Source organism: Vibrio sp. RE88 (assembly GCF_013113835.1).
Taxonomy (GTDB): domain Bacteria; phylum Pseudomonadota; class Gammaproteobacteria; order Enterobacterales; family Vibrionaceae; genus Vibrio.
Map to the genome: position 1 here is coordinate 169,959 of NZ_VTYQ01000003.1, position 57,671 is coordinate 227,629.

Below are 57,671 nucleotides of genomic sequence, written 5' to 3' on the forward strand. Positions count from 1 at the left end.
AACCAACGCATAGTGAAAATGCCACGCGTTGCGAATCCCTCTTGAACAGTTTGTTATACTCTAACTCTCTGATCGACTTGCGTTTGCAGATCATCAAACTCGTTTTCAGTCATTTGCTTCTCTAAGATCACTTTATATGTATCGCTACCTTGAGCTTCTAATATAGTATTGAGCCACTTCTTACTTATGTATCTACTGTATTTTCCGCCCACTTTGTGTGATCTATGATGTTTGCCCTAGAAATTACTTTTCCCATATTAGAATTAAATAACACCAGTGCCTTTTTAGCTTGATTACTCAAAGTCATAAATAACTCCTTGATTTTTGACAACTATTGATCTTTGCGTTTTAGAGCATAACGCCTTGTTAAGGGGTGAGCAACGCAATACCAAAGCCGCCGCATACCGCCTTAAACACTAAAACCAACGCATAGTAAAAATGCCACGCGTTGCGAATCCCTCTTGAACAATTTGTTATGTGTTTACTCTAAGTAACCCTCGGAAGCAATTGCGACCGATTGAAAGTACAACCCTTCACCTTCTTCTAAGTCTGGAAGAGTTGGACGCCAGAAGGATAACTGAAGCTCTTTAAATACGTAGCTATAGCCTAACTCTGGATCAGAATGATCATAGTTACCTTCTAGCTGAATTCGTTCGAGCACATTAGTCGCTAATGTTCTATGTACGTCAAAGCCAAGCAATGTCGTTGAAAACAACTCAGAAGCAGCGGCTTCAATGAACTCAACTCTTCCTTCATTATCAAAATCTACCATGAGACCGTCTAAAAAATGATGGCGATGTCCATAGATGCAATCAGGAGCTCCGATAACATTGTTCACTTCAGTTTCTGTCATACCGAGTTTAACTGGACCAATTGAGTTTCCTAGTTTAATTTCGAAAATTTCCATTTTTATCCTAAAAACACATAACGCCCAATTAAGGGGTGAACAACGCTACCACCCAACCTAAAACATTGTGCCATAAACACTAAATTTGAAGTAGAAGCAAAAGTGCCAAGCGTTGTGAATCCCTCTTAAATTGCTTGTTATGTTTAGTCGTCTCGTTTGCCATGTTTAGGTCTTAACCCGCTAGGCCAAGTACCGTTAGCTACTGGGATAGAACCATACATTTCATAGAAATTATCTATTAGATCTGCTTCAAGCTTATTTGGATTTTGTCTACCTCTGGTTGAGTACCATGCAATAGATAAACCATAAGCAGCTCCATATTGATACCTAGGCCACCAGTATGCGTCGTGTTCTTCCATTGCTTGCTTAGTGTAAGTCAGATGATCCTTGATACGTTTGCGTAGGTTTTTTGATTGACCTACATAAAATACAGGCGACGCTCCCCAAGGATACACAAGTTTAGTACCATCCGATGTACCAAGCACATAGGCTCCTGAATGTTCGGGAACTATAGACAAATCAAAATCATCATCTAATACTCGTTCGTCAAACCCATCAGGCCATCGTCTATCAACGAAAAACCTGAGATGAAAATCTCTCATTACTCCCTCTCATGTCCGAGTTTTGCCATTAAACATAACGCCCTGTTAAGGAGTGAGCAACGCAATACCAATGCCGCCGTATACCACCTTAATCACTAAAATCAACGCATAGTAAAAATGCCACGCGTTGCGAATCCCTCTTGAACAGTTTGTTAGCTATTTTTTTCCAACGCCTCTCGGAGCTTAGCTATCGTATGTTGACTGTAGACTTTAATTCCATTGCTCTCTAACAATGCAGTAGCTACCCCTGAGCCATCGATTTTGCTCCCGTTGAATGTACCGTCATAAATTTTTGAACTGCCACAGGAAGGGCTGCCTTCAGCGAGTATCGCGTACTTTATTTGCTGTTTTTTGCAAAGCTCCAAGGCGTTCTCTGCCCCACTTACAAATTGTTCAGTAACATCAATACCATCATTTCCAACAACGTTTGCCAAACCATCAAGCACATCAACACCTTTACCAGTAATGATTTCGGCAGGTGCTCTAGGAATAGGTAAACCTGCTGAGACTTCGGGGCAAAAGGTCACTAGTTCTGCGTTTGACTTGAGCCATAGTAACTCAGGCTCTTTGACTGATAAACAGCTCGCATTGTATCTAACGTTGTTTCCAACCAGACATGAACTAACGAGAACTTTTACCACTGGAACTCCTTTATATACTAGAAATAGCTAACGCCCTGTTAAGGTGTGAGCAACGCAATTACCGAAGTCCCGCATACCACCTTAAACACTAAAATAAACGCATAGTAAAAATGCCACGCGTTGCGAATCACTCTTAAACAGTTTGTTAGGTGCGTTTGCACAGTTTTTCAAAAAGCTCTCTTTCTTTAGCTGCAAATTCATGTCGTATTGACTCCGCAACCATTTCAGCTTCACTGGAAAACTTATCAAGTTCCGACTTAGTAATTACAGTTACTGTCGTAGACACTCTCTCAGGATGGTAGGAGCTAAATTGAAAACAACTGCGCTGTACTTCCTGAAGTTCTAACTCGCCATCTTGATTAAGCGAACATTCAAACAATGGAGAATCCACCACGATTACAGGAAAACAATAACATAACCTGTCTGGCATATTACATGTGCGGTCTTTTATATAACCCAAACAAGCCTTGATTACCCCAATCGCTGCACCATAGGCTGGGTCATGATCACCTCCCATAGCCTGTCGAAAGTCATAACCTGCATATTTCGATTTCTCTGTATAATCTCGGATATACGATAACTCGCCGTTAACTAGTTTATCCGCAAAGGCTTCTCTTCCGGCATCTGAAGCTATACAGAAAGAATTTAATCGGTGGTAACTATCTGACAAAGTGTCGCCTTTTAGCACAACCCAAGGCTTTTTAGATGCTTTGCATTCCATGACATAAGCAATGTCTACTATACCTGTGCTGTTTTGATCTATATGTAACGCCAATACATCAATTTCTCGACTTTTATCAGATTCAAAGTCTTTGTAGTAATGCGATTGATAAACGTCGAAGCTTTGTTTTCGGAAGCTAAGAGCTGTTTTCATTTCTAGTGGAAAGCCAGTTTTATTCATCCACTCTAGAACTTTGTTCGACAACATTTAATTATTTCCTCTTAGCACCTAACGCCGCGTTAAGTAGTGAGCAACGCTAACCACCTAACTTAATCCTTTACACCGTAAACACTTAACCCAACATAGAATGCAAAACGCCAAGCGTTGGGAATCTGCCTTAAACGCCTTGTTAGCATTCGAGCTTAAACTTGGATACTTTTTATGGAGCAAAGTATCGAGCACACTCTGAAGCAGATAACCCAGGACAAGTTACTGCTTTCGCATCGAGCGCCTTGCGAGTTTTCTTTTTGTGGAGTTCCTGAATTACTAAGTATCCCCAATAACCTCTTTGTGCAGTAATTATAATTTCTTCTCCAACTGAAAAATAATGAGATGCTATGTCATTGGAATCATATTTAAGCTCTCTTTCACCGTCGTTGATACACAGATACTTTATTCTCCCTGAGCGCTCACCTTTACAAGTAACCGTGTAGTTGATTTTTACTACATCGCCATCCACATACCTTTCATTTGAAATTGACATCCCAATTCTTATTAAGATAAACAGCGGAATAACCAGAATTGGTAACAAACGAATTGCAGAGTTGGGACTCTTTCCATACTTTCCATGTTCCACTATTATGTTTTCAGCGCGTTTAACTCTTCTAATTTTATATATGTATAACATCGCAGTTAAAGATACTGCCAAGAAAGCTGAAACATAAGTCAAGACACCATTGTCGAGAGTATTGTGATATACCGAAACCCTTGCCTTAAACACAATAAACAATACAAAAATCAATGGAGCTATCAATGATACAATCTGAATACTTCCTCCTAGAATGCTAACGCCGCGTTAATGGGCAGACAACGCTACCAAATACTTGAACCACTGTGACATAAACACAGAATCAAACTGTGAACCAAAACTGCCAAGCGTTGACTGTCCAATTGAACGTTTGGTTATGTCACTTGATAGCAATGGTTTCTAACTCTTCTCCGGCAAGTATATTACTGTGCACATCTAAGCATTTCCCAGTCCCCCAAACCTGTACAGTTTTACCACTTGCGTGAGCTGACAAAACCATTGATAGCCACTGACCACCACCTGGATTGGACGTGTCAAATACATAATGACCTCTATCCCCCATGTTGGAACACGTAGGCTGAGAGCTAGGAGTGGACGCCACCTTAAAGGTAACCATTGTTCCATACCAAGGGCCCGACCTCACCTCTATGATTTTGGTATTTGGGACCTCGCTTGCTAAAACTGCACCAGATAACATTGCTCCCAGTATCAATATTAGTAATTTCTTCATTATTATTTTCCTAACGCTTTCTCTTGTGACATAACGCCGCATTAAGGTGTGAGCGGCGCTTGGCTATACTTGAGCGAAGCGAAACTGCCAATCGTTGCGAATCACTCTTAAATGCTTTGTTATGTTTGGTGTTAAAGGGATAGACGCAACTCTATTTCACGCCCTTCAACTAAGTGACCTGTTGATACAAAACCACAACTTTCGTAGAAACCTTGAGGGCTATCTGAACCCGTAACAACACTTGTGTATAGAGCCGATATTCCAAACTCATTAACCAATGTTGATTTCAACAAATCAATAGCAATACGCCCGTACCCCTTTGACTGTTGAGACTTATCAAGCATGAACCGCCAAAGTTCAAACTTACCTGAAACTGTGTCTGCGTTTACTAAAACAAAGCCAATTGGATTATTGTCAGAATAGATACCTTTGAACCAAGGAAAACTCATAAAGTTTGCTTCAGCCAATGAAATAGCATTGCTATCAACATGATTTACCTGGTTTTGAGCTACCTGTAACTGGCAAATCTCATAGAAGTTCGTTTTGTCTATACTTCTTAATTCGAGGCTCATACTACCAACTTCCTTCGAAAACATAACGCCCTGTTAAGGTGTGAGCAACGCGATACCAAAGCCACCGCAGACAACCTTAAACACTAAACGCAACGCATAGTAAAAATGCTACGCGTTGCGAATCACTCTTAAACAGTTTGTTATATGTATTATATCCACAAAACCTTGATGCTGAGCACTATCGCCAAAAACACCATTACCCAGAGAACTACTGGCCCTGATGCACCTTTAAACCTAAAGCCAAGTCCTTCAAATTCGATTGGCCCTGACACTTGCTCTAACACGTTCACAATAACAAATGAAGAAATCATCGCTCCAGGTATACCTACTACTGCAGGAAGATGAGAATAGAACTCCTCGATAAATCTATCGTCATGGTTCAAACTCCAAAACAGCCAAAATAAATAAACTCCACCAATCATGATGACAGCGAAAATAGAAATCCATCTGGCTGAGTTCTTAATAATACGTATGTTAGACTCTGATTTATCCCCTAAATGATGTCCTTCCATGAATACCTCATACATATAACGCCGCGTTAAGTAGTGAGCAACGCCACCACGAAACCTAACCATACCACCGTAAACACAAAACCCAACGATAGAATGAAAAATGCCATGCGTTGGGAATCTGTCTTAAACGCTTTGTTATGCCTCTTTTTCCAATATGCACTCCACAACATAATGTGCGTAAGATAACAGTATTTTAAATATGTCATTGATCCTGCTGTAATGAGCTGGGATGGGAAGACCTATATTGGCGGTACGCTTAAGTAAATGAATATGATTTGAATACATACCTTTCCCGAGGTAATAATCTATAAATGATAGGTAAAATACCTCCTGATCTTTAGGTACAGAACACCCCGATTCTTTGATGACCTTTTGAACAAAAGCTTCTTTATTATCAATTTCACCATGTTTGTGTACGATCAAGTGTCTAAAGTTTTCAATTACGCTTATTGCAAAGCGTATATTGATGTTTTTAAAGCAATTACGTGATTCGGCTTGTTTCAAGTTAGGTATCACTTGACTTAACTGATTCATTATTTTTCGTGGCGTAATACGTTTACTCTTAATTAGTTCAGTGTAAAAATCTAAACTTAGAGAACCCGAAGCCTTAGGCAGTTCGCTTTCTTTCCAAACACCTACGTTAGCATGACCAAGAACAGCATAAAGTTCAGTCAAAAATATTTCGAAGGATTCGTATACTTTCGCAAGTATCCATTGATTTTGGCGATTATGCTGTAACCAAAGCGAATTTATTTTAGATTCGATAGTATGTGTCGTTGCTCCAACGTAAAAATCCTCCCCACTCGTCATATGGGACACAATCAAGTTATTAACAGATATTAAACGGCTCAAATCGTCTTCATTTGTAGACTCTTTGGCTTTATATAAATCTTTAAGTTGAGTAGTAGTTGTGCCGTCCAATGAACACTGAAAGCTATTGGCAGAAACTACTTTTTCATTAAATTTTATAAGAATAGCTTGTATTTCTTCGTACATAATTTTACTTGATTCTTCGTAGGCATAACGCCAAATTAAGGTGTGAACAACGCTAACACCTTACCTAAAGCATTGTGCCATAAACACTAAACTGACTTGAAGTGACGGCGCCAAGCGTTGTGAATCACTCTTAAATTTATTGTTAGGCTTCTGTACGTTGAAGCAGGGTTAGGACCATACAATGCGAACCAATATGGGATTAATAGCCCAAATGCCATTGACCCACCGATAAACGTGGTTGGGAAGCTTTGTAGCACTAATTCAAAAACCTTATCGTATTGCTCTGGGCTCAACGTTGACTTACTTACGTATATCTCATAAGAAAAACAAACTGGCTGATATATCGACATTCGTAAAAACCAACTCAAAGCACTAACAGGAAGCAAAAACAAAAACGGTCTCGTCCATACTGAAGGCAATACAAAGTGAATTGCAGGAATCAGGAACAGAAAAGCCACGTACAAGGCATTCGCCGATATGTCCTGGGTGCTGAATGTATAAGACTGACCTTCATACATCATTAGCACAGAGACCCCGAGTACGCTAATTAGAAACAGTTTTCCAAACCCTTTTGTACGTGAAAAATGAAACAAGCAATAGCCTACAACCAATAGCAAGACTGTAAACCAAATGTAAGCATCCCAGTTCATTTCGAGGAATCGAGGACGAGATATTTGAATAATGATCAAAAACGCATACGCTACGGGCAGGTATAGAAATAAAACAACTACAAGACGTAGAAATGCCCAAACCGCCTGTCTTATCATCTAGTGCTCCTCCTAGAAGCCTAACGCCGCGTTAATAGGCAAGCAACGCTACCATAAACTTAAGCCATTGTGCCATAAACACAAAAGCCAAACCGTGAGCCAAAACTGCCAAGCGTTGGTTGTCCAATTAAACGCTTGGTTATGGAAACCTAAGACAACCAACACACTCACCGCAAAGCATGGGCTCATTGTGACCACTAAACACAACAAACCAGTATGCAGCAACCCAATGAAGTCCAAAGAAGAAACCCAACAACAACGACACGGCCAATTGAAACAAAGAAGGGCCGCCTCACTGAAGCCAAGTGTCAGCTAATTGCCGCTGCACCAATTTCACTTGGTAAATAGATGCAAACGGCAGATTAGCCTTAAACAAACACCCAAAGCGGCTTTTCACCAGAGATTAAAATATAAAACCTAGTGAGCATGTAAAAAGTGCGATGAAACTCGCAACAGATACAGAACCAACAAACCAAATAAGAACCAAATCTTGCTGCGCCATAACGCCCTGTTAAGGTGTGAGCAACTCAATACCGAAGCTCCCGCATACCACCTTATACACTAAACGCAACGCATAGCAAAAATGCCAAGCGTTGCGAATCACTCTTAAACAGATTGTTAGTTGTGAAACTTACCGCTTGCTAAGTACTACCAACCTTAATCCAGATAGTCTGGTGTATGTAAGTTTGTACCGCAGACTTTGCACTTGTAATCACCTGTAGGCTCACCTTCCATTAGCGCACTAGCTATTGCAGAGAATAAACCAGAAAAGAAACCTTTAACTTCTGTTTCCGTGGTTTCATCAGATTTAGAGAAGCTTTCATACTTATGAAGCGTCACCTTTTTGCAATTACAGCAGAACGCTTTGGTTTCTTCAGAACCGTATGTTTGAACCAACTTGATTATCTCCCAAAAGCTATTTTTTCGCCTAGCAACTAACGCCCAATTAAGGGGTGAACAACGCCTCCACCCAAACCTAACGCATTGTACCATAAGCACTAAATTTGAAGTAGAAGCAAAAGTGCCAAGCGTTGTGAATCCCTCTTAAATTGATTGTTATAGCTATTCTAACGACCGCAGATATTCAATTAGCCGCGATAATAAAAAGAGCACTAATAGTACTCCCATGATAGAGGAGATATTACTTTTCCAATCAGACGGCGGTGAGTAATGTCTGTCGTAAATCAAGTCTCCCTGATGCATTATTTTTGTAACAGTATACTTATCGTCGAACAACTCTGATTCAATGTAATAAACCTCAACATCCCGAAAAGCCAACTTAGCACCTTGGTAAGGGTTAAATAAGTGTTCAACATCTTTATAATATCGACCAGCTATGTACCTTTTACTGCCATCAGTGCCCACCATCAACTCATAATAAGGATCTACATGTCTTGAACCTGGGTGAAATTTCAGTTGCAATATGCTGCCTGTTATTGTCTGCTCATTCTCTACTGTATCCCCTTGATCCAATAAAAGAACAGAAGTCAGAACTAGTAATACAAGTAAGACTACAAGAACGGTAACAGCGATATATTCTTTAATCTTTTTTACCAATGAGCCTCTCCTTGAGATAGCTATAACGCCCTGTTAAGGTGTGAACAACGCAATACCAATGCCGCCGCATACCACCTTAAACACCAAAACCAACGCATAGTGAAAGTGCCACGCGTTGCGAATCACTCTTAAACAGTTTGTTAGTTTAATAGTTGTGCTCCTGTGTGCGGTGATAAAAGTCGGGAGCTAAGTTTACAAGTTTAAAAAGATCGCTAGACATAATCAGCTTGAGCAGAGCTTGCATTGCGACTCCATATTCACTCACCTTTTGATCATCATCCCCCAATTCATAATGCTCACAATATGCTGCTTCGTCGTACCCAGGCATACCATAAAGTGCTATTGAATATTTGTTGCTCCAATCTCCTATGTTCTTCCTTACTCGTTCACGGGTTTCTTCTGACCTGTAAGTGTCCTCTAGGCTATTTCTCTGGCGATCAGCATTAATTAACTTCAACAATTCAACTTTATGTGCGTCGGTTAACTCAGATTCATTATCCTTAACTTTTTTTTGAATACGCCTACCAACAATTCCACCCAAATCAGACCAAGTATCTAACTTACCCTCTTCGTATGCTTCAAGCTCTTCCCAACTGTTTAGGTGTTTATTCTCTACATCCCACCACTCAATGTATTCATTTAGAGTTTTGTTAAGACCAACTTCTGTATGGATGTAAACAACGCCCTCAGAAATAACTAATGCGTAAATTCTTTCACTTTCATACTTATCAATTAATACTTTTAACTTGGGTTCAAGTTCCTGAAAAACTAAATCTGCATTTAAACGATTTCTCATAAAGTTATCCTATTAAACTAACGCCGCATTAAGGTGTGAGCAACGCTACCACAAAAATTAACCTTACCACCGTAAACACAAAACCCAACGATGGAATAAAAATGCCATGCGTTGGGAATCACTCTTAAATGCTTTGTTAGTTTGCTACGACGCTAAGACGTTCGACTTTCTTCAATCTGTGTAATTATGTGACAAAGCTTATCTTTAGTATTTTTAATTGGTAACTGTTGCGATAAATCTAGCTCCCCATTAGTCACAGCACGATCAATAGATGAGTTCATCTTTTTACATGCCCTATGGAAAGTAACTTGATTACCTTTGCTTAATTTATCGTAGCAAGTGTTATAAAACTCATAATAAATATCAACCTGCCTGTATTTATAAATATCATCATCAAGCCTATCTAGCAAACCATGAGCTTTTGAGAAGTTGTCAAAAACAATCTTGTTATCTTTCTCATTCATTGAAGTCAATAAGAGTAACCTTGCTTGCTGAGTGTCTAAGTTACTCGTATGATAGCTTTCTCTCTTCCTTGCTAATGAGTATGCTGAATCTAAAAACTGCTGCGCTTTAGGATATTCTTTAAACGTTATATGCGCCATTCCATACTGTAGCCAAAAGTGTGGGTCGCTTTTTAGCCAACCAACTGAAACTTTAAGATTCTCATAATATCTTTTTAAACTACCTTTCTTATTTTTATCAGACAAAAGTCTTTCTACAAACGAAAACCGTAGCGTAGCTAGGAAAATAGTCCTTTGTTCGTAGTCCTTTGATCGGTAATCATTGAAACGTCTAGCTATTTTCTGTAGCATTTCCGTTACATAAGACGGAGAAAAGTGGTGTCTAATTAAAGAAAGACAAAACAAGCTAGACTTCGTATTAACAACTTCATTTTTAACATTAAATAGGTTATTAAAGTTTTTATTATTCTTTAGACTTGCTGAATAAATCCTGTCGCTGCCGGAAACATCAGAAATAATACTGTTATTACACGGCAAATCTAATACTTCTAAAAATGCCATAGCAAATATGGTATCTTTGATGTCTCTATCACTAATTAGTGGTGATAATTCAGCATTCACCCTTTCTTTAAACTGAGGGGAATTAAATATTTCCAAGAGTGTGAGAGATAATTGCGATTTATTTTTATCCCTAACAAACTTTAGCTTTTGGGTATTGGTATATCCTGCTTTATCTCCCCACATCCCTAAGTTATCAATGATGTCAATTAAAGATTGAATTTCATTTTCATTGAGTTCATCTAAGCAAATTTCATTATAGTCAAAATTAATTTCCTTTAATTTTGGTCTAAAGCGCTCATGCTCTGCTGTCCTAGACGTTGCGATAACAGTAATGTTATCTGGCATAGAAAGAGAAATATGTTTTATCAAATCGAAATATCTTTCGTAACCGTCTAAAGTTAGAACTATATTTCTACCACTCTTGGACAAGTAATCAACATCTGCAATATAATCTGCATCTAAGTCATTCACATAATAACAGTCATATGATGCTGCCGTTAAGTAACTATGGAGCTCAGAAGAAATAATGCTTTTCCCATTCCCCATATCACCATATATCACAATGTTCTTATTATTAGATACAAAGTCCTTAATTAGTTCTAAATTCTCTCTAACTACAAGAGATGGGATAACTTGTTCACTTAAAACGGCTTCATCAATAGCTGCTGAACTAACATGGCCAAACATGATCATTGTTTCAACGTCCGCATCTCTAATATGAACTTTCTCGTGAGAAAGTTCATAAGCCATTAATGATTGAAGATGGTATTCAGAATCATAACCAGACAGAATGTCTGAGTTTTCTTTAAGTAGACTAGCAAAACCTTCAACTCCAATAGGGACCACCTCACCAAATTTAGACAATGTGAATAGTGTTTTAGAATCTGGATTCTCTCTTGTGATGAAATATGTTTTCTCTCTTAAATCACTATTTTCAAAAAGTATTTTTTGAATTTCAATATCATACATTGAATATCCAGCAAAAACGATCGCACTACAACGCTCTAAATCTTTTTTGAAATAATAGTGCCAATCTGTTTTAGTGAATGAATCAGATGATATATATGATGACGTTGATAACTTAAAGGTAGTATCGATACTCTCTTCATTTAAACTATCAATAGAACCATTTAAGTGAATACATAAACTATCTTTCTTATAATATTTATCCGTGGGGTAACTTACATCGATACACTCTACTAATTTACCTACTTTTGCTGAGGCAATCTCAATGCTCTTGTCGTAGTTTGTGGTATAGAACCTTCTCCAGTTAGCACTACAAATTGTGTCATGAACACTATTTGTTTCAGTAATAGTGTATTTCTTTTTCAATAAGCTTATAAGTGGAGCTATATCATAGTTTTCAATATAGTAATCAGTTGCAAACCTTAAATCATCATCGACAGGGAATTTACCAAGTCTACATATCTCATGTGCTAGGTCTTTTGCAGCAGATGGTTCTTGCCCATTGACATTCTTAGTCAAGTAAGAAAATCCCGCTCCTGTAAAGAGGATAGCTTGACCAGTCGAGATTCTCGCTATTAGCTCGTTTGTATCAACTTCTTGCTTCTTAAAATTTTCTTTGTTAAAGCGCAAAACTTGCATCCTTTTATTCTTATTTTAGTAAAGCTGATTATCAGTAGCCTACTGAGGAACCTTACGTTTTTATCGATAAGGTAAATGTATTCTTCGAAACATCATACATACCAACCAATATCCATCATACTGCATAGATCAAATAAATGAAAAGTGTCTCTAAACTTGCTCTACACCTTTTAACCTCTCATTTTAGCTTAGATGTACATTGCAACACTGCAAACTAACGCCCTGCTAAAAGTGGCTGACAACATACCACAAAACGAAAACAAGCCACCGTAAACACAGTGCAAACTTTGAAGTAAATTCGCCGAGCGTTGGCAGTCCGTCTTAAGCAGTTTGTTATATGCCTTTACGATTGACCTAAGTATGGTTCCAAGAAAGCACTGACTTGCTCTGCACATAAACCAACTTGTACAGAGACACCCGCCTGCCTTAGGATTTCGATACCCTTTCCACTGTTCCGTGTATCTGGATCCAACATAGCTACAACGACATACCTTACTCCTGATTCAACTAAGGTGTTTGCACAAGCAGGAGTCCGACCAACAAAGGAACAAGGTTCCAATGTCACATATGCAGTCACACCTTCTTTTGAAGCAGAATAGGATTCAAGAGCCTGAACTTCAGCATGGTTGCCACCTATTGATTGTGTATACCCTTCGGCCACCACCTCGCCATTTTTAACAAGAACACAACCAACAGGAGGATTTGGAATACAACAGGGTAATGCATTCTTAGAAACTTCTAGGGCTCTAAGCATATATTTCTCTGACATTTTTTCGTATTCCTTTGATTGGCATATAACGCCCTGCTAAGTGGCTAGCAACGCAAACCACGATACTTAAACTAGCAGCCGTAAACACTTTACCAGACTAAAACCAAAATTGCCGAGCGTTGATAGTCCGTCTTAAGCAGTTTGTTAGCTGCTACGAAGATGGCTGAGTTTCTCACCAAAGTGCCGAATGTGAAATACATTATTGGTTTCGAGTGGCGACGTATATTGGACAGGTTAGTAACCAAAACACAATTGATGCTATTTACTTGGCAGTGAATGCTTTCGAAGAAGCCTACTAACAAGTGCGCTAATCAGATTTAGATGCGACAACGTTTCAACCCTCAAGAAACCACAACAAAGAACTAAACAAACACACCACTTCAGTAAACTGACTTCGGTTGATTTAACCACTTTTCAAAAAGTGCCACTGGCGAGATAGTTTGTGCCTAAAGACTATCAGGTGTGAAGCTAGAGCCCCGTATTCAAGAACACTTGAGCCCTTGGTTTCTTTAAATACCAGCTAACGCCGCGTTAAGTGGTGAGCAACGCTGCCACCGTACCTAAGCCATTGTGCCGTAAACACAAAAGCCGAATCAAACCGAAAATGACAAGCGTTGGGAATCCGTCTTAAACGCTTTGTTATATTTTCAGTCTGTTTACTACGCTACTTCCGATTCCGACATATTTATTGCTCAAATTTACGGGCAAACTTACAGTCGAAGTGTTAAGTACAGAGGCTTTGATGGAAACCATAATACTTATAGAGAGGTCAATGAGAAGCAAGACTCTATATGACGTTATATTGTGCTTAATCTTTGGGGTATGACCTAAAAATAGGGCTTTGTCATTGTGCGCAATTTTCAAACTTCTATAAGGTTTGAAAGCCAGCTTATTGATTATATTTCCTGTTAGTCTTCTGAGCCTTTTACCTCTCTCGTTGAGATGCGCTTCATACTTTGAAACTATGTTGTATTGCGACAAGTATTCCAATACTTCACCTCGATGTTCATAGCCCCTACTATCGAAGAGCCGACTCAGCGAGATAACAATTTCATCATGCATTGCACGCTGAATAATTGAGAAAGCTTCTCCAGCGGACTTGTTCAACACTCTTACAGATTCTGTTGTACCAAACATTTCCGAGTAAACCACTATAGCTCTTCTAACTCTTGTAGCTTCAATAATGTATCTATCTAAATCTTCCATGCTCGAAACTCTTAGAAAATATAACATTTGTATACTACGCATGCTCACTTCTAAATACCCGATTTTCAGCAAATCTCCCTGATTCCTCTACAGAAAAAATAGAAATATCACCTGAACAAAGTGCGCATGCACGCTTTGATTGCGTAGTATATCTTCACCAACTCACCTAACTCTTTGATTTTAAATTTACTTTGTACTTATCACAAACATAAGTGAGCATCGGCGTGGCTATGATCACCATCTGATGCCCTTAGGCATCTTAGATACAAATGGAAAAAACCGCTGGGTGTATGTGCCAGCGGTTTAAAATGCATGCTTTGATATAAATGGTGAGATTGTCGTTATGCGACTTCAGTGACTGGTCGGGAGAAATACGTTGGGTACTTCTGGCGAATATGGCGTTGCTCTTCGACCATATTCTTAAACGTTGGCCCTTTCTTTAGCTTCACAATCACTTCATTCTGATCAAAACGAAGTACAGCGCCTTCAAAGGTCACTTGTTTGTTGTTGTGTAAATTGAGGGTGCCTGACATCACCAACCCTTTGTACCAGTCGGTAAATGTATTCTTTACTACTCGAATACCGCCTTCAGAAACTTCGGTTACGTGAAACAGCTCGTTAGAAATACGCACAGAAGGTCTTGCCCTTCTTGGGTATTTCAAGCGATAGAATTTACGTTTTTGTTCAAAATCACTCATCAACAATCTCCTATTACTTCGAGTGATAGCGTCCCGAAGATCCTCACCTTGCACTGGTGGTTTTTAGTCACCAATATCAATTAAATTCCCAGATAGTATAACTGTCGACTATTAAAAGGAAATCTTTAGCGTTTAGTTTTGAGCCTGTGATCTTGACACACGGTATGACCATTCAAACAAAACATCATAAGTCATTGTTTTTAAAAAAATAAAACCAAAAAATAACGACACAACAAACTCCTTTACAATACGTAGTTTTGCGCATACATTGCACGCATATTAATCACTAGGTTTATTCGATGTCACAAGAACGTACCGGTAACTGGATGGCAGCGCTTTCATTCCTTCTATGGGGTTTACTGCCACTCTATTATCAATATTTGCCTAACGCGGCTTTAGACGAACTACTGACCGTTCGATTGGTCGCGTCTGTGCCCTTTGGCATACTGATTGTGTTATTTGTCACCAAACGAATGCCTGACTTTTCGGCTATTTTCGCGGATCGCCGCTCTCTTGCCATTACATTCCTTGGTAGTACCTTGATGTCTATCTCCTGGTGCGCTTTCACATGGGCAATCACCAATGATCGCGTTATCGATGCCAGCTTAGGCTTTTTTATCAGCCCATTGACGATGACGGCACTGGGCGTATTTGTGTTGGGAGAAAAGCTTTCACTTGGCAAGAAGGTCGCGCTGGTGCTGGCCAGCGCTGGTTTAAGCTATCAGGTGATGCAATATGGGCAGATACCCGTTATCGCACTCACGATGGCGATCTTCTTTACACTGTATGGTTGGTGTAAGAAGAAGATTCGATACGAGTGGAGCACCTGTCTGTTTGTTGAAGCTCTAGCACTGATGCCATTTGCACTGGGTTACCTTATTTTCAAAGAAATGACGGTTGGAACGGAATCTCTTAACTCTGGCTGGGAGACTTTTGCCCTCTACGTTGGCGCAGCTCCGGCGACTTTGATTCCGCTGCTTTTCTATTCTCTCGCGATTCGTTTAACCAGTATGTCGACCGTCGGCCTAATGCAATATATAGAGCCGTCTATCCAGTTTTTGTTGGCGATCTATTTATTTGGCGAAGTCTTCGATGAAGTCAAACTAGTGAGTTTCAGCCTAATATGGGCAGGCTTGCTGTTCACCATTGCAGAAAGCGCCAAAAAACGAGTTGTACTAAAACGCTCATAAAAAATCCCCCAGTTGGGGGATTTTTTAAAATGAAAGGCTAATCATGCCTTGCCACAGCAGGCCAACAGCCAGCACAGCGACCACACTCAATAGTCCAGCCCCTACCTTCTCTTTACCTTCGAATGGGTTAATACCCTGCTCTTTTTTAGCCTGAATGTAAAAGTACAAACCCGGCAGATAAAGAATGGCAGAAAGCAGTAGATAATTGAGCCCGGAAGCGTACAACAACCAAAGACCGTACAAGGTTGCTCCGATACCAATGGCTAGCAGGCTGCCTTTGTTTTTCTGCTCTAGCGCCAGTTTGAGTACAAATGCGCCCACCAAAAAGTAAGGCACTAGGATCATTTCGGAGGCAATAATCAGTAAGGTATCGTACGTGCTACCTGCGAACATCACAAAGATGAGAGAGATTTGAACCCAAATATTGGTCAGGGTTAACGGCCTTACCGGACTGCCCGCCTTGTTTAACTTAGCGTACTTGGCTGGGAACATTTTCTCTTTGGCACATAGATACGGAGCTTCTGACGCCAAAACCGTCCAGCTCAAAAATGCACCACAGACAGACACCAGTAAGCCAATACTTATAATGTATTGCCCCCATGGCCCAAGGATATGAGTCAGCACTTTTGCCATTGAAGGGTTCTGATAGTGGGCGAGTTCCGTTGGTTTAATAACGCCCATCGACAGTAACGTCACTAAAACATAGATAGATAACGCGGTAAGCAGGCCTAATATCGTTGCGCGGCCAATGTCTTTCCGGTTTCGAGCTCGGCTTGACACAACCACCGCGCCTTCAATACCGATGAAGACCCAAACGGTCACCAGCATGGTACTTTTTACTTGCTCCAATAACCCATGTCCTTCACCGAAATGAAGGCCACTAAAATCGAGCGTAAATGTGTCCCAGCTAAAAGCAAACAGAGCACATAGTATGAAAACAAATAGCGGCACCAACTTGGCGTAAGTCGTGACCATGTTAATCACAGCCGCTGTCTGAACACCGCGTAAAACCAGAGCATGTACCATCCACAACAAGGCAGAAGCGCCTAAGATCGACACCCAAGTATTACCCTGACCAAAAATAATATTGTCTGGTGTGTCAAACAGCATACCCAACGTGCTAAACACAATAACCAGATAAGAGACATTGGCTAACATCGCACTGAGCCAATACCCCCACGCAGAGCAAAAGCCGACGAAATCGCCAAACCCTTCTTTGGCATAGCCGAATACACCACTCTCGATATGAGGCTTGTGAAAAGCTAACTTTTGAAATGAGAGAGCGAGAAAAACCATGCCTATTCCCGTGATCGACCAACCGATCATCACGGCAGCAGGGCTCGCAACAGCAGCCATGTTTTGTGGCAAGCTAAATACACCTGCGCCTATCATTGAGCCAATGACGATCGCAGTAAGAGAACTGAGACCGAGTTTGTTGTTCATTGTTGTTTCCGGATTATAAATTCGAACGCTATGGAAGTGGTCATATTACGAAGAAATATCAATAAGCGGCAGAGCAATTGTGATTGCTGTTGCAAAGATAGGTTCATAATCAAACACTTCATTGTTACTGATCAAACCAAGTCGCCATAGTAATATTTAATTCCACAAATGCAATATATATTAGAATTTTAAACCACCACAAAACCAGTTGACAAATCAATAAATTATCAAGAAATCAAACCAAAGAATGTATGAAACCATCATGAGGGGTTGGCTGACTGTGGATACCCAAACGAGAGAACGAAAAAAAGCAGGGCACTGTCGCCCCGCTTTATTATAGATTAATGGTGAGAGCCAGAAGGGTCATACCCGAATTCTGACTGCTGGTAAATGTCCGATAGCGCTTTTGCTTTTTTCGACTTAGCGGAACGCTTTGAAGCCCCTATATAGTGAACTTCTTGAGATTCTAACGCCTTCTCATGCGCTTTTGCCGAGCGAATAAACTCTGGGTCGTTTAGCGCCTCCTGACGCAGGCGATTAACACGTTCAAGGGTTTCCCACAACATAACTCACCTCCAGAAACTGTATTTATATACAGTATAAATATCCTCACCAATAATTCAAGAAAAGACTGTTTATTTAAACAGTAAGCTTTATTGCATATATGCGTTAAGCATCCACATTAGCTTTTCTTGCTCTCGAATGTAGTCACCCATCAAGGCAGCTGTACCTTCATCTTCTGCATCCTCAGCTTGAGCCAAAATAGCGCGTTGCTGAGTCAGTAACGTGCTGAAACCATGAACAAGGCCTCTCACACATTCTTTACCTGTTGTCGCATTCTGGTGTTCTTCAATATCACTCTTGGTCAAGTACTGGCTAAAGCTGTGGTCTGGCGTTGATCCAATCGTTAAAATGCGTTCCGCCAACTCATCAATTTTGGTTTGAAGATCTGTGTAGATCTCTTCAAATTTCACATGCAATTCGAAAAACTGCTGACCTTTGATGTTCCAGTGATAACCGCGGGTGTTCATGTAAAGCACTTGGTAGTGCGCTAACAACGCATTCAACTCAGTCGCCAAGGCTTGTGATTTTTCGTTGTTTAGGCCGATTAAGTTAACTTGGTTTGTCATCATGCATTCCTCATCAATTTCAATACTCTTGGGCTGTTGCCCTTCAATGACTTCACTATACCCATCACGATAAGATAGATAAAAACGTTCATCTCTATACTTTCAATAGGATTTTCCTATCTATAGTTTTTGCCTATTTCAATGATGCCTAGATCCGATTATCCGATGTCGTTCGCTGACGTTATTCTGGATAAAACAATTGGTTGAGGACAAGATAGTGAAAGCTCTTGTTGTTGAAGGAGGCGCAATGCGCGGCATTTTTGCTGCGGGTGTGCTCGATACATTTATTGACGATGATTACTACCCTTATGACTTTGTCATTGGCGTTTCGGCGGGTGCGTCCAATCTACTCGGCTACCTAGGTAAGCAGATAGGGCGTAGCTATCACGTCATTACTGAGCTGGCGACTGACCGAGATTTTTACAACCCGAAGCGCTTTGTAAAAGGTGGCGATCTTATTGACGTGCATTGGTTAGTGTCAGAATCTGAAAAGCGCTACCCACTAGACACACAACAAGTGTTTCAGTCTGCCCCAATGTTGGCTGTTGCCACCAATATTAATACGGGGCAAGCCGACTACTACCAGCTCAATCACAGCAACCTCAGCCAGATCATTGAGGCCACCAGCGCACTGCCTATCGCCTATAAAACAACGCCCTGCTTCTCTGGTGGCTGCTACACCGACGGTGGTGTCGCAGACTCCATTCCTGTGATGGAGGCGTATCGCCGCGGTGCGACGGACATTACGGTTGTCCTCTCTCACCCACTCAGCTACGAGATGCCTAAGCCGAAAAGCTCTTGGGTAATCAAGAAACTGCTACATAAATACCCAAAAATCGCCGAGGCACTAACTAAGCGAGCGGAAGGCTACAATCAAGCATTAGCCTTTATTCGCAATCCACCAGAAGGGGTTAAAGTGCGTGTCATCGCGCCACCAGAGAATTTCACCGTGAAACGATTAACAATGAAAAAACTGGCTTTAGATGAAGGTTATTTCATGGGGATCGAAGAAGGGAGAAAGCACCTAGCCAGCCGCAAAGGCGCTTATGGGTTAGATGCAGAGAATTGTCATTTCTGCCTGTAAAAAAGACCGCCGATGGCGGTCTTTTTTCGATTAAACAACAAATGCTTCGAGGGATTTGTCCGATTCGTTTTGGTCTTTCAGTTGCTGAACAGCCGTTCGCGTGTTCGACACCAGATCCGCCACCTCGCTGGATAAGGTATAGATGTTTGTCGCATTGGTGCTGATCTCTTCGACAACTAAACTTTGTTCTTCAGCAGCTGTCGCGATCTGCACGTTCATATCGTTAATAGATTGAACCGACTCATTAATGGTATTGAGGCCCATCTCAACCTGTTTCATTCCACTAATCGCCTCATCCGCCTTAGTTAGGCTGACTGACATAGATTTCCCGACTTGCTCAGTACCCGACTCTAGCTCTTCAAGAATTTTACCAATGTCTGCCGTTGCGCTTTGTGTACGCTGCGCAAGCTGGCGAACTTCATCAGCAACGACAGCAAAACCTCGGCCTGAATCCCCTGCACGTGCTGCTTCAATTGCTGCATTCAGTGCCAGCAAATTGGTTTGATCTGAAATATCAGCAATGAGGCTCAGAATCCCCTTTATGTTATCCGCAGATACATTGAGCTGTTTCACGTCCTGCTCAGACTGAGCAACCTGCGCCGACAACTCTCCGATGATGCTGCTGGCGTTTACCGCCGTCTGAACACCTTCAACCGATGCGTCATGTGCCTGACTGGCGGCGTGAGCCGCGCTTTGAGTATTGCGTGCCATTTCTTGGGCGGTGCTGCTCATTTCATTCAATGCAGTCACAAGCTGCTCAACTTCTTGCTGCTGCTTGAGGATAGAAGCTTCGGAGCGCTCTGAGTTTTCCACAGCGGTTCTGGTTGTCGAAGTCAGATCATTGGCAAACAGCTTGGAGGTCTGAATATTGTTTTGCAGCATTTCCACAAAGCCATTAAACGCGCCTGCAATATGCGCAAACTCTTTATCGACTTTAGTTTCAAGACGATACGTTAGATCTTTCTTGTCACCTTCGCCCGAAATACTGTTAATGCCGGTCGTCATGTTCGATAGCGGCTTCATTAGTAGGTTAACCACGAAACCGAGCACGATAACAGAGATCATGATGACGGCCAGAAGGTACATCAACGTCTGGTCACGCATGTCATCCAGTGATTGGAAAACGATATCTTCTTTCAGTACAGATCCGATGATCCAGTCATGGCCTGTCAACGGTAGTTGCTGGACGATGTTCTTTTCACCATCAAGGGTCAAAACCTGGTCATCACCACTCAATTTTAGCTCAGGGTACACCTCAGACAGCGGCTTACCATTATAGTCTTTGTTCGGGTGAGAAATGATGTTGCCGTCTTTGGTCATCAAAAACAGATAACCCGCATCCAATGGTGAGATTCGGTTAATTTTCTCACTCAATACCGCAAGGCTAACATCAAAGAAAGTAACGCCTTTGAATTCCCCTTTTACAATGACAGGCGCTGAGATGGAGATCATCTGCTGCTGAGTATTAACATCGATATAGGGTTCAGTAATGATCAAAGAACGATGCTGCTTGGCATCTTGATACCAAGGGCGTTCACGGGAATCCCATGTGCTGTCTGGAACCCATCCCGGTACATTTTCAATAATACCACCGTCTTTCTCGATGCCGATACCCGTCGCGACAAACAGCTCTTTTAATTTTGGTTGTTCAATGATCTGTTCGATGCTTTTAGGTGCGTATTCATGCTGAATGGTCTGAGTGGTCGAGAGCGCAAGGTTTTTCCACCCATCAATATCAGATTGCACCGTATTCTCGACACCAGTCAGAACCGATTCGATGGTGTTGTGAATCTCTTTTTCTCTGTCACTATGCAAAAATGAATACTGAAAATAAGCGAGCGCAGCGAGTGAAACAACCAGTAGCGAAAGTTTGCTGATAAGTAGCTTGGCTTTAAAACTAAACACGTATACCTCTTGGCAAATAGCCTAGACTGCGCGCTTAATCAAACTGCACTTTTCAGCCTAGTAGTATGATGACTGGCCCTCCTGGCATTCCCCGAACATCCGTATGGGCCAAGACAGTACATAAACTAAGCTGAAAAAGTTAATGATTAGTGATTAATCATAATTAACAGTGATGGTGGTTATCGTTGAAATAGTAAATTATCCAAGCCTAATCAGTAAGGTAGACATAAAAACTTCTAAAAATAACATTTCAAAAAGAAATAAAACACAACAATGAATTCACCAAAAAAATGAAAGTTATCTAAAACGAAGACAGATTCAAATCAACAGGTTTGCCCAGCCAGTAGGCAAACTCTGTATGGTCTTTTAAGTCATTATCCGTTAGTGCATGGACCAAAACCGATAACTCGCCACGGGATGTATCCAACCAAGGGATAAGAGCATCGAAGTCATCCGCTGTAAACGTTACAGAAAAACTCCACATCGTATGAGGGCCGACTAATTTCTGATTGAAGCGCCCAACAGATAAGTCAAATTCACGACTGATTTGCTCCCTCAAGTCAGAAGCGAAATCGTTGCTGTTGGCGTCAAAATAGACGTGTGCGTGGTAATCTTGATGGATATTCTTAGGATAGGTCATAACAATAAAACAAGAACGTGTTCGAATACTTCATCCTAACACGTTCCCGATGTTAACTCTCAAACACTTACATTCATTACACTTGGGGTTAGCCAAGCAACCCCTGCTCCACTGCGTACTTTGCGAGTTCAGCCGTACTGTGCAAATCCAGTTTCTGTTTGATGTTCTGTCGATGGGTTTCAACGGTTCGATAGCTAATACTGAGCAGCGCTGCAATTTTTTTGCTGCTGTTTCCTTCCGCAACCAGTTTAAGAACGGCTTCCTCGCGTCGACTGAGAGGGTTAGGTTTTTGCGCAGCAGGAATCACTTCTTGAGAGAACAAGGTTTGTGTAACGGATTCGCAAAAATAGGTCGAGCCTTGGTAGACCGTTTTAATCGCCTGCACCATCCGACGGGCACAAATCTCTTTCAGCATGTAACCAACAGCGCCAGCCTGCATCACCTTCATGATGTACTCACGATTATCATGCATGGTCAGCATCAACACCTTAATCTCTGGCAGCTCTTCCTTGATAAGACGCGTGGCATCGATGCCGTTCATTAATGGCATACTCACATCCATCAGCACGACGTCTGGAGTTAACTCCTTAACCTTTTCAATCGCCTCTAGGCCATTGCTGGCCGAGCCAATCACCTCAATTTCTGGTTCCAGTTGGAGCCGAGCGATAAATCCATCTAAGACGACCTGGTGATCGTCGACTATCACCACTTTGATCGGTTTATCCATATATTAATCCATCTAATTTCAACAGAACGGTTATCTCTGTACCAAACCCTGGTTCGCTTTCAAGCTCAAAATCGCCGCCCAAAAACTCTACTCGCTCACGCATATTGCGCAAACCAATACCCGACTTCCTTAGCGTCGAGCCTACATCAAATCCGACACCATCATCACGTATGATCAGTTGAAGCATGTCACCCAATTGCTGCAGTATCACCGTCACCTGCTTGGCTTGGGAGTGCTTCTCTATATTGGTCAGCGACTCCTGTGCCACTCGGTAAAGTGTGGTCGCTACCTCTGATTTTAGCCTGCTTTGACTGGTTGACAATGACGCCTCAACATCGACGCCAGAATGCGCTTTAAAGTCCGTCAGCAAAGTCGTCATCGCAGCCTCAAGGCCAATATCATCCAGCGCACTAGGCCTTAACTGATGCGAAATATGCCTAACTTCATTAATCGCCGTCATAAGCGAATTCTGCGACTTAGCCAGATGCTGCTTTTGTGTTTCGTCATCGAGTTTGGTGCCGAGCAACTCCAAATGGCATTTGCTTGAGATCAGAAGCTGGTTGATACCATCGTGAAGCTCCCTCGCTAGGTGCTTTTTCTCGTCTTCCTGAAACATCACGGTTTTATGCGCCAGCTCTTTTAAGCTCTTATCCGCCAGTCGATGTTCATGTAAATTGACCGCTAATGTCAAAACCAGAATCACCGCGATGGTCACCACAACAATCACAATGAGTGAGAAAAAGGTCGTCTCAATATTGTCATTGACCGCTAATTGGAGGTTTGCCACTTCTTCAGTGACATCTTCAATGTACAAGCCCGTACCGATCATCCAGTTCCATTTGCTTAACCAAGCCGCGTAACTCAATTTAGGAACGCTTTCTCCTGTGGATGGCTTTTGCCACAAATACTGATGAAAACCGCCACCGGATTTTGCCTGTGCCAGTAAAGATTCAATTAAGTGGTTACCGTTTTCATCCTGAATGTGCAGCAGGTTTTGCCCCACCAGCTCGGGCATAATAGGGTGAACTAAATTGGTCCCGTTCTTGTCGTAAACAAAGAAGTAGCCATCAGTTCCATATTGCAGACGGCTGATGATCGCTTTGACCTGCTCCTTGGCCTGCTGCTCTTCGATATTAGGATCGTTATAGATGTGCTCAATGGCATCAAAGGCCAAATCAACCAGATCCTTGAGCGCCGATTCTTTTGACTTAATGAGGCTGGAGTGGAAGATTTTCACTTCTTTGTCACCCAGCGTTTTGGTTTGGTAGATAGCGATCCAACTTGTCAGCGCCATCACTAACAATAGCGGCAACAAGCTCAACAAAATCAACTTAGCTTTTAGAGGCATTCCTTCTCCCATACTAAAAAGCTGCCCATACGAGCAGCTTTACTTTAGCAAGAGTTGTTACATTTCTGTAATCGGGCGATCACATTCCATAGAATCCAGGGAAGACTAACAGTGATGCCAGAACGAGGATCTGAATACCGATGAATGGCATCACGCCTCGGTATATGTCTCGGGTCGTCACCCCTTTTGGTGCTACACCTTTGAGATAAAACAGGCTGAAACCAAATGGTGGGGTCAGGAAGGAAGTCTGCAGGTTCATCGCAATCAAGATCGCAAACCAAGTCATGTTGATGCCCATAATCTCGGCAACGGGTGCGATGATTGGAACGATGATAAAACAGATTTCCACAAAGTCGATGAAGAAGCCCAGAACCAGAATCACCAGCATAGTGATGATCAGGAAGCCCCATTTCTCACCCGGTATTTGTAGCATCCACTCTTCAACTAGATAGTCACCACCCGTGTAGGTAAATGCCATAGAGAACGCTGTAGCACCGAGCAGAATCGCAAACACCATAGCGGTCACTTTGACCGTCTCTTTCGACGCTTCGTACACCATGTTCCAGCTGAATTGCTTGTAAAGCAGAGACAGTACTATCGCACCTGCTCCACCAAGCGCGGCAGATTCTGTTGGTGTCGCGACACCAGCAAAGATGGAGCCGAGTACCACTACGATAAGCGCAAGTGGCGGGATAACGGCTTTAAGCGCAGTGATAACTTCCTGCTTGCGACTTACCGATTCATCACGAGGAATTGGCTGCGCAGCTTCTGGGTTAAGTTTGGCGTAAATCAGGATGTAGAGAACGTAAGCGCCAACTAAAACGAGACCCGGCCAAACCGCTGCCTGAAACAAATCCCCCACTGGCACACCTAACACGTCACCAAGAAGGATTAAGACGATAGATGGTGGAATGATTTGACCTAACGTACCTGAAGCACAAATCGTTCCGCACGCCAACCCTTTATCGTAGTTGTACTTAAGCATAACTGGCAGCGAGATAAGCCCCATCGCTACAACGGAGGCTCCAACAACGCCTGTAGAGGCTGCCAGCAAAGCGCCTACTAATACGGTAGAAATTGCGATACCACCACGCACACCACCAAACAACTTACCCATGGATTCAAGCAACTGTTCCGCTAAACGTGTTTTTTGCAGAACCAAACCCATGAAAACGAACAATGGTACTGCCATCAATACCGTGTTTTCCATGATGGATTGGATACGATATGGCATGAAGGCGAACATATCCATGCCCTCGGCCCAAACGCCGAAGATCAGTGCAATACCACCAAAGGTAAACGCAACTGGGAAGCCAAGCAGCAAAGCAAACAAGGCAACAAAAAACATTACAATACCGACCATTTTTGTCTCCTTACTTTTGCTCTGTTGAGTTGGCGTAAATTAAATGCGGGTTAAAAATCTTATTGAGAGAGTGAAGCAGTAGTCCCCCCCCACTGATCGCCATAAACAGGAACGACAATGGAATCATGGCTTTGATTACCCAGCGATAGGGTAAGCCACCTGGGTCACCGGAAGTCTCGCCCAAGGCAAAGCTCTCTTTGGCAAAATCAACGCCGTACCAAGCCACCAGCAGGCAAAACGGGAAAAGAAAAACGATGGTACCGATTAAATCGATGATCGCCTGTGCTCGATGAGACAAGCGCTCGTAAAACAGGTCTACCCTGACATGGCCACCGGCTTTAATGGCATAAGGTACACCCAGAAGGAATACGGCAGAGAACAAGTGCCACTCCATTTCCTGAAACGCAATGGAAACATCATTAAACACGTAGCGCATCACCACATCGTAAACGACGTTTGCGAGCAGCAAGATAAACAGGATACTCGACAGCCATCCTAGGAAATCGCCGAAGCGATTAAAGATACGCTCTATATAGATTAGATTTCTCATTCCCTACTCCATGGAACTTTGAAATAACTCCGCTTGGCCGAAACCTGCGGAGCTTTGTTATAGACTCTTTAAATTATAAGAGAGTTTTCTTGGGCTTCTCGTTGCCAGTTCGATAAAACTGGCAACGAATTTTTATGATTATTGTTTTGCCTGGCTGTTCAGGTATGCGCGGTGCGAGATGTCAGACCAAGGACGAACTTGCTCGATGTAAGCAGCCTGAGATGCTTGGATCTCTTTCGCCATTTCATCTTTTTCAGCATGTTCTTTAAGCAGACGCTCGTTAGCTTCGCGAAGTGCTGTCATGACTTCCGCTGGGAAGTTTTTCACCTGCACATTTGGATATTCAGACTTGATAGACGCCCAGTTCTTACCACTTTCGTGTTTAGATTGAGTGTACATATCGTAGGCAGCAGTCTTCATTGCAACCTGAAGAATCGCTTTTAGGTCATCAGGTAGGCGGTTCCAAGTACGTTTATTGATCAGGAACTGCAGCTCTGTACCTGGCTCATGCCAACCTGTGTAGTAGTAAGGTGCAATTTTGTGGAAACCCATACGTAGGTCAAGAGATGGACCTACCCACTCAAGTGCATCAATAGTGCGACGCTCAAGTGAGGTGTACAGCTCACCCGGTGCGATGTTGGTTGGTTTTGCGCCTAGCTCTGCCAGTATCTCACCAGCAAACCCAGGAATACGCATCTTCAGACCTTTGAGATCATCGACGGAGTTGATTTCTTTCTGGAACCAACCACCCATCTGAGTATCTGTGTTACCACCAGGGAAAGACATCAGGTTATGAGGTGAATAGACTTTCTCCATTAACTCCATACCGCCGCCGTAGTAGAACCAAGCGTATTGCTCTGTCGGCAGCATACCAAATGGCATTGAGGTGAAATAAAGCGTATTAGGCACTTTACCTTTCCAGTAGTAAGACGCAGAGTGACCCATGTCATACTGACCCGATTTCACCATGTCAAACACGCCCAATGGAGCTTTGTGCTTATTCGAAGAGTCGATTCGAATCTGAAGGCGGCCGTTCGACATTTCTTCCGCCATCTTCGCCATGTTTTTGGTGGCATCACCAAAGATTGGGAAGTTTGGCCCCCAAGTTTCCGCCAGTTTCAAGCGGTACACTTTTTCAGCAGCGTTCGCTGATGTCGCAGCAACAGCAAGTGCCGCTGCCATAGCCGTACCTTTCAGTACTCGTTTCAAAGATTGTCTGATTAGACTCATGTTCACGTCCTTTGTTAGATTCAGCAACTTTCCAGTTACCTTCTGTTCCGTTACAGATTGGTTTATCTACGGGGAATTGGAAATCAGCGCGAACACGGAGAAAAATTAACAAACTCAAATACACTTCAACTTAAGAATTACGTATTACTACGTAGGAAAATTGATTGATAATTTTTTATACTTATATATTCAATAAGTTATGAATCGTAAAACTACAAAATGTTTTGAATAATACGTAGAGATCGATGCGTGGAAGATATAGAGCAAAAGATTTTATAAATGTGACAAATGTTAAATATTGATAGATATAATGATAAATCAATAAAGAGGAAGGTCTGAATGGAGAAAAACCCCGATAGGCATCGAGGTTCTTCTATTCGTCTGAAGTGGCAGAAATGTCTGCCAATTCAAAAGAGGTCGCTAACAGTATGAATTAAACTGCTTTGTAGATAACTTTGTTACCTGCTAACTGCTCTTTTGCTACTAGGTTTTCTTCTAGTAGTTTTTTCAGTGCGCCTGTTGCCCAAGAAGCCGCTTTCGCTTCTTCCTGACCCGCCGCAAGGCCAATACCTTTAGGATTGATGCCTTCAGCGTTAGCAACAACAATGTCTAGCACTTGTTGCTGTTTTGGAGTTAGTGCAACGCTAACTTCTTTAGCCGCAACGACTTTCTCCGCTGCTGGTGCTACAGCTACTTTCTTCTCAACTACAGGCTTAGCTTTCTTAGTTGCTTCTACATTGGCAACAGTCGCCTTAACGCGTTTTTGCAATTTCATCTGCACTTTACGCTTATGAGCAAGTCTCATCGAGTTTCTCTCCATTTCACTGCATACGGAGCAGTGGTGAAAATTTGAAGCGCGATTTATACCAAAAAAATGCGGCCATTTACAGGGTATGAGGGGCTTTATCGAGCAAAAATGCGTGATATGCTGTCATCAGGCTACAATTTAATCAGTACCAATTATGATCCTTTTCATAACTACTGAATATATAAACAGAGGTTTAAGTTATCGCTAGGGAGTCGTAAATGCAGACATTGCATCTTACCAATCAACCGATTCGGCTTTCTTCACCGATTGCCAGATTCCTTGCGATTGTAGCTTCTATTGTATTGATTTCTCTTGTAATGTTTTCTCCAGATTTCCAGCAGGCGATTTTGACGCTGGTCGCTATCCTGTCTTTGCTCGGATTTGGCTACTTGTTGATTCTCAAAAGCACCGTCTCCTACACATTGACAGCCACCCACTTTCAGCAACACCTGTTCAAAGGCGGTTGGGTGGTAAAATGGAGTAATGTCAGCAAGATTGGCATCTGCCATTATGATCAAGAAGGCTGGCAGCAACCTCTGCCTTGGATCGGCATTAAGCTCAAACACTATTCGCCGTACCTCGATAGCATTTGCCCTCGAATAGCCACAGAGATTCTGCTTAGCCAAAGAGCTTTGCTGTATCTTGGAGCAAAGCAGAGTCAGCAAGGCACCCAATTTGAGGACATAGTGCTGGACTCTAAGCCATATAAAAACACGCAAGGCGGACAGTATTCAGGGCTGCAAGCCATGCTTGCCAATAGAATGCGCTATCAGAGAAGTTACTTTGATTACGACATCTTCATTTCCGCACATGACTTGGATCGTTCTGCCGAAGAATTTGTCGGGCTTGCAAGACGCTATCTTGCCGCTGCTGAGCCTGAAGAAGAATACGAATAATGGGATGACAGGCAATATAAGAAAAGGTCGCGCGAGGCGACCTTTTTCAGTAATTAGTAAAGTGGCATTTCATCCGCCACAAATGGGTTGGATGCGCGCTCTCTACCAAAGGTAGATTCAGGACCATGGCCCGGCACAAATCGAACGTCATTACCTAGAGGCCAAAGTTTGGTTTTGATCGAATTAATCAGAGTATCGAAATCGCCTTTAGGAAAGTCCGTACGGCCAACTGAGCCGTTAAATAACACGTCACCAACAAAGGCAAGCTTAGCTTCTTCACTGAATAGCACCACATGACCCGGTGTATGACCCGGAGTATGGTAAACATTGAGAACTTGATTACCAAACTCTACGGTATCGCCATCATTCAACCACTTTTGCGGTTCGAATGCTTCAGTTAATGGAAAACCAAACATCTGGCTCTGCCCAGCTAAGCCTTGAAGCCAGAAGTTGTCATCTTTGTGTGGGCCAACAATTTCAATACCGCCCAGCTCAGCGGACAAAGACTCTGTGCCACCAACATGATCTAAGTGGCCATGTGTCAGAACCAAATTGACGACCTTAACACCCAACTCTTTAATCAGTGCCGCCAGTTGCTTTACGTCGCCACCGGGATCAACCACTACGCCTTCCATGGTTTCATCACACCATACAATTGAGCAGTTTTGCGAAAAAGAAGTGACAGGAACAACTTGGTACTTCAGAGACATATTGAAACCTTAATGAATATCTAAACTGGCGAAACTATGACATTTGGTAAGGTTTTTGACAACCTTGTCTTATATGAAGACGCTTACCAGTGGCGGACTGGCCCAGTATCAATGTGGACAAAATTGCTTCTAGGATAATAGCCGACACCGCCCGCTTTCAGCTCAATCGCTGCGTCGCGGACTTTTTTCAGATTGACACCGTCAAGACGAAAATCGATCGCCTGCCCTAGCATGTGGTAACTCTTCTTCGCTACCCCACTTGATTTAGAGCGTAACGCTGCATTAGTCGCAGGAGAGCGGTAACCAGAAATGATCTGTACTTCTGCTTCAACACCAAGTTGAGATTGAATTAGAGAAATCTGATCGAACAGGTATTTGTCCATTTCATGGACTTCATTGCGGCGAAAATCGCGGCAAATGTTATCAATGCGACTCAGTTCGTTTGCTACATAGTCCCGACCATCGAAGTAGCAAGATTCGAGCTCTTCCCCTGTATGGAGGTTATTAAAGGCCAATGCGCGAGGTTGATCTGGGTGAGCGGCGAAAGCAAGAGAAGGAGCGCAGCTGGCTACAACTAAGCCACTACCAGCTAACTTAATAAAATCTCTACGAGAAAAATCCACGGTGAACAGCCTTCATAAAATCGTTGATGGAAACGTGTCGAACGGCGACACTACCTAACTCTAATATGAAGTGCAAATGCATAAACCGTGCTCATAGATAGATTCTGAGCATAGAAATTTGCTTACTGCTTGACCTTATTAATAAAAAACTTTGTTGTGAGAAAATGTTATTTTTTGGTCAGGCTCACCCTTTGCCGTAACTGAAACGATCCCAGCGGTAAATATCGTCCCTGTAATGAATCTTGCCGCCCTCTGACCAAGCTGTTTGGTAGATGATGTGCACCGGCACACGCTGTTTGAGTGGAATCGATTTGTTTGCCGCCAGCTCTTCTTCGTCCAGCGTCGACATATCCAAGCCTTGGCTCTCTAGCAAACGCGTGGCAAATTGATCCGCGTGCTCAACCCTAATACAACCTGAGCTGAATGCCCTGCTGGCCTCATCAAACAAATTTTTGCTTGGTGTGTCATGCAGATAAATGGCGCGGCGATTAGGAGTATTAAACTTGTACAGTCCAAGCGCATTGTTGTTTCCTGAAAGCTGCGTCATTCGATAAGGAAACGCGCTGGGGCGCATATTCTGCCAATCAATATCCTCTGGATTAATCAACTCTTTCGAGCCCCATTTCGGCACAATCTTTATATTCTGACGAACCAGATACTCAGGATCCTCTTTCACTTTGGGGATGATGTCCTCAACCATGATTTTCCACGGTACATTCCAAGTAGGATTAAGGATCAATGAATCCAGCTTGGTCGTCATCATCGGTGTTGGCCTGCCCTTACGCCCTACAACCACCTTAGACTCAAACACTTCCTGCCCTGAGTACCAGTACTTCATCTCAAACCCAGGCACATTCACCACTATGATGGTGTCACGCTCAATCGGCCACAACCTGCCGCGCTCTGCATTGAGCGCCAGTATAGATAACCGCTCACTCGGGCTGATGTTCAACCAACGAATCGTATCAGGGCCAATAATGCCATCGTCCGTTAAGCCATGGAGACGTTGGAACTGTTTTACGGCGGTTTCTAAGGTAGCGTCATACCAGCTTACATCTCGCCGAACATCTGACAAATCAACGTCGACCATTTCCATTCTGACTAGCAGAACTTCTCGATTTTTCAGTTTGTCCCCGACTTGCCTTAACCCTCTTTGGGTGTACTTAGGTAGGTTCAGCTCTTCGAACTTAACAACGTGCAAGTAGCTGTCGATCAGCTTTTGGTAGTCGTCACTGTCTGGGGTGTAGACTTCTATTAGTTCGCTGAGCTGCTGATGATCCACCGCCACAGCAACGGCAATTAAATTGGTTTGGCTCAGTTTCGGTAAAGGTTTGTACAATTTGGATTCGAAGAACCAGTCATAACCAAGCAGTTTCGCTTGCTCAGCGTAGCTGATGTAGAGAAGTAACGTATCAGTGGCAAGAAGGTCATATTCATGCCAGCGATTGCTCTTACGATAGTACTCAAGGTATCTCAATTGACGGGCAAAAAGAGGGCTGAACCCCGCACTGGTGATGATTTCAAGTTGAAACTCAAGCCGAGTGCTTTGTTGAAGATCAAACCAGATCAACTGGTTGTGATTGCTCTGATAAATGTGTTCGACATCTTTGGAATATTGCAGGACCCGAAGGACATGACTGTCTGGCTCCAACCAGCCAATACGCTCAAAATAGCTACTGGCCCAAGTCGGTATAGGAATAATTATCAGCAGTAATAGAAGGGGGTTAAGTCTAGCCATCTTACTCTCCAATCTAATCGCCCGAGATCAAAGTATGGCAGAGAAATAAGAGGCTAGGATGAAATGTTGATGAGAATATTAATTTTCCCAAGCTTTACAATGAAGTAAGCTAAGAAATCATCGACCAGTGGTTATCCCATTGAATTCCCGACTGAATTTTTTTCTTCTCTTCAGGTGAGTATTGCGTGATCACGCCGCCAGCCCCCGAGCTAACTCGGAAAAAGCCATTCTGTACGACGACACCTGAAGCGTCTGGCAATGAGGCTAGTTCAACCATTTTTCTGGTTTGCTTAGACCAGATTCCATAGCAGTTTCCGCGAGGTGATGTTGCCAGAATCCACTCATCGGTTGCCGCAATACTCGCGATGTAATGATTGAATCTTGCCCACTGTTCAGGTTCCCCTTCCAGCGGGATCATTTGACCACCTTGAGTATGCATTGCCAAAAGAGACGGGTACTCATCAGGCTCACCACGGTACTGCTGACCGCACAGGACAGTTTTGTCACCATCATGCGCAAGGTGTCGAATACTCAAATGGTTATCTGGTAAAGCCACTTGCTCTGTCAGCTCACCATTGGAATCCAAGTAGCTCAAGCTAGGCTTCATGGTCGCAATGTTAAGCGGCTGTCGGCCATTGGTATGAACGCCGCCAACACCAATTGCCAGAGAGCCATCTGGCATAGCAATCACTTCATGAGGCCCAAGGCCAAAATTGGTAAACTCTGCTACCTTGTCATAACCAGACAGCACATCGTAAACACCAATAATGCCTCGGCTGGTACCACGCTCACCTTCTGTTGCATACAGCCACTTACCGTCGTTGGAATACACGCCATGACCATAATAGTGACGATTGGAATGAGCGGCTGAGGATTTGATCACTTCACCCGTCATGTAATCAAACACAACGAAAAATGTACCTGGACGACGAGCAAACGCCACCGCATGATTAAGTTTCGCGTTTGTTGCGACTCCATGCCCTCTTGCAGGAAGAGGAACTTGTCTTATCGGATGACCAAACTCATCCGCGACTACCGCAGAGTACTTGTCTCGACCAGATAAGGAGCAACCGATCAGTGACGGCTGACCCAATGTCTCTGACGTGCTCGCACAACCGAAAGGCAGTAAAGGCGCAGCAGCGCCAAACAGCGCTGCTTTGAGAAGGTTTCGTCTTGTGTTATCAGTCACCATCTGTTGCGTTAAACCCTATTACGACACCAAGTTCAATCGCCACTTCTTCGTGGATAAGATATTTCAGCTGCTCCAACTTATTGTATTGAGCGTAGGCTTTGCGATAACCCTCTTTTGTCTGCAGCATGTCAAACAAGCTTTCATCGGTCGGCCATGTTTCCAATGCGGTATCGAACTGCTGAGCGATGCTGTCAGCAAGCTGTCCTTTGCCACGCTCACGCAGCAATTTATCCAGCCCGTTGCCACCGGCTAAGTACAACGCCTGCATCGCTTCAATGTTAGCTTTGAGATTCTGCATGGAAGTTTCTGAGCGCCAGGATTCAGCGAAATACGGTCTTGGTTTACCGAAGTTCGCCAAAGGACGACTCATCTTTTTCATGCTGTATTCAAGCTGATTAGAAAGAAGAGAAATGTACTCAGACGTCCATGCTTTTTCATCCAGCTCAACCCAAGGGTTAGTCTGCCATGCCTTAGCAATGGTCTCAGCATTCGCGGCAATGTTCTCTGCGATTGCAACACCGGTTTGGCAGGTAGCTTGTGATGAGTTTAAAGAAGAGGCTTGGTCATACAGTAGCCATTCCACCGAGCCTAGGCCCTGAACCGTCACGCTCTGCTGTGAAATTTGCTCTTGCGTCCAAGTCTTGCTTTGGCCCGTCAGTGCAGTCATCTTGCGACCCGTCGTATTTTTCTTGTCTGGCCAAAACTGAATATTCCAGCTCTGCTCAAGTGCCTTTTCAGGCCCCCTTTCCTGCCCTTGTAGAGCCATCCAAGCAACCATGGTTTGATGCCATTGTGACTTCAGTGACTCCAATTCCGTCGCGTCCGCACAATAAGCTGTCATTTGAGCGGCCAGCTTATCAGCTTGATTTGAGAAAGTGTGCGCTGCGGCAAACTCTACTTGATAAACACCCTGACTAGGATGAGAAGTTTGCTGGGCGACTGGTTCTGTGCTGCTGGTTGACTGGCAACCTACCAGTACCACCATTGAGGCAGCCAGTGCTGATAAAGAAAAGATCTTCATCGTGATTCCTTACAATGAATTCAAGAAAGCGATCAATGCATCGCGCTCTTTTTGATTGAACTTGAGAACGGTTTGTTTCGCTGGCTCAGCTTCACCGCCATGCCACAATACCGCTTCCATCAGGTTACGTGCTCGGCCATCATGAAGGAAATAAGTATGGCCGTTGACTTCTTCGGTGTAACCGATGCCCCATAATGGCGCAGTTCGCCACTCGCGTCCATTCGCCAGATACTCAGGCCTGTTATCTGCAAGTCCTTCACCCATATCATGAAGCAGTAAATCGGTGTAAGGATGAATTTTCTGATTCGATAAAGCCGGCAGGCCTTCTCGCTTCATAGTTCTCGCTTCGCTCTTATGACAGCTATCACACCCTGCTTTGGCAAATAAGTTTTGACCGAGCTTAACTTCCGGATCATTCATATTGCGACGAATCGGTACGGCTAAGTGCTGAGAGTAGAATTCAACGAAATCGAGAATGTTGTCGCTCACTTCAGGAGCTCCGCCATTCGGCAATTCAGCACAAATAGATTGCTTTGATGTACAGTTCTCATTCGGGAAAAGGTTGCTGGTCAGGCCAACATCACCGTTAAATGCTGCAGCATTTTGTTGCATCAGCGTAGGTTGCCCAGACTTCCAGCCAAAGCGACCAATGGCGAAATCATTCTTCTGTACATCCCAAACTTTGTTCACCTTACCTGAGATACCATCGCCATTGGCATCATTTTCATCTGCCCAAGTTTGCAGCGTTTCATCAGAAATACTTTCTAATAGCCCCAGTCCAATCATTGGCGGAGCAACGCGGGCGGAAAATTGGGTATCAGGGTGCATCTCGCCGTAACCTAAATCGGTAATTTTCAGGTTGGGCTTACGTAGTACTACTTTTGTACCGTCGGTAAAGGTCACTGGTACATCTGTGTACGTAATGTTGATCTGTCCTTCAGGAGTTTGATCTTGAAGTGAAAAGTCTTGTAGCTGACCACCATACGTTGGTTCAGGGATCACACCATCTTTGATGAAAGCTTTTTTCTGCTCTGGTGTCATCGCAGGAATACTCAAACGCACTAGCATGGAAACGGCATGAATGTCCCCTTCTTCTGGTGGGTGGCCACGACCATCTTTAATATGGCAGTTTTGACAACCATTGGTATTGAAAAGAGGCCCTAAGCCGTCACGGGCATCGGTAGAAGCCGGCGCTTGTACCCATGGGTTACGGAAAAAACTGTTACCAACACTGAAATCCAGTCGCTTAGACATTGGCAGGTTTCCGGCAGGCAAAGAATAAGCATTTGAGCCCTCTTTCTTAACCGCCGTACCGCCGCCAGATTTCATTTCATAACCAGAAACAGATGCACTCACCAGTATTAGAGAGGCTAATATGGACTTTTTATACAACTTCATACCAATAGTTCTCGGGTAAAGACCAACACCTTGTTAAGAAATATTCTCATTAAAAGTGTGGTTATAGAAACAGCAAAAGGGCTCACTAAGAGCCCTTAAAATTATTTAATTGTTTTTAGAATTCGTGGTCAGCTGTATCTGGGTTCAGGCTGTTGATACCAACGATTTTCGCCGCACGTTCGATAGATGAAGTCTGAGCAACTAGAGACATGATTGTCTCGTTTACTAATGCGTTACCTTGCGCGTTACCTGCTGCAATTAGCTGGTCAAAGTACTGACCGTTCTTTTCAGCGGAAGTTACAAGTTGACCTACTTGAGAGCGTGTTACGTCGAACTGCTTCTGGATCTCTTTCGCCGCTGCTCTGTCTTTCTGAGCTACAAGATCTGCGATGCTAGGACCAGATAGAAGCGTACCGTCTTCACGTTTGTACAGACCAGTGTATACGTTGTAGATACCCTGCTCGTTGTAGTAGTGAGAGTTGTGCGTGTTGTCAGAGAAACAATCGTGCTCATCTTCAGTAGAGTTAGCTTCTAGAGCCACTTTCATACGCTCACCAGCAAGCTCACCTAGAGATAGAGAGCCCATGCCGAATAGCATTTTACGTAGACCGTTGTCCGCAGAGTCGTTCAGAAGTTCTTCACGGTAGTTACCTTTTACATCTGAAGACCACTGTTTCTCCATCCACTGTAGATCTTGAACCAATAGGTCAGCCGCTGATTTTAGGTACTCACCACGACGGTCACAGTTGCCGTTAGTACAACCTTTACCAACAACGAAATCAGTGTAAGCACGTTCACCAGCACCAGCGTCAGTACCGTTTAGGTCTTGACCCCATAGTAGGAATTCGATCGCGTGGTAACCTGATGCAACGTTAGCTTCAGAGCCGCCCACTTCGTTCAGATCAGCAATCGCTTCTGGAGTCAGCTGAGCAACGTCAAGTTTAGTTGCACCAATCGTTAGTTGCTTATTTGCAACGATATTTGCGCTCGCGCCTTCGTTACCTAGCTCATATTGGTAATCCGTAGATACGTAGTCGATAAGGCCTTCATCAAGAGGCCATGCGTTCAACTGGCCTTCCCAATCATCAACAACCGCGTTACCGAAACGGAATACTTCAGACTGTTGGTATGGTACGCGAGAGTCAAGCCAGGCTTGTTTTACTTCAGCAAGCTTGGCTTCAGATGGAGCTGCAAGGAAAGATTCGATAGATTGGTCTAGTGTCTTAGCAGTTGTTAGTGCATCGGCAAATACTGCGTGAGCAACATCTGCGTAGTGTTCTACTACTTGCTCTTTTGTCACGTTCGCTGCAAAAACAGAACTGCTAGCAAGAACGAGAGAAGTTGCAACAGAGCGCGCTAAAAGTGATTTTACATTCATTGAAAAGCATCCTTGTTGAGCTTAATAATTATTCTGCATAATAAGTGCTAATTATTCTCATTTGCACTTATAGGCGCAAATAATACAAACTTACATTTTTTTTGCAAGGGTTATACAAAAAAGCCTCACAAAAGTGAGGCTTTTATCAACATAGACTGCTATTGGGCTAGAGCTTAAGATCGTGTTTTCCGTGTGACACCTTAGCTTTAAGATATCCTTCGTTACCATCTTTAATATGCGCAGAGGTGTTGACAGTATCTTCGATTTCAACACCATGTTCTTTCAGTTCACGGATCTTCTTTGGATTGTTCGTGATTAAACGGATCTTATTAACATCCAACGCTTTAAGCATTTGCGCCGCTTCCGTAAAATCACGCAGGTCATCACCAAAGCCTAAATGGTTGTTCGCTTCATAGGTATTCAGACCTTCACTTTGCAACTTGTACGCGTCAATCTTATTGTAAAGGCCGATACCACGACCTTCCTGGCGCAAGTAAAGAATAATCCCACCTGACTCACCCATCTTATTAATGGTCTCGTCCAACTGTTCACCACAGTCACAGCGCGAAGAATGAAAAACGTCACCTGTGAGACACTCAGAGTGTAAACGAACTAATGGGGTAGCTTGGGTTTTGTCAGCTTGCTTAAAAATAACCGCAACGTGCTCTTTGTCGGTTTTTAGCCCGTTAAAAGAAAGAAGCTCTGCTTCAATATCACTCTTGGTACCGACTTTAAATTCTACTCTGGCTCTAACTTCCGCCATATCCCTACTCACTTGAATCTTGTTCTCTTCTATTTCTATCATTTTAGAAATCTCTTATGTGATTAACTATGGGGACTCATACTAGATAAATCAATGGTCAGATCACTTTTTGTTATAATATAACAATTTATATTTAAGACAATAAAAAACCTCAACGAATTTACTTCGTGAGGTCCTTTATGAAACTGGTCAGATAATGAAATTTAGTGGTTTTGTTTTTTCTTCCACATCGAGAGCTCAATCCAAAGTGCTTCGAGCACCTGAAGCTCTTCTTCAGTTAACAGAGAAAGTGTTGGTTTAGTTTGTGGCAAAGAATAAGCTTGCAGCGAGCTTATTTGAGCATAAAAATCTTTGCGTAATTGAGATATATTTGTATCCACTACTATTCCCTAAGTCTCTATCTATAAACCGATATAAAATGGTGACTCAAACCATTTGTCTCAAAAATGATAGCAAATTACATAGATTGCGCAAAGAAATGAAGCATTTTTGAGCATTAAATCACATTTTATTCATGATTATAATCTTTACAATTCAACAAATTACTTGATCAAAATTGATCTTTTAAAACAGTTCTACATCATCCAAATGATCATTATCGTCTGGTCCAGTTGCTCCCTGCATAAGATCTTCATAACACTCGATCCGGTTCCTACCACGTTCTTTCGCTCTATAGAGAGCGGTATCAGCATGACCTAAAATCGTCGGCAGGTACTCGTGTCTGGAGATCGCACACACTCCGCAGCTAAAGGTCATATTGTTTACCTGCGGAAAGCGAAATGACTCTATATGCCTACGAAATGATTCCAGTTCTTTCAGCACTTGCTGCTTTTCCTGAGGTGGCAGTAGCACGACAAACTCTTCCCCACCAAATCGAAATAATTGCTCTGAACCAGAAAAGAAATTCTGCAGTTGCTGAGAAAACATTAATAGCACTTCATCGCCGATCATGTGCCCATAGGTATCGTTAATGTTCTTGAAAAAATCGAGATCTATGATCGCAACCCACGCATAAACGCCAGAATCTTGATTCACGGACAGATTAAAACAATGTGACAGGCGCTCTTCGAGCGTTTTCCGATTAAGTAACCCGGTCAGTTTGTCGCGTTCACTCTCATGCAATACCACCAAGTAGTTGCGATATATCTTGGCGAAGCCATCGATCAATAATTCAAACTTTGTCGGATCTGCATCGGTTTCAATTTGCAACAATGCCGAGCTTTCTTCGGAAATCGGAATCGGGTAACGGCATACATAACTCGGTGCTTGCTGTTGAGTTACATTAAACTCGCTTTCTTTGTGATCGTGCATGTAGCACTGCTCTGGTGCCTGATCGTACGTCCATTGATATTCTTCTTGTTTTCTATTTCTAAATACTTTGGCGACAACGATGGAGGTATTGGATAGGTAATGGGTCAGGCTGATGGATTCAATGGGCATCATTTCAAGTAAGGTCGCAACCAGACAATGACCCAGAGATATCGAGTTTCTTTGCTCAGTAATTTCCACGACAGAGTTCAGAATCTTGTCTTGCATCCACCAACCCTATATAGACGTAGTTCGTTAAGTCACATTATAGACGTTAATATTACGGCGTGCGTTTTATTGCATATAATTAGAGCTGAGGAGCAATAACCTAACACGAAAAGGAGAAAACTATGTTCCTAGTCAGATTGGTTTATACGAGCACAATAACAAAAGGGATTACGGAATCAGATATTCAGAATATTCTTGATGTAGCGAGAAAAAATAACTCTTTGGTCGATGTAACAGGTTTGCTTCTATTTAACCGCAACTACTTTTTGCAATGCCTTGAAGGTTCAAGAGCCCAAGTCAACAAGATCTACCACCAGATTCTAAACGACCCAAGGCATGAAAATATCCTGCTGCTAGATTACTCAGAGATTACCGAACGCGAGTTTAGCGACTGGAGCATGGGCTATATTCCTGAGGTCAACTCTACAATGCCAATTAATCTAAAATACTCTGCCTGTTCGAAATTCGAGCCTTACAATATGTCTGGCCCTAGTGCACATAAGCTACTGCTCAGCTTGCGTGATGTGGTCACCATTGTCTAACCATAAATATTAAAAAAGCAGCCTTCACGGCTGCTCTTTTTAGTCTCGATGTCCGAGTTTTACGTTACCTTCGGAGTCAAACCACAAGGCTTCTTTTCGTCTTCGGCCAATTAGAATCGGGCCATCGTCGTAAAACAAAAAGTTCTTCCAGTGCTTCTTAAATACGCTCCATTTGGTTTCAATGACGTTGTATTTTTCATAGCAAAAATACACAGTTACGTCATCTTGCCAATCGATAAACTCAGCAACTCCCTCAGGCAACATGTCTTCATCGGCTTCCCAAGCAGCCATCCAGTCCAAACTCTCTTTCCAGTTAGAGTCTTTCATTGGCCAGTCACCTGAACTCAAACGTTCTGCATCCGGGCTTTGAGCGCTGATGTTCTCTTTCCATAGCTGCGCAGCTCTGGCCTGAGCCATTGGCTTTATCTGGGCTAAATCCTGCTCAGGGACAGGCATAGACTGGTGAGTGAAAATCCATTTTCTTTGGTATTCATCCAAAGTGAGATACGACATTCATTTTCCTCGTTATGGCTTCTTCAGGCTTTTAGCCATCCTTTCTGGGTTGCTTCTTCAATCACTTGCTGAGCCTTATCCCACAAAGCTTGTGAGCCATATTCTATTTTTCGATTCACCGTCAGAGCTTGCTCACGAGTCACTCCGTGCTCCTGCCAACTCTGACCGTTGTTGTGATAATTAAGCAACATAGGAATGATCCTATCAAGTGCTTTACCAAATTTGGCGTCTGCCGATTCTGCTCGCTCAAACTCTAACCATAGCTCAAGCAGCTCTTGTCCCTGCTCTTCAGGCAACATCGCGAATAATCGCTGAGCAGCAGCAAGCTCTTTTTCTTCTTGCACTGCTGACGCAGCAACATCGTAAACAAAGGTGTCGCCTGCATCGATTTCGACAATATCATGCAGTAACAACATCTTTACGACACGAGCAATATCCACCGGCTCATTGGCGTGTTCTTCCATGAGAATCGCCATTAGAGCAACATGCCAACTGTGCTCTGCACTGTTTTCAAGACGGCCATCAGCACTTTTGACCCGAGTGCGTCTCAAAACAGATTTCAGTTGATCCAGCTCCATCAATAAAGCCAGTTGTTGCTCTAATCTACTCATGCTTAACTCTCTTTCCAGTTGGGGTTAATCAGTGATGTCAGGTTATGGTCTTCCCAGCGGCCATCAATCAGCAAATAGTCCTCTGCAAAGCCTTCTTGCTTGAAGCCTAAACGATTCAATACCGCCTCACTGCGTTGATTGCGTGGCATGTAGCCCGCCATAATCCGATGGATATTCTGGATGCTAAACATGTAGTTCACGGCCATTTTTAATGCCCGCGTCATCACGCCTCTTCCCTGCGCATTCTCGCCGAGCGAATAGCCAAGATTACATGCATGAAACGGAAATCTCGAAATGTTGCTAAAGGAGACGGTACCTAACATCTCTCCCGACTCACTATCAATAATGATCAGGTAGTAACCCAAACCCATACGATGCAACTCATTGAGTTTGATCAAACGCTGCGTCCAACCTGATTCAGAGAAGAAGGCGTCTTCGCGTCGTGGTTCCCATTGTTTCAGATGCGCACGATTGGCAATAAAGTAGTCAGAGATGAGCTGGCCGTCCGTTGGTTCTGCGGTGCGCAGGATGATATCCCCATCCTGCTCAAACACCTGCTGAGGAGTACTGAGTCGTTCCATTTAGTTTTTTCTTATTCCGTATTCACGTAACTTATTAGCCACGGAGGTATGAGAAACATTAAGGCGTTTTGCTAGCTTACGGCTGGATGGGAAAGACTGATAAAGTCGCTCCAAAACCTGCGACTCATAATCTTTCATGATTTCATCCAACGAACCGTCGAGGTTAATTGTCGGGCCTGTCGAAGCGGGGCTTTCTAGTTGAGGCAGGTGGAACAAGTCGATCATTAAGGTATCTGAATCCAGCTCAGTCAATGCGCGGAGCACCATATTTTCTAGCTGACGCATGTTACCCGGCCATTGGTAATTCACCAGTTGATCAACCAGTGTTTCTTCCAGCTCAGGTTTCATGATGCCTAACTGCTTAACGTATTTAACAACAAATAGATCCAGCAGCGGGCCTATATCGTTAGAACGTTCGCGCAGTGCCGGAATATTGAGTGTCAGTACGTTGAGGCGGTAGAAAAGATCTTCTCGGAAGGATTTCGACCCTGCCAAATCGGCTAGATTATGGCGCGTTGAAGCAATCACGCGTACATCAACATGGATCTCCTGCTCTGCACCCACACGGCGGAAAGTACCATCTTGTAACAGGCGCAGTAATTTGATTTGCAGATGTGGGCTCATTTCGCCAATTTCATCTAAAAAGACGGTACCACCATCTGCTTGTTCAAAAATACCCTTATGACCTTGCTCATGATTGAATGAACCTGGCGCATGACCAAACAGTTCTGTCTCCGCAACATCATCAGGCATGGATGCACAGCTCAAGACTAAGAACGGAGCGGCTGCTCGGTGAGAACGGTTATGACACGCTCTGGCGAGCATTTCTTTGCCCGTACCCGTTTCACCCTGAATCAGCAGCGGTTGCTCAAGCATCGACAGCTTCTTAGCTTGGCTCATCAGCGCCTTGTGTCGATTAGACACACCGACAAAGTGTTCAAAGCCAAGGTTATTATGTAGAGGTAATGAATCCTCTAACGCCGATTTTTCTTGAGACGAGCGAATGATCATTACGGTACTGGCGAGAATCGATTCGTTGGATTCATCGGTGATGTAGACCGGCATGATCTCCATGATGTAATCGAGACCACTGATCACAATGTTTTCCCGCTGACGGGTAATTTTACCTTCCACCCATTTGGAGAAGTTGAAGCTTGGTAGCAATGTGCTGATCTGGTGACCAATCATCTCTTCTTCTTCGCAACTGAACAGGCTTAGCGCGGCATGATTCGCCATGTCAACATTGCCTTTCAGATCGATGGCCAATACTGGCTCAGGAAGATTGTTCAACAGGGAGATGAGTTCGGTGTTATGCCTTTCCATCGGCATAAATTGAATTTTTCTTACGTCTCTTACACCTGATATACGACGTATCTCTGCCATGAGTTCACTGAAAGTATCGAAGTCAATATCCGGGCAATTCAGGTAGATAATGCCCGTAATGTCGATTTCGATCCCTCGCAAATCAATATTTTTAGAAGCCAGAATATCGAGCAGCTCACGAGTAAGCCCCAATCTGTCTTCACATGTCACTTCTAAACGCACTGATTAAATCCCTAGTCTGAGGTGTCAGGAAAAGTTGACAGTAGTTTCCCTTAAGCCTAGATCCTCGTCAAGCAAACCGACATTACTTGCTTCACATTCGCACTATTTGATTGTTATAGAGGCGATTTTTTCTACAATCTGCTTTCGAATCGCGCCCAATTTTACCTTTCTGTCTGGGTGCCAAGGTATCGGTCGTAACAATGTCATCGCTTTCACCCCAAGCCTTGCGGTCAGTATGCCAACACCCAGCCCCTGTCCTGCTCTGGCGGAGACTTTCCCAGCTAGATCCATAGACATCAGATCCATGCTGGCATCTATCGCTATTTCACTGGCACCCGCAGCCGCCATATTGATCAACGTCGCTTTGAACAACTTCAACCTAGACCAGTATCCAAGCTCTACACCGTAAACATCTGCAAGACTGTCGATCATTTTGAAATTGCGCCATGCCACCAGCAGCATGTCTGCAATAGCCAGTGGGCTTATTGCAACTAAAGCGGCCGATTCTGTTGCATGCTGCGTAACGATTTTAGTGGCTTTTTTGTCCTGTTCACTCACCACCATCGCGTCATACATGTCGAGTACTTCGGCGTCGCTGTGAGAAGCATTCACACTGTGTGTCCAACGATCATAACTTGGTGATTCTGTCTTAATGCCACTTTGCTTCGCGATAGATTCACAAAACGCTTTACCTTGCCCAACGCTGTTGGCTTCTATCAAGGCTTCACTCTGCTCTTGAATAGAAAAGTGATGACGTAACGTTTTGAGCTTCCATAGCTCCTTACCAATTGCCCCTATTCCTAACGCCGCCAGCGTCGACATGAAGCCAGCCCAGCCTAGCGCTAACCAATCAGCACTTTGAACAGACGTAATAATACTGTCGATGGCTTGCCAACCAACCAAGCCAGAAAAGGCCGCAAGTAGCCCGCTCGCTAACCATCGGCGCCCTGTTTTAGGTCGAATTACCTGTTCCAGCTTTTCTTCAGCCTCGCTTTGCGTTTCTTCTGAGCTGATTGCTGCTGGTATAAAGGTTTCTTGTTCTTCAAACTGCATTTGGGAGGTCAAGTCTGGGTCGCTGCCCATAGGCTCTTGATCCAATGTTTGAGTGAAGACTTGTTTTTGCTTTAGCTTTGCATCTTGAGAATCGGTCATTTCAGCTTGTCTCCAATCAGGTATTCCAACGCTTTATCAATACGAATATGGGGCAGAGGATCGTCTACCGAGCTAGGGAGTGGCCGGAAAGCGGTAAATTCAAATCCTTCATTTTGCCAGAAACTCTGCTGAGGCAGTTTTTTCGGAACTTCACCAGGAAAGATTGTCAGTGGTTGTTCATCAAGGGTTATGCCCTGAATTGCGGGAACCGATTCGGTACCACGATTAATAAAGCCTGTTTTAGTCGCCTGAATAGACGCCATAGAGATACAGCTCATTTCGATGTTTTCATAGGACGCCGTTTGCCAAGCGGGATGCACCATCTGCTGCAACAAAGAAACTAGGTTTGGATGCTGCTCTGGCGTCACATGATCGGCTTTAGTCGCTGCAAACAATATCTTATCGATTCTCGGCGCAAACAATCTCTTTAACATATTGCTTCTGCCATAGCGGAAGCTGTGCATGATCTGTTCAATCGCGTGGCGCATATCATGAAAAGACTCGTAACCGGCATTCAAGGGTTGTAGGCAATCAACCAATACAATTTGACGGTCAAACGTCGAAAAGTGATGCTTGTAAAAGGCTTTCACGACTTTTTGCTGATACTCCTGATACCGCGTTTTTAGCATAGCTAAATTGGAGTCCTTGCTGGCTTTGCTCTCTTCATCAAAGCGGCAAGGGAAAAACTGCAAGACTGGCGCGCCTTCCAGTTCACCAGGTAAGACAAACCTGCCCGGCTGAACCCAATGCAGCCCAGCATTTTTGCAGTCGTGTAAATACTGAGTGTAGCTCTGCGCGATCGCTTCAAGCTCTCTTTCGTTGACACCATCTGCAAGGTTTAATTGTTCAAGTTTGGCTAACCACTCTTGCGCCAGTTCTCCGCGCTGACCTTTAAGAGCTGCGAATTGTGTCTGCGACCACTCGTGGAAGCTCATATCCAATAAAGGGAGATCCAGTAACCATTCACCGGGATAGTCAATGATATCGATGTGCAGCGTTGATGTGCTGCCAAACAACTTTTTGGACTTTCTAGTCGGCTTGTATTTTACTGCAAGACGAATTTCACTCACATCGCGAGTCGGCTCGGGCCATTTTGGCGGCTGTGTGAAGACATGCTCCATCGCTTCATCGTAGGCAAAACGCGGCACCATCATATTGGCTTGAGGTTCACGCTTCGCACCCACTAGGCGCTTATCGCGTGCTGAAACCAGTAAAGGAAGATTGTCGTGAGTGGAAGTGTGCAACAACTGGTTCACCAACGAGCTGATAAACGCCGTTTTCCCCGCACGAGATAAACCAGTCACCGCGACACGCACATGAGAATCGACGCTGCGGTTAATAAAATCATTCACTTCCTGAGTAATACTCTTCATTTACTGTCTCTTTGTTTTGAACACGAGATTATCCTAACCATTGTAATCTTAATGAAAGATGAATAAAAAAGCCTCCGATATAAATCAGAGGCTTAGTATGTCACTTGGGTATCACATATTGCATTGTGTCTAGTCGTCTTCAATCAGCTTGTAGATGACAAACAACGCAATCTCCAGCAATACAAACAAAGTACAGGTGATCATTACGTACTTTTGATTAAAGATGCTGATGCCGTGAAGGACAATATCGTAGCCGATGAAAACACCTACAACCACGGCAATGATGAGCTGTAAGATTTGAATAAATCGAGGCATGAACGCTCCTGAAGTTCTTCAATGCAGAGAACAGTATATAAAAAAAGGCACGGCTTCTGCCGCACCTTCATCAAATATTTGCTATGTAATTCAGCCGTTTCTCACAAAGATCAGGCTTGAGATTCCATTTCCTGAATTTTCACTTTCCAAGTATCAGGACCAATCTGGTGAGCATTAGCACCAGTAGAATCCACAGCAACGGTCACTGGCATGTCTTCGACTTCAAACTCATAAATCGCTTCCATACCTAGGTCTTCAAACGCCACAACGCGTGCTTTCTTGATCGCTTTTGCCACAAGGTAAGCCGCACCACCCACTGCCATCAGATAAACCGCTTTATGCTTTTTGATTGACTCTACCGTCGCAGGACCGCGCTCTGCTTTACCAATCATGCCCATAATGCCTGTTTCTTCAAGCATCATATCGGTGAACTTGTCCATACGAGTTGAGGTAGTCGGGCCTGCAGGACCAACAGCTTCATCACCCACTGCATCAACAGGGCCTACGTAATAGATGAACTTACCTTTAAGATCCACACCTTCAGGTAAGCCTTCGCCGCTTTCTAGCATACCCTGAATACGTTTATGAGCAGCATCACGACCTGTCAGGATCTTACCAGACAGCAGAACAGTTTCGCCGGTCTTCCACTGTTCTACATCTGCCTGAGTTACCTCTTCAAGGTTCACGCGACGAGTGTTTGCTCCCGCTTCCCAAGTGATATCTGGCCACTCTTCAAGCTTAGGTGGTGTTAGATCCGCAGGACCTGAGCCATCCAATGTGAAGTGAACGTGTCTTGTCGCTGCACAGTTTGGAATCAAGCACACTGGCTTAGAAGCGGCGTGCGTTGGCGCTGTTTTGATCTTCACATCCACCACGGTAGTTAAACCACCAAGGCCTTGCGCACCGATACCAAGCTTGTTGACGCGATTGAAAATATCGAGACGTAGCTCTTCTTCGGCGTTTTCTGGACCACGCTCAATCAACTCTTGGATATCGATGTGTTCCATTAGAGATTCTTTTGCCAGTACCGCTGCTTTTTCTGCAGTACCACCAATACCTATACCCAGCATGCCCGGTGGACACCAGCCTGCACCCATCGTAGGTAAAGTTTTCTCAACCCACTCTGCGATGTCATCCGATGGGTTAAGCATTACCATCTTAGTTTTGTTTTCCGAACCACCGCCTTTGGCTGCAATTTGGATTTCAACCGTATTACCCGGCACCATGTTGATGTGTACAACCGCTGGCGTATTGTCTTTCGTGTTAATACGCTTGCCCGCAGGATCAAGCAGTACTGACGCTCGAAGTGGGTTGTCTGGGTTGGTGTATGCCTGACGTACACCTTCATCGACCATCTCTTGTACCGTCATATCGGTCGAGTCCCATTGAACTTGCATACCGATGTTAACAAAACAGGTCACGATACCAGTGTCCTGACAGATCGGTCGGTGACCTTCTGCAGACATACGCGAGTTAATCAGAATCTGAGCCATAGCGTCTTTCGCCGCCTGACTTTCTTCTTTGTGATAGGCTTTTTCCAGGGCTTGAACAAAGTCCAGAGGGTGATAGTACGAAATGTACTGAAGTGCATCAGCGACACTGCTGATCACATCTTGCTTGCGAATTACCGTCATTGCATGCCTCGTTATAGTTATGCTTCCTTTATACCGCTATCAAAACGTTTGCTTATATAAGCAAGTTTAGAAGACTGACATCACCTTTTTATTATAAAACGTCAATGTAGCGGCGATAGTTCGCAATATGATACTCTTGGTTTCCCTCTCTTGCTATGCAGTGAACGAACTCTTTGTCACAAATTAAACAAATGAATAACAACGCGCCAAATTGCTTAGAAATCAAGCCGATTAACTATCACCCAGAGCTATCCAAGCAGCTTTTTAGTCCCATAGAATCCAGACCTTGGGCGATGTTGTTACGTTCCGCATCAGAGAACCATGTCGACAGTCGATTTGACATTTTGGTTGCCAATCCATTGGTAACATTGACTACATCGGGAAGCACCACCCGAGTCGTCACTCCGAAGGAGGCTTTTGACTCTAACGATGATCCGTTTACCTTGCTCGAACAGCAGCAAACTCAGTGGCTACCAGAGCAGCACTACTCTGGCGAACTTCCATTTGTGGGAGGAGCACTAGGTTACTTTGCTTACGATCTTGGTCGACGTGTTGAGCGATTACCTCAAATTGCACAACAAGATCTGACAACACCTGATATGGCTGTTGGTTTGTATCAATGGGCAGTGATTGTTGATCACAAGCGACAGAAGGCGTTTATCGTAGGCGAGGAGGTAGATCGTCACTACGATTGGTTGGTTTCTCACTCTCTCCCAACTCAGGCCGAGTTTGCTCTAAAGAGTGCGTGGCTATCAAACATGACCAAAGAGAGTTACAGCGAAAAATTTGCCAGTGTGCAAGAGTACTTGCGCTCTGGAGATTGCTACCAAATCAACCTCGCCCAGCGCTTTAAGGCAGAGTATTCAGGGAGCGAGTGGCAAGCATACCAAAAGCTGGAATCCTACAATAAAGGGCCATTTTCCGCGTTTGTCCGCACCGAGCACAGTGCAATCCTCAGCGTCTCACCAGAGCGTTTCCTCCAAGTTCATGATCGACAAATTGAAACTAAGCCGATCAAAGGAACACGCCCACGCCATCTAGATGCTGTTCAAGATGCAGCCTCAGCAAACGAGCTCGCTCACGCAGAGAAAGATCAGGCAGAGAACTTGATGATCGTCGATCTGCTGCGCAATGATGTCGGCAGAGTAGCGAAACCGGGAAGTGTGCACGTACCTAAGCTGTTTGATATTGAAAGCTTCCCTGCCGTTCACCATTTAGTGAGCACCATTCGGGCAGAGCTGGATTCACCCTACTCTCCTGCTGATCTGTTACGAGCCAGTTTTCCGGGAGGATCCATCACTGGTGCACCCAAAATCCGTGCTATGGAAATCATTGAAGAGTTAGAGCCTCATAGACGCAGTGCCTATTGCGGTAGTATTGGTTATATCAGCCGCCATGGCGCAATGGATACCAGCATTACGATACGCACTCTCATCGCAGAAAATAATCAGATTTATGTCTGGGCTGGAGGCGGTTTAGTCGCAGACAGTGAAAATGACGCTGAATATCAGGAAACGTTAGACAAGCTGTGCAGAATTCTACCTGTGCTTGAAAGCTAAGCCCATTTTTCGAGCATCAATTTGAGATCTTTTGCGGTATAAGGCTTGGTTAAAATATCATCCATACCGCACTGGATACACTTTTCACGTTCTTCAAGCGTGGTTCCTGCGGTCAGCGCAATGATCGGTTGGTTGAACTCTTGCTCTCTCAGATAAGTCGTTGCCTCAAAACCATCCATTTCCGGCATTCGACAATCCATAAAAATTAAGTCATAGCGGCTTCCCGATACCGCTTTTATCGCTTCTAAACCGTTACTAGCAATATCAGGCCTGATCGATAACTTCTTCAGCATTTGGTTGATAATGACTTGGTTCATTCGAATGTCATCCACCACCAAAATCGACAAGCTTTCCAGCGGTTTGGCGAGACTGCTGTTGGTTTTCTCGATCTTCGACTCTTGAGTGGCAACTTTAAGTGGGATGGATAGATTAAACTGGGTACCAACACCTGTCTGGCTGGTAAAGCTGATTACGCCTTTCATCAAATCTATAAGATTTTTACAAATAGCCAGCCCTAGTCCTGTTCCCTCAAAATTACGTTTAGCGGTTCTGTCTGCTTGTACAAAAGGATCGAAAAGAATCGCTTTTGCCTCTTCTGGTATCCCTATCCCCGTATCTTTCACCGAAATCTGAAGGTTGTTTTCTTGCCAGAAGACTTCAACCTGTACAGAGCCCGCAGAGGTAAACTTGATTGCATTTCCGACTAGGTTAATCAGAATTTGGCAAATACGATCGAAATCTCCTATCAGAAAATCGGGAACTTCCGGAGCCGAGTGAATTGAAAACTGAATCCCTTTTTCCTGAGCTTTATTCGCAAACACGCCCTGAAGCATGTTCGTTAATTCTTTCCAAGCAAAAGTCGATGGAATAAGCTCCATCATTCCCGCACTCATCTTACTGAAATCAAGAATATCGTTGATGATATGTCTTAAAAAATCCCCCGTATGAGACAGATTTGTTAGCAAAGTACGTTGTTCTTCGTCTAGCGAGGTATCGGCGAGCAATTCAGCGCTACCAAGTAAGCCATTTAGTGGTGTTCTCAACTCATGATTAATCATGGCGACAAACTCTTTTGTCGCCCTTTCCGATTCTTCTGCTCTGGCCCTAGCTTCTTGGGTATTCGTTAACATAATTTGACGGCTGATGGCGCTGCAAAGCAAATCCGCGACCAAGCGCATCTGACTAACAACAAACTCCGCCTCGATGTCTTGATCTTCTGTGAATACCGACAATTCCCCCACCACCTGATGATCAACCTCTAATGGAAGAGACAGTCTATCTCCTTCCCAAAAAGCATAAGGTTTAATACCATCTACCTTCTGTCGCTGAATGTGCCCAAAATGGCTATCTTGGATGGTGGAAACAATGTCGGTCGCGAGAAACAACCCTGACTCGGTTAATGCGGATGATGAATCGAGTCGTTCAAGAAGATTAGAAAGCAAACCGTCATCAAGGGTACGACTCAGGAAAGCACGCCCGAAATGAATCAGAGTCTCATTAATTTGCTCTTCAAACGCTAACTTATGCAAATCTTTGTGCGTTTGCCTTTTTAGCTGCGTAAGAACCAGTTTTAAGTGTTCATTCGCTTCGTAAAGTTCGAGGCTTTTTTGCTCCAGCAACAACTCCGCTTGCTTGCGCGCAGCAATCTCTCTCGCAAGTTTCCGTTCTAGCGCAGACTGACTACTCATTGATTTTACCCAACGACCATAACCTTAAACCTAACATCATTACCACTTTTGTTGTTGTTTTCCATCTCAATATTAAGTGATTCATCAAAATGCTGAGCACATCCCTCAATCAAACCTAAACAGACATGGGACATACAGCGAGCACTTTTGTAATCAAAGGTCATCTCTGTTTCCGTTTCAGAAATGAACTCAAAGCGTGGGGGATTAGCTTCTTGATAGAGTTTTTTCACTTCAATATGGATATAGTCTTCAACTAAGCGAATGAACTGAAGGGAATTTTTACACCCTTGGAGGCTACTACGCTCAGGCAATGATTCATAAAGACTTTCGAAGACAGATTGCCCAAAAACACGCTGTAGCTCTTCAGCAGGGATACCCGTTTGTTTACTTAATTGGACGATAAGTTTAACCAAGGCTTTGTGATCATAGCTGCCTACTGACGTGTAAATACCTTCATCACCTGCATCAGAAAGCAGTTGATCAAGTACATCGAGACCAAACTTCTCTTCAACTAAGTCCATAAATTCTGTGAAGATAATTCCTTTCATATATTGAGCTATCCTTGGTATATGATGGTCTTTCAAGCATGAATCATAAAGTATAGTTTTTCAAATACGCATATGGAGCTAACGTGTTGTCAGAACTCAATAAAAACCTATTAATTCAGAAGTTCCAGTTACAGCAAACCGTCGACTACCACCATGAAGCATTAAAACGAGTTGCACATATTAATCATGCATCCTTACGTAAAGCCTCAGTACTCATAGGGTTTGTTGAGAGAGAGGATGGACTGAACATCATTTTCACCAAGCGCGCAAAGCACTTAAAACATCACCCCGGACAGGTCAGTTTTCCGGGAGGAAAATATGAAGACTGGGACGATTCACTGGCCGATACAGCGCTAAGGGAAACTTACGAGGAGATCGGCATTGAACAAGGTAAGATTTCCATTTTTGGTCAGATGCCAGAGCTGGTAACCATTAGTAAATTTACCGTGACGCCTTTCCTTGCTTTTGTTTCACCAGACTACCAGACAACCATAGATACCAATGAAGTGGATGAGGTTTTTGAAGTACCCGCAGAAATTGTTCTTGATAAACATCACCTGCACAGTGAACGTTTTCGGTTCCGTAATCATTCACACCGTGTGTTTGGTTTATCCTATGAGAAGCATTTCATTTGGGGAATGACTGCGCAAATTATCCACGCCATGCAGAAACATATTATGCATCAATATTAATAAATCTTAATATTGTTCGAAATTTCATCACATTAGTTAAACTATTCATCAATAAGGCAAACGTTTTCTCGCGACATGCATTAAACAAATTTGCAACAAGATTAGTTTTTCTAATGCATTGGATTAGCATAAATCACTAGTAGCACATCATTTTCGTGAGCAAAAACCTGTTTTTGACATATCATGTTATAACTCCTATCAATTCATGATTTAGATCTATTTTTTGTGCAAGATTTTTATGCAAAATTGCACTCGACTTATTTCCTGTTCCCAAAAATGAGTATCACAAAATGAATGCTACAAATTCAGCGGCTTCTACCGCACAATCGTCTAGTAAGTTTTCTTACAAAGACTTCACCTGGTGTCTGTCACTTTTCGGTACTGCAGTAGGCGCCGGTGTTCTATTTCTTCCAATCAAAGCAGGTGCTGGCGGCTTTTGGCCATTAGTTATCCTTGCTCTAATCGCAGCACCAATGACTTGGTTCGCTCACAAATCTCTAGCTCGTTTCGTTCTTTCTGCGAAAAACCCTGAAGCAGATATCACTGATACGGTAGAAGAACACTTTGGTAAAACTGGCGCAAACCTTATTACTTTTGCTTATTTCTTCGCTATTTACCCTATCGTTCTTATCTATGGTGTTGGTATCACAAACACAGTAGATTCTTTCCTAGTCAACCAAATGGGCATGGAATCTATCCCTCGTTGGCTACTGTCTGGTGCACTGATTGCAGCAATGACTGCGGGCGTGGTATTCGGTAAAGAGCTGATGTTGAAAGCGACATCCGCGATGGTATACCCATTGGTATTCATCCTTCTTGCTCTGTCTTTCTACCTAATTCCTGACTGGAACAGCTCAATGGTTGAAGTCGCACCTGACTGGTCTGCAATGCCTTCTATCGTTTGGCTAGCCATCCCAATCATTGTTTTCTCTTTCAACCACAGCCCAATCATCTCTCAGTTCTCTAAAGAGCAACGTCGTGTGTACGGTGAAAATGCTGTTCAGAAAACAGATGCTATCACTGGCGGCGCAGCCATGATGCTGATGGGCTTTGTTATGTTCTTCGTATTCTCTGTTGTACTGTCTCTATCTCCAGAGCAGCTAGCAATGGCGCAAGAACAAAACATCTCTGTACTGTCTTACCTGGCAAACGTTCATGAGTCACCACTGATCTCTTACATGGGCCCACTAGTAGCATTCGCGGCAATTACGTCTAGCTACTTTGGTCACTTCCTAGGAGCACATGAAGGTCTTGTTGGTCTAATCAAATCTCGCTCTGAAGCACCAAAGAGCAAGATTGAAAAAGCTTCTCTTCTTTTCATCGTTATCACCACTTGGATTGTGGCTATTGTTAACCCAAGCATCCTTGGCATGATTGAAACCATGGGCGCGCCAATGATTGCAGCGATCCTATTCCTAATGCCTGTTTTTGCGATGCAAAAAGTACCAGCAATGGCGAAGTACAAAACTTCTGCGCCTGTTCAGATTTTCACAACAATCTGTGGTCTTGCGGCAATTAGTTCTGTAATCTACGGAGCACTTTAATCACACTAGTGAATTAAGTGGTTAAACAAAAAATATAACGATAATAATAAGCCTCCCGCTCCCCGTTGGGAGGCTTTGTTTTGAGGAAATCGATATGATTAGTGTTTTTGACATCTATAAAATCGGTGTTGGTCCTTCAAGTTCGCACACTGTAGGCCCAATGAAGGCGGGCAAAGAGTTTATTGATGATTTACGCTCAATGGGAAAATTGCGCGACATCACTAAAATCACCGTTGACGTTTATGGATCGCTATCACTGACAGGGAAAGGTCACCACACGGATATCGCTATTATCATGGGTCTTGCAGGCAACACCCCTGAGAAAGTCGATATCGATTCTATTCCGGGCTTTATCGCTCGCGTAGAAGAAACTGAGCGCCTACCTGTTGGCATGCACTGTCACACAGTATCGTTCCCGAAAGACGGTGGTATGAACTTCCATACTACTAACCTTGAGCTACACGAAAATGGTATGCAGATCCACGCGTGGGTCGACAACGAAAAAGTGTACTCAAAAACCTATTACTCAATCGGTGGTGGCTTCATCGTTGACGAAGAAAACTTCGGCAAGGAAGAAGAAAATCCGATTAAAGCGCCTTACGAATTCACGACAGCTGAAGAGCTGGTAAATCAGTGTAAAGAAAGCGGCCTTTCCATCAGTACGCTAGTGATGAAGAACCAGGCAGCAATGCACTCTGAAGAAGAGTCTCGCACTTATTTTGCCAACATCTGGAAAACCATGCGTGAGTGTATGGATCGCGGAATGAATACGGAAGGTATTCTGCCTGGTCCACTTCGTGTACCTCGTCGTGCTGCGGCGCTTCGCCAGCAACTGATGACGTCTGAGAAAACGACTAACGACCCAATGGCTGTTGTAGACTGGGTCAATATGTTCGCGTTCGCCGTCAATGAAGAGAACGCAGCGGGTGGCCGTGTGGTTACAGCGCCAACAAACGGTGCGTGTGGCATTATACCTGCGGTTTTGGCTTACTATGACAAGTTTATCCAAACCGTCACTGAGAAAGATTACATCCGCTACTTCGCGGCTTCTGGCGCGATCGGTGGTCTTTACAAGCGTAACGCGTCAATCTCAGGTGCGGAAGTTGGTTGTCAGGGTGAAGTCGGCGTAGCGTGTTCAATGGCAGCGGCTGGTCTTGCTGAGCTTATGGGTGGTAGCCCTGAGCAAGTCTGTATGGCTGCAGAAATCGCGATGGAGCACAACCTAGGTCTAACGTGTGACCCTGTCGCAGGTCAGGTGCAGGTTCCATGTATCGAACGTAACGGTATTGCTGCTGTGAAGTCGATCAACTCCTCTCGTATGGCTCTGCGTCGTTCATCGGCTCCGACTGTGTCTCTGGATAAGGTTATCGAGACCATGCTAGAAACCGGTAAAGACATGAACGCCAAATACCGCGAAACGTCTCAAGGTGGCCTTGCAGTAAAAGTTATCTGCTAACACCTGAATACATCTAATTGGAAAGCCTGAGCATTCGCTCGGGCTTTTTTATTTCCTGTCTCCCCTTCCTATCTGTTACGCTTGCATCCTTTTTAAAATCACGTAGTTAAACATATAAAAAAAGCTAAATAAGACACTATATCCTCTTACTTTGGATATGCTCGCAATACATCACATCCAACTTGTCTCATTATTGATAACTTCCCGCTACATTTAATCCCAGGAGCGCCTTCACAAATGATTAGGTTTGAATTAGGAAACCAAATCTGCGTTTGTTTGTCAGACAGCGACATCTCATTAGAATTAAACAACACACGACATTCTTCTCTTTCAATCAGTCAAAATGAATACCTGATTTTAAGTATCATCTCTTGTTACGGAACGTTAAATGCCCCGATAAGTCAGCGTTGTATCGAACGCAAAATATCTCAACATCACAATGTCACGCTGCCTGAGAATGGATTTAAAAACATCGTCGCCTCATTGCGAAAAAAGTTTAAACAACTGACCAAATCGCATCTGGATTCGCGCCAAAATGTCATCGAAAATATCCACCGAATTGGATATTTCGTGCCTTTTAAAAGCCATGATAATCAGCAAAATGGCGTACAGCAGCAACTAAAAATCAGCAAAACATCTAAGCGTACTATTCGTTACGCTATCGCCTTATGTCTGACAGACAAAAAGCTCTACACGGACTTAGGACTGACTTTAGCCGTTGCCAGCTTTATTTTTTTTGCTGTTTGTTATTACGCGATAAGCAGCATTTTGAGTCAGGGGTATTTTGGCGATGTGGAAGACTTTACTGATGCGCTGTCCGAGCAATCTTGTTTCTCTGATCCAAACACACTGAAGTCACTTTTCGATGATGCCGAGCTCATTGAATCAAGCATGATGATCGACAAGTTCAATACCTATTGTCTGATCACTGCCGATTCTGTTATGCCCGTCAGCCGAGCCCAGTACGATGAGTGGTTCAAAAATAGCAGTTACATGACTCACTCGCTGGAGAAGAACAACACCAAAATGACGGTGCGGGTGAAGAACATTAACCTGTATCGCTCGGTTGATAACTACATTTCCAGCATGTTTCTTACCGGCATGAAAGTGTGCACCAATACTGGAAACTCAATTAACATTGGTAGTACCGACGGAGAAGTGTTGGTTTCTAAAGAGCAAGGAGATGGATTCAAAGAGTTTTTCTACGTTTCGAATCCAATCAAAAATATTTTGCTCTTTGCAGCGCTGTTGATCGTTGTCATGCGATACAGCCGCTTACTCGCGTTGATTCAGTACTTTTGGGCCATTCGTCGATTTAACCTCAAACTGGAGCCCATTTACGATACAACCAGCCATCAGAATATTCACTACGAAGCCCTGTCACGCTTTAGCGTTTCGAACACTCAGAAGTTCATCGAAACACTGATCGCAAACAAATTGCTGTTGCTGCACACTTTATTGGTTATCCGCATTATCTTTAGCACTAGCAAGGCTCTGATTGCTCCCTTAAGTATTAACGTTTGCCCTTCCCTGCTGAGAGGCAAACGCTTTTCCGTGCTGTATGAGGAGCTTAAGCAATACGATTGCAGTCACCTGACCATTGAAATTACTGAGAATGCTTCTATGTATTACACGGAAGAGATTTATCAGAATATTACAAGACTGAAAGCACTCGGCTGCTCCATCAGCATCGACGATTTCGGAACAGGCAATAACAACGTAGAGCTTATTAGTAAGATTAAGCCCGACTACCTTAAGATTGATAGGGAGTTTGTTATTGGCCTTAAGAAAGACACCAAGCGCATCGAAACGTTAAGGCAGTTGATTGCTATGGGAAAGGCTAACCAGTGTAAAGTGATCGTAGAAGGGGTAGAAAGTGCGGATTGCGCCCACCTTTTGACAACACTGGGCGCGCATATTCATCAGGGCTTCTATTACTCATTAAGCTGACACTAAAAAGGCGGGATACCCCGCCTTTTTGTTTAGATAACCTGAGAAATCAGTAGGAATCCACCAAAAAACAATGAAAACATCAGCATTAGGCTGCCACCTTCTGCGGTGTACCGAGTCGGTTCAACATTCGCCAATCGAATTTTGTAGACCATAGCCAACGGCACAAAGACCGCGAGAAACACCAAAATGATACCCGCGTAGCTGAGCACAGCAAGGAACTTGTCCGCCGCCAAGAGAGCGCCCGCCAATGGCAGAATGAAGGTAACAAAATACGTGATGACTCTGTTCTGTCTCAACATGTCGGTGTTTTGGTTAAACAATGACATCGCAACGCCAAAAAACGAGGTCAACAACGCCAAGCCAGTAAATACAGACAACACAGTGCCAATCCAAGGCGAGTGATGTTCAAAGGCCACAATCAACTCAGAGACATTAGAAAATTC

The 57,671-nt window shown here is 43.6% G+C and carries 57 protein-coding genes and 1 pseudogene (2 of these 58 cut by a window edge); 9 read left to right on the plus strand and 49 right to left on the minus strand.

What is annotated here, in order from left to right:
• The 17 genes and pseudogenes from F0265_RS24710 to F0265_RS06980 form a co-directional block, all read right to left on the minus strand.
• Nucleotides 1–94 (minus strand): annotated as a pseudogene (locus tag F0265_RS24710) (DUF3265 domain-containing protein); it reaches 54 nt to the left of the window's first position.
• A 387-nt stretch (nucleotides 95–481) separates the two neighbouring features.
• Complete coding sequence (locus F0265_RS06880; protein ID WP_171748330.1) at nucleotides 482–907, minus strand: hypothetical protein; 426 nt, start codon at nucleotides 905–907, stop codon at nucleotides 482–484.
• 143 nt (nucleotides 908–1,050) lie between these two features.
• Complete coding sequence (locus F0265_RS06885; RefSeq protein WP_019277096.1) at nucleotides 1,051–1,509, minus strand: GIY-YIG nuclease family protein; 459 nt, start codon at nucleotides 1,507–1,509, stop codon at nucleotides 1,051–1,053.
• A 152-nt stretch (nucleotides 1,510–1,661) separates the two neighbouring features.
• A complete protein-coding gene (locus tag F0265_RS06895) occupies nucleotides 1,662–2,150 on the minus strand; it encodes a 2-thiouracil desulfurase family protein (RefSeq protein ID WP_171748331.1) in 489 nt (162 codons plus the stop codon).
• 145 nt (nucleotides 2,151–2,295) lie between these two features.
• Entirely contained in the window at nucleotides 2,296–3,078 is a 783-nt protein-coding gene (locus tag F0265_RS06905) for a hypothetical protein (RefSeq protein WP_050914581.1), read from the minus strand.
• 172 nt (nucleotides 3,079–3,250) lie between these two features.
• Nucleotides 3,251–3,844 carry a hypothetical protein gene (locus F0265_RS06910; RefSeq protein ID WP_171748333.1) on the minus strand — a complete coding sequence of 198 codons (594 nt, stop codon included), beginning with the start codon at nucleotides 3,842–3,844 and terminating at the stop codon, nucleotides 3,251–3,253.
• Between the two features lie 636 nt (nucleotides 3,845–4,480).
• A complete protein-coding gene (locus F0265_RS06915) occupies nucleotides 4,481–4,921 on the minus strand; it encodes a GNAT family N-acetyltransferase (protein WP_171748334.1) in 441 nt (146 codons plus the stop codon).
• A 149-nt stretch (nucleotides 4,922–5,070) separates the two neighbouring features.
• A complete protein-coding gene (locus F0265_RS06925) occupies nucleotides 5,071–5,433 on the minus strand; it encodes a hypothetical protein (RefSeq protein WP_171748335.1) in 363 nt (120 codons plus the stop codon).
• Between the two features lie 135 nt (nucleotides 5,434–5,568).
• Nucleotides 5,569–6,429, minus strand: a complete 861-nt coding sequence (locus F0265_RS06930; protein ID WP_171748336.1) for a hypothetical protein — start codon at nucleotides 6,427–6,429, stop codon at nucleotides 5,569–5,571.
• 86 nt (nucleotides 6,430–6,515) lie between these two features.
• On the minus strand, nucleotides 6,516–7,196 hold the full coding sequence (locus tag F0265_RS06935; RefSeq protein ID WP_171748337.1) for a hypothetical protein: 681 nt from the start codon (nucleotides 7,194–7,196) through the stop codon (nucleotides 6,516–6,518).
• A 657-nt stretch (nucleotides 7,197–7,853) separates the two neighbouring features.
• Entirely contained in the window at nucleotides 7,854–8,093 is a 240-nt protein-coding gene (locus F0265_RS06945) for a hypothetical protein (protein WP_140213238.1), read from the minus strand.
• A gap of 165 nt (nucleotides 8,094–8,258) precedes the next feature.
• Nucleotides 8,259–8,753: a hypothetical protein gene (locus tag F0265_RS06950; protein WP_171748338.1), complete on the minus strand. Its 495-nt coding sequence runs from the start codon at nucleotides 8,751–8,753 to the stop codon at nucleotides 8,259–8,261.
• A gap of 145 nt (nucleotides 8,754–8,898) precedes the next feature.
• The gene (locus F0265_RS06960; protein WP_171748339.1) at nucleotides 8,899–9,549 is read right to left on the minus strand and encodes a hypothetical protein; all 651 of its coding nucleotides are present in this window, start codon (nucleotides 9,547–9,549) and stop codon (nucleotides 8,899–8,901) included.
• 152 nt (nucleotides 9,550–9,701) lie between these two features.
• On the minus strand, nucleotides 9,702–12,167 hold the full coding sequence (locus tag F0265_RS06965; protein WP_171748340.1) for an SIR2 family protein: 2,466 nt from the start codon (nucleotides 12,165–12,167) through the stop codon (nucleotides 9,702–9,704).
• A gap of 352 nt (nucleotides 12,168–12,519) precedes the next feature.
• Nucleotides 12,520–12,945, minus strand: coding sequence for a bifunctional diaminohydroxyphosphoribosylaminopyrimidine deaminase/5-amino-6-(5-phosphoribosylamino)uracil reductase RibD (locus F0265_RS06970; RefSeq protein ID WP_171748341.1), 426 nt, complete (start codon nucleotides 12,943–12,945; stop codon nucleotides 12,520–12,522).
• A gap of 639 nt (nucleotides 12,946–13,584) precedes the next feature.
• Complete coding sequence (locus F0265_RS06975; RefSeq protein WP_171748343.1) at nucleotides 13,585–14,151, minus strand: hypothetical protein; 567 nt, start codon at nucleotides 14,149–14,151, stop codon at nucleotides 13,585–13,587.
• A 341-nt stretch (nucleotides 14,152–14,492) separates the two neighbouring features.
• Nucleotides 14,493–14,849, minus strand: coding sequence for a PilZ domain-containing protein (locus F0265_RS06980; protein WP_038512116.1), 357 nt, complete (start codon nucleotides 14,847–14,849; stop codon nucleotides 14,493–14,495).
• Nucleotides 14,850–15,148: 299 nt separating this feature from the next.
• Here F0265_RS06980 and rarD point away from each other — a divergent pair, with 299 nt between their 5' ends.
• Nucleotides 15,149–16,039: an EamA family transporter RarD gene (gene rarD, locus F0265_RS06985; RefSeq protein ID WP_171748344.1), complete on the plus strand. Its 891-nt coding sequence runs from the start codon at nucleotides 15,149–15,151 to the stop codon at nucleotides 16,037–16,039.
• 24 nt (nucleotides 16,040–16,063) lie between these two features.
• On the opposite strand, the gene F0265_RS06990 is transcribed toward rarD, so the two are convergent.
• The 3 genes from F0265_RS06990 to F0265_RS07000 form a co-directional block, all read right to left on the minus strand.
• Nucleotides 16,064–17,482, minus strand: coding sequence for a basic amino acid/polyamine antiporter (locus tag F0265_RS06990; protein ID WP_171748345.1), 1,419 nt, complete (start codon nucleotides 17,480–17,482; stop codon nucleotides 16,064–16,066).
• 341 nt (nucleotides 17,483–17,823) lie between these two features.
• Nucleotides 17,824–18,048, minus strand: coding sequence for a hypothetical protein (locus F0265_RS06995; RefSeq protein WP_095665503.1), 225 nt, complete (start codon nucleotides 18,046–18,048; stop codon nucleotides 17,824–17,826).
• Between the two features lie 87 nt (nucleotides 18,049–18,135).
• Nucleotides 18,136–18,612 (minus strand): Dps family protein, encoded by a 477-nt coding sequence (locus F0265_RS07000; protein ID WP_171748757.1) that lies wholly within the window; start codon nucleotides 18,610–18,612, stop codon nucleotides 18,136–18,138.
• 217 nt (nucleotides 18,613–18,829) lie between these two features.
• On the opposite strand from F0265_RS07000, the gene F0265_RS07005 reads away from it, so the two are divergent.
• Complete coding sequence (locus F0265_RS07005) at nucleotides 18,830–19,696, plus strand: patatin-like phospholipase family protein (RefSeq protein ID WP_171748346.1); 867 nt, start codon at nucleotides 18,830–18,832, stop codon at nucleotides 19,694–19,696.
• 30 nt (nucleotides 19,697–19,726) lie between these two features.
• Here F0265_RS07005 and F0265_RS07010 read toward each other — a convergent pair whose 3' ends face one another.
• From F0265_RS07010 to F0265_RS07045, 8 genes are all read right to left on the minus strand, one after another.
• Nucleotides 19,727–21,601: a methyl-accepting chemotaxis protein gene (locus F0265_RS07010; RefSeq protein ID WP_171748347.1), complete on the minus strand. Its 1,875-nt coding sequence runs from the start codon at nucleotides 21,599–21,601 to the stop codon at nucleotides 19,727–19,729.
• Between the two features lie 301 nt (nucleotides 21,602–21,902).
• Nucleotides 21,903–22,241, minus strand: a complete 339-nt coding sequence (locus F0265_RS07015; RefSeq protein WP_171748348.1) for a DOPA 4,5-dioxygenase family protein — start codon at nucleotides 22,239–22,241, stop codon at nucleotides 21,903–21,905.
• 88 nt (nucleotides 22,242–22,329) lie between these two features.
• The gene (locus tag F0265_RS07020) at nucleotides 22,330–22,968 is read right to left on the minus strand and encodes a response regulator transcription factor (protein ID WP_006958851.1); all 639 of its coding nucleotides are present in this window, start codon (nucleotides 22,966–22,968) and stop codon (nucleotides 22,330–22,332) included.
• Nucleotides 22,961–24,316 (minus strand): cache domain-containing protein, encoded by a 1,356-nt coding sequence (locus F0265_RS07025; protein ID WP_171748349.1) that lies wholly within the window; start codon nucleotides 24,314–24,316, stop codon nucleotides 22,961–22,963. The genes F0265_RS07020 and F0265_RS07025 overlap by 8 nt, the downstream gene beginning before the upstream one ends.
• 79 nt (nucleotides 24,317–24,395) lie before the next feature.
• A complete protein-coding gene (locus F0265_RS07030) occupies nucleotides 24,396–25,679 on the minus strand; it encodes a TRAP transporter large permease subunit (RefSeq protein WP_006958853.1) in 1,284 nt (427 codons plus the stop codon).
• 10 nt (nucleotides 25,680–25,689) lie between these two features.
• Nucleotides 25,690–26,229, minus strand: a complete 540-nt coding sequence (locus F0265_RS07035) for a TRAP transporter small permease subunit (RefSeq protein WP_171748350.1) — start codon at nucleotides 26,227–26,229, stop codon at nucleotides 25,690–25,692.
• 138 nt (nucleotides 26,230–26,367) lie between these two features.
• Nucleotides 26,368–27,459, minus strand: coding sequence for a TRAP transporter substrate-binding protein (locus F0265_RS07040; RefSeq protein WP_171748351.1), 1,092 nt, complete (start codon nucleotides 27,457–27,459; stop codon nucleotides 26,368–26,370).
• A 433-nt stretch (nucleotides 27,460–27,892) separates the two neighbouring features.
• Nucleotides 27,893–28,264, minus strand: coding sequence for a hypothetical protein (locus F0265_RS07045; RefSeq protein WP_021457472.1), 372 nt, complete (start codon nucleotides 28,262–28,264; stop codon nucleotides 27,893–27,895).
• A 221-nt stretch (nucleotides 28,265–28,485) separates the two neighbouring features.
• Between F0265_RS07045 and F0265_RS07050 the strand changes: the two genes are divergently transcribed.
• Nucleotides 28,486–29,163 (plus strand): DUF2982 domain-containing protein, encoded by a 678-nt coding sequence (locus F0265_RS07050; RefSeq protein ID WP_171748352.1) that lies wholly within the window; start codon nucleotides 28,486–28,488, stop codon nucleotides 29,161–29,163.
• A gap of 53 nt (nucleotides 29,164–29,216) precedes the next feature.
• Here the strand turns inward: F0265_RS07050 and F0265_RS07055 are convergent, their stop codons facing one another.
• The 10 genes from F0265_RS07055 to F0265_RS07100 form a co-directional block, all read right to left on the minus strand.
• Nucleotides 29,217–29,873, minus strand: a complete 657-nt coding sequence (locus tag F0265_RS07055; RefSeq protein ID WP_038512145.1) for an MBL fold metallo-hydrolase — start codon at nucleotides 29,871–29,873, stop codon at nucleotides 29,217–29,219.
• Nucleotides 29,874–29,956: 83 nt separating this feature from the next.
• Entirely contained in the window at nucleotides 29,957–30,496 is a 540-nt protein-coding gene (locus F0265_RS07060) for a DUF882 domain-containing protein (protein WP_171748353.1), read from the minus strand.
• A 184-nt stretch (nucleotides 30,497–30,680) separates the two neighbouring features.
• Entirely contained in the window at nucleotides 30,681–32,234 is a 1,554-nt protein-coding gene (locus F0265_RS07065) for a L,D-transpeptidase family protein (RefSeq protein WP_043007641.1), read from the minus strand.
• 109 nt (nucleotides 32,235–32,343) lie between these two features.
• Nucleotides 32,344–33,426: a DUF1513 domain-containing protein gene (locus F0265_RS07070; protein ID WP_171748354.1), complete on the minus strand. Its 1,083-nt coding sequence runs from the start codon at nucleotides 33,424–33,426 to the stop codon at nucleotides 32,344–32,346.
• Nucleotides 33,416–34,447, minus strand: coding sequence for an imelysin family protein (locus F0265_RS07075; protein ID WP_171748355.1), 1,032 nt, complete (start codon nucleotides 34,445–34,447; stop codon nucleotides 33,416–33,418). Before F0265_RS07075 ends, F0265_RS07070 begins: the two co-directional genes overlap by 11 nt.
• Nucleotides 34,448–34,456: 9 nt before the next feature.
• Nucleotides 34,457–35,845 (minus strand): di-heme oxidoredictase family protein, encoded by a 1,389-nt coding sequence (locus tag F0265_RS07080; RefSeq protein WP_171748356.1) that lies wholly within the window; start codon nucleotides 35,843–35,845, stop codon nucleotides 34,457–34,459.
• Nucleotides 35,846–35,960: 115 nt separating this feature from the next.
• Nucleotides 35,961–37,223, minus strand: coding sequence for an imelysin family protein (locus F0265_RS07085; protein WP_171748357.1), 1,263 nt, complete (start codon nucleotides 37,221–37,223; stop codon nucleotides 35,961–35,963).
• 166 nt (nucleotides 37,224–37,389) lie between these two features.
• Nucleotides 37,390–38,028 carry a GTP cyclohydrolase II gene (gene ribA / locus F0265_RS07090; protein ID WP_171748358.1) on the minus strand — a complete coding sequence of 213 codons (639 nt, stop codon included), beginning with the start codon at nucleotides 38,026–38,028 and terminating at the stop codon, nucleotides 37,390–37,392.
• A gap of 161 nt (nucleotides 38,029–38,189) precedes the next feature.
• Nucleotides 38,190–38,366 carry a hypothetical protein gene (locus tag F0265_RS07095; RefSeq protein ID WP_006958866.1) on the minus strand — a complete coding sequence of 59 codons (177 nt, stop codon included), beginning with the start codon at nucleotides 38,364–38,366 and terminating at the stop codon, nucleotides 38,190–38,192.
• Between the two features lie 184 nt (nucleotides 38,367–38,550).
• On the minus strand, nucleotides 38,551–39,522 hold the full coding sequence (locus tag F0265_RS07100) for a GGDEF domain-containing protein (protein ID WP_171748359.1): 972 nt from the start codon (nucleotides 39,520–39,522) through the stop codon (nucleotides 38,551–38,553).
• Nucleotides 39,523–39,644: 122 nt separating this feature from the next.
• Between F0265_RS07100 and F0265_RS07105 the strand changes: the two genes are divergently transcribed.
• On the plus strand, nucleotides 39,645–40,064 hold the full coding sequence (locus F0265_RS07105) for a BLUF domain-containing protein (protein WP_171748360.1): 420 nt from the start codon (nucleotides 39,645–39,647) through the stop codon (nucleotides 40,062–40,064).
• 39 nt (nucleotides 40,065–40,103) lie between these two features.
• Here F0265_RS07105 and F0265_RS07110 read toward each other — a convergent pair whose 3' ends face one another.
• The 8 genes from F0265_RS07110 to F0265_RS07145 all read right to left on the minus strand — a co-directional run bounded on the left by F0265_RS07110 (nucleotide 40,104) and on the right by F0265_RS07145 (nucleotide 47,788).
• The gene (locus tag F0265_RS07110; RefSeq protein ID WP_171748361.1) at nucleotides 40,104–40,577 is read right to left on the minus strand and encodes a DUF2947 domain-containing protein; all 474 of its coding nucleotides are present in this window, start codon (nucleotides 40,575–40,577) and stop codon (nucleotides 40,104–40,106) included.
• A 23-nt stretch (nucleotides 40,578–40,600) separates the two neighbouring features.
• A complete protein-coding gene (locus F0265_RS07115; RefSeq protein ID WP_045986878.1) occupies nucleotides 40,601–41,188 on the minus strand; it encodes an HD domain-containing protein in 588 nt (195 codons plus the stop codon).
• Nucleotides 41,189–41,190: 2 nt separating this feature from the next.
• Entirely contained in the window at nucleotides 41,191–41,769 is a 579-nt protein-coding gene (gene rimJ / locus F0265_RS07120) for a ribosomal protein S5-alanine N-acetyltransferase (protein WP_045986879.1), read from the minus strand.
• Nucleotides 41,770–43,314, minus strand: coding sequence for a transcriptional regulator TyrR (gene tyrR, locus F0265_RS07125; protein ID WP_171748362.1), 1,545 nt, complete (start codon nucleotides 43,312–43,314; stop codon nucleotides 41,770–41,772).
• 102 nt (nucleotides 43,315–43,416) lie between these two features.
• A complete protein-coding gene (locus tag F0265_RS07130) occupies nucleotides 43,417–44,466 on the minus strand; it encodes a TIGR01620 family protein (RefSeq protein ID WP_171748363.1) in 1,050 nt (349 codons plus the stop codon).
• Entirely contained in the window at nucleotides 44,463–45,839 is a 1,377-nt protein-coding gene (locus F0265_RS07135) for a YcjX family protein (protein WP_171748364.1), read from the minus strand. Before F0265_RS07135 ends, F0265_RS07130 begins: the two co-directional genes overlap by 4 nt.
• A 129-nt stretch (nucleotides 45,840–45,968) precedes the next feature.
• Nucleotides 45,969–46,154 carry a hypothetical protein gene (locus F0265_RS07140; RefSeq protein WP_171748365.1) on the minus strand — a complete coding sequence of 62 codons (186 nt, stop codon included), beginning with the start codon at nucleotides 46,152–46,154 and terminating at the stop codon, nucleotides 45,969–45,971.
• A 110-nt stretch (nucleotides 46,155–46,264) separates the two neighbouring features.
• Nucleotides 46,265–47,788: a fumarate hydratase gene (locus tag F0265_RS07145; RefSeq protein WP_171748366.1), complete on the minus strand. Its 1,524-nt coding sequence runs from the start codon at nucleotides 47,786–47,788 to the stop codon at nucleotides 46,265–46,267.
• Between the two features lie 191 nt (nucleotides 47,789–47,979).
• Between F0265_RS07145 and pabB the strand changes: the two genes are divergently transcribed.
• Nucleotides 47,980–49,347: an aminodeoxychorismate synthase component 1 gene (gene pabB / locus F0265_RS07150; RefSeq protein ID WP_253809370.1), complete on the plus strand. Its 1,368-nt coding sequence runs from the start codon at nucleotides 47,980–47,982 to the stop codon at nucleotides 49,345–49,347.
• Here the strand turns inward: pabB and F0265_RS07155 are convergent.
• Both F0265_RS07155 and F0265_RS07160 read right to left on the minus strand, forming a co-directional pair.
• A complete protein-coding gene (locus F0265_RS07155; protein WP_171748368.1) occupies nucleotides 49,344–51,035 on the minus strand; it encodes an ATP-binding protein in 1,692 nt (563 codons plus the stop codon). The genes pabB and F0265_RS07155 overlap by 4 nt on opposite strands.
• A 5-nt stretch (nucleotides 51,036–51,040) precedes the next feature.
• Nucleotides 51,041–51,583 carry a heme NO-binding domain-containing protein gene (locus F0265_RS07160; protein WP_171748369.1) on the minus strand — a complete coding sequence of 181 codons (543 nt, stop codon included), beginning with the start codon at nucleotides 51,581–51,583 and terminating at the stop codon, nucleotides 51,041–51,043.
• 83 nt (nucleotides 51,584–51,666) lie between these two features.
• On the opposite strand from F0265_RS07160, the gene F0265_RS07165 reads away from it, so the two are divergent.
• The 4 genes from F0265_RS07165 (at nucleotide 51,667) to F0265_RS07180 (ending at nucleotide 57,225) form a co-directional block, all read left to right on the plus strand.
• Nucleotides 51,667–52,275, plus strand: coding sequence for a CoA pyrophosphatase (locus F0265_RS07165; protein WP_171748370.1), 609 nt, complete (start codon nucleotides 51,667–51,669; stop codon nucleotides 52,273–52,275).
• A 290-nt stretch (nucleotides 52,276–52,565) separates the two neighbouring features.
• Nucleotides 52,566–53,819, plus strand: coding sequence for an aromatic amino acid transport family protein (locus tag F0265_RS07170; protein WP_171748371.1), 1,254 nt, complete (start codon nucleotides 52,566–52,568; stop codon nucleotides 53,817–53,819).
• Between the two features lie 94 nt (nucleotides 53,820–53,913).
• The gene (locus tag F0265_RS07175) at nucleotides 53,914–55,275 is read left to right on the plus strand and encodes an L-serine ammonia-lyase (RefSeq protein WP_171748372.1); all 1,362 of its coding nucleotides are present in this window, start codon (nucleotides 53,914–53,916) and stop codon (nucleotides 55,273–55,275) included.
• 237 nt (nucleotides 55,276–55,512) lie between these two features.
• The gene (locus F0265_RS07180; RefSeq protein ID WP_171748373.1) at nucleotides 55,513–57,225 is read left to right on the plus strand and encodes an EAL domain-containing protein; all 1,713 of its coding nucleotides are present in this window, start codon (nucleotides 55,513–55,515) and stop codon (nucleotides 57,223–57,225) included.
• A 32-nt stretch (nucleotides 57,226–57,257) separates the two neighbouring features.
• On the opposite strand, the gene F0265_RS07185 is transcribed toward F0265_RS07180, so the two are convergent.
• Nucleotides 57,258–57,671: the final stretch of an aromatic amino acid transport family protein gene (locus F0265_RS07185; RefSeq protein ID WP_171748374.1), read on the minus strand. Its footprint extends 741 nt past the window's final position; the window shows 414 of its 1,155 coding nt (coding positions 742–1,155); its start codon lies beyond the right edge, outside the window — the gene reads right to left on this strand; its stop codon occupies nucleotides 57,258–57,260.

Excerpts from the sequence above, each read along its gene's own strand:
- F0265_RS07040 (WP_171748351.1), bottom strand. The coding sequence starts at position 27,459 with ATGAGTCTAATCAGACAATCTTTGAAACGAGTACTGAAAGGTACGGCT.
- F0265_RS06990 (WP_171748345.1), bottom strand. The coding sequence starts at position 17,482 with ATGAACAACAAACTCGGTCTCAGTTCTCTTACTGCGATCGTCATTGGC.
- F0265_RS06975 (WP_171748343.1), bottom strand. The coding sequence starts at position 14,151 with ATGGAAGATTTAGATAGATACATTATTGAAGCTACAAGAGTTAGAAGA.
- F0265_RS07115 (WP_045986878.1), bottom strand. The coding sequence starts at position 41,188 with ATGAGTAGATTAGAGCAACAACTGGCTTTATTGATGGAGCTGGATCAA.
- F0265_RS07075 (WP_171748355.1), bottom strand. The coding sequence starts at position 34,447 with ATGAAGATCTTTTCTTTATCAGCACTGGCTGCCTCAATGGTGGTACTG.
- F0265_RS07130 (WP_171748363.1), bottom strand. The coding sequence starts at position 44,466 with ATGACCGATTCTCAAGATGCAAAGCTAAAGCAAAAACAAGTCTTCACT.
- F0265_RS07140 (WP_171748365.1), bottom strand. The coding sequence starts at position 46,154 with ATGCCTCGATTTATTCAAATCTTACAGCTCATCATTGCCGTGGTTGTA.
- F0265_RS07035 (WP_171748350.1), bottom strand. The coding sequence starts at position 26,229 with ATGAGAAATCTAATCTATATAGAGCGTATCTTTAATCGCTTCGGCGAT.
- F0265_RS07070 (WP_171748354.1), bottom strand. The coding sequence starts at position 33,426 with ATGGTGACTGATAACACAAGACGAAACCTTCTCAAAGCAGCGCTGTTT.
- F0265_RS07145 (WP_171748366.1), bottom strand. The coding sequence starts at position 47,788 with ATGACGGTAATTCGCAAGCAAGATGTGATCAGCAGTGTCGCTGATGCA.
- F0265_RS07110 (WP_171748361.1), bottom strand. The coding sequence starts at position 40,577 with ATGTCGTATCTCACTTTGGATGAATACCAAAGAAAATGGATTTTCACT.
- F0265_RS07020 (WP_006958851.1), bottom strand. The coding sequence starts at position 22,968 with ATGGATAAACCGATCAAAGTGGTGATAGTCGACGATCACCAGGTCGTC.
- F0265_RS07085 (WP_171748357.1), bottom strand. The coding sequence starts at position 37,223 with ATGAATGTAAAATCACTTTTAGCGCGCTCTGTTGCAACTTCTCTCGTT.
- F0265_RS07050 (WP_171748352.1), top strand. The coding sequence starts at position 28,486 with ATGCAGACATTGCATCTTACCAATCAACCGATTCGGCTTTCTTCACCG.
- F0265_RS07000 (WP_171748757.1), bottom strand. The coding sequence starts at position 18,612 with ATGACAAACCAAGTTAACTTAATCGGCCTAAACAACGAAAAATCACAA.
- F0265_RS07015 (WP_171748348.1), bottom strand. The coding sequence starts at position 22,241 with ATGACCTATCCTAAGAATATCCATCAAGATTACCACGCACACGTCTAT.
- F0265_RS06970 (WP_171748341.1), bottom strand. The coding sequence starts at position 12,945 with ATGTCAGAGAAATATATGCTTAGAGCCCTAGAAGTTTCTAAGAATGCA.
- F0265_RS06995 (WP_095665503.1), bottom strand. The coding sequence starts at position 18,048 with ATGTTGTGGGAAACCCTTGAACGTGTTAATCGCCTGCGTCAGGAGGCG.
- F0265_RS07045 (WP_021457472.1), bottom strand. The coding sequence starts at position 28,264 with ATGAGACTTGCTCATAAGCGTAAAGTGCAGATGAAATTGCAAAAACGC.
- F0265_RS06980 (WP_038512116.1), bottom strand. The coding sequence starts at position 14,849 with ATGAGTGATTTTGAACAAAAACGTAAATTCTATCGCTTGAAATACCCA.
- F0265_RS07155 (WP_171748368.1), bottom strand. The coding sequence starts at position 51,035 with ATGAGTAGTCAGTCTGCGCTAGAACGGAAACTTGCGAGAGAGATTGCT.
- F0265_RS07135 (WP_171748364.1), bottom strand. The coding sequence starts at position 45,839 with ATGAAGAGTATTACTCAGGAAGTGAATGATTTTATTAACCGCAGCGTC.
- F0265_RS07160 (WP_171748369.1), bottom strand. The coding sequence starts at position 51,583 with ATGAAAGGAATTATCTTCACAGAATTTATGGACTTAGTTGAAGAGAAG.
- F0265_RS06960 (WP_171748339.1), bottom strand. The coding sequence starts at position 9,549 with ATGAGAAATCGTTTAAATGCAGATTTAGTTTTTCAGGAACTTGAACCC.
- rimJ (WP_045986879.1), bottom strand. The coding sequence starts at position 41,769 with ATGGAACGACTCAGTACTCCTCAGCAGGTGTTTGAGCAGGATGGGGAT.
- F0265_RS07170 (WP_171748371.1), top strand. The coding sequence starts at position 52,566 with ATGAATGCTACAAATTCAGCGGCTTCTACCGCACAATCGTCTAGTAAG.
- F0265_RS07055 (WP_038512145.1), bottom strand. The coding sequence starts at position 29,873 with ATGTCTCTGAAGTACCAAGTTGTTCCTGTCACTTCTTTTTCGCAAAAC.
- F0265_RS07175 (WP_171748372.1), top strand. The coding sequence starts at position 53,914 with ATGATTAGTGTTTTTGACATCTATAAAATCGGTGTTGGTCCTTCAAGT.
- F0265_RS07030 (WP_006958853.1), bottom strand. The coding sequence starts at position 25,679 with ATGGTCGGTATTGTAATGTTTTTTGTTGCCTTGTTTGCTTTGCTGCTT.
- F0265_RS07080 (WP_171748356.1), bottom strand. The coding sequence starts at position 35,845 with ATGAAGTTGTATAAAAAGTCCATATTAGCCTCTCTAATACTGGTGAGT.
- F0265_RS06905 (WP_050914581.1), bottom strand. The coding sequence starts at position 3,078 with ATGTTGTCGAACAAAGTTCTAGAGTGGATGAATAAAACTGGCTTTCCA.
- F0265_RS07065 (WP_043007641.1), bottom strand. The coding sequence starts at position 32,234 with ATGGCTAGACTTAACCCCCTTCTATTACTGCTGATAATTATTCCTATA.
- F0265_RS07100 (WP_171748359.1), bottom strand. The coding sequence starts at position 39,522 with ATGCAAGACAAGATTCTGAACTCTGTCGTGGAAATTACTGAGCAAAGA.
- F0265_RS06925 (WP_171748335.1), bottom strand. The coding sequence starts at position 5,433 with ATGGAAGGACATCATTTAGGGGATAAATCAGAGTCTAACATACGTATT.
- rarD (WP_171748344.1), top strand. The coding sequence starts at position 15,149 with ATGTCACAAGAACGTACCGGTAACTGGATGGCAGCGCTTTCATTCCTT.
- F0265_RS07025 (WP_171748349.1), bottom strand. The coding sequence starts at position 24,316 with ATGCCTCTAAAAGCTAAGTTGATTTTGTTGAGCTTGTTGCCGCTATTG.
- F0265_RS06885 (WP_019277096.1), bottom strand. The coding sequence starts at position 1,509 with ATGAGAGATTTTCATCTCAGGTTTTTCGTTGATAGACGATGGCCTGAT.
- F0265_RS06915 (WP_171748334.1), bottom strand. The coding sequence starts at position 4,921 with ATGAGCCTCGAATTAAGAAGTATAGACAAAACGAACTTCTATGAGATT.
- F0265_RS06880 (WP_171748330.1), bottom strand. The coding sequence starts at position 907 with ATGGAAATTTTCGAAATTAAACTAGGAAACTCAATTGGTCCAGTTAAA.
- ribA (WP_171748358.1), bottom strand. The coding sequence starts at position 38,028 with ATGATAGAAATAGAAGAGAACAAGATTCAAGTGAGTAGGGATATGGCG.
- pabB (WP_253809370.1), top strand. The coding sequence starts at position 47,980 with ATGAATAACAACGCGCCAAATTGCTTAGAAATCAAGCCGATTAACTAT.
- F0265_RS06930 (WP_171748336.1), bottom strand. The coding sequence starts at position 6,429 with ATGTACGAAGAAATACAAGCTATTCTTATAAAATTTAATGAAAAAGTA.
- F0265_RS06935 (WP_171748337.1), bottom strand. The coding sequence starts at position 7,196 with ATGATAAGACAGGCGGTTTGGGCATTTCTACGTCTTGTAGTTGTTTTA.
- F0265_RS07180 (WP_171748373.1), top strand. The coding sequence starts at position 55,513 with ATGATTAGGTTTGAATTAGGAAACCAAATCTGCGTTTGTTTGTCAGAC.
- F0265_RS07105 (WP_171748360.1), top strand. The coding sequence starts at position 39,645 with ATGTTCCTAGTCAGATTGGTTTATACGAGCACAATAACAAAAGGGATT.